The following is a 57,671-nucleotide window of genomic DNA, read 5'->3' as shown; positions in this document are numbered from 1 at the left end:
TTTTTGGAAGATGTTCGTTTTGGGGGAAGTTTGGGTCTAAATGTTAATAATGGTTACTTCAGCGGATACATAGCCCCAAAAGCCCTCTATGATTTTAACTCTTATGTTTCTGCAGGAGCTGGGCTTCTGGGTTCTTATAACAAAACTTCCCGCTACTCCTCTTATACAACCGGCGGCAGCCTTATTGGCTTACTTCGGCCTTTAAACCCGTTACAGCTTTCCGCAGAATTTGAAGAACATTATGTCTCCCGAAATTTTGAATTGGACGGAACAAATAAAAAGGATTCCTACTGGTATCCGGGGCTTTTTCTGGGTTTGGGCTATGTTACAGGCCCCGTGAGCATAGGCGTTCGATATGATGTGCTGCACAATGATGAAAAAAGCATTTACGCAAACGCGTTAATGCCATTTGTCACCGTATATTTCTGATATTTTTAAACCTGCCGATCCATCAGGCCCTTTCCGAAATTGTAGAGCGGCTTTTTTCTTTCTTCCGGAATTTGCAATTCTTCGAGTACCTCAAATGCCTTTGTAGTGTACTTCTCAATTTCTTTACGAGTAAGTTCAGCCGCACCACTACTCTCAAAAAGGCCTTTTACAGTCTCCACTTTTGAGTTGGGGTCGGGGGGATTTATTGAATAAAGATGTTCCAGTTGCATAGCTTCACGTGAAGCTGCATGTTGTAGAGAAGACAGGTAAAGGAAGGTCTTTTTGTTCTCAATAATGTCACCCCCAACCTGTTTTCCGAAAGAATCGGGATCTCCAAAAGCGTCGAGATAATCATCCTGTAATTGAAATGCGATGCCCAAAAGACGTCCAAATTCATAGATCCTGTCGCAATTTTCTGCGGAAGCTTCAGCAACAATAGCCCCCATTTTTAAGGAAGCCCCTACAAGTACAGCGGTTTTGTACTCTATCATTTTAAGATAGTCATCGATGCTCACTTTCTCCTGAACTTCAAAATCCATATCATACTGCTGGCCCTCGCAAACTTTTATGGCTGTGCTCGAAAACAGCTCTGCCAGTTGCCTGAAGGTTTCTCCCGGATACTTCTCAAATAACTGGTATGCCTTAATGAGCATGGCATCGCCTGAAAGTATACCGGTATTGATATCCCAGCGTTCGTGCACCGTCTGCTCCCCCCTTCTCAAAGGAGCATCATCCATAATATCGTCGTGTACCAGGGAAAAATTGTGAAAAACCTCTATAGCCAAAGCAGCATCAAGTGCTTTTTTACTGTCACTGCCAAGAATCTCTGCCGCCATTAAAACCAGTACAGGCCTTACCCTTTTTCCTCCCAGCCCCAAAATGTAGACCATAGGATCATACAAATTTGCAGGTTCCTGCTTTACGATGTTTTGGGATAAGTAATCTTCAAATTCCTGACGATAGCGGTCTACTGTGAGCATAAATAGATTTTGTGCTAAAATACCAAAACAAGAAGAAAAATATCAACAGCCGCAAAATTTACTTTTCCTGTTCCGGCAAAGGCCATCTGTAAACTAAGGAAACTTTAACTGTTTTTAAAGTTTCCATTATTATCTTTGCGCCCTTATAATATCTTCTATTGAAAAATAAAATTGTAGAAAAAGCGGCCGACATGTTTATCACTCTGGGAGTGAAAAGCGTGACTATGGACGAGATTGCTGCTGAACTTGGTATCTCCAAGAAGACCATTTACACCCATTTTCCCACCAAAATCAAACTAATTGACGCCACAGCCGATTTTGTATTTCAAAATATTGCTGAAGGGATTGAGCAAATTAAAGCTAAAGACAAAGATCCCATAGCCGAATTATACGCTATTAAAGAATTTGCCTGCGCCCATTTAAAGCACGAGAAAACTTCACCCCAGCACCAATTGCAGAAATATTATCCGAAGGTTTTCTTAAAAGTAAGGGAGAACCAGGGTGAAATGCTAAAGGAAATTACGAGAGACAACCTTAAAAAAGGGATTGAAAAAGGCATTTATCGCAGCGATCTTCCCGTAGAGTTCATTAGCCGAATTTACTTTGTAGGTATTCTTGGAACAAAGGATCACGAATTTTTTCCCGAATCTCAATTTTCTCCACATCAACTTACAAATATGCATTTAGAGTACCACCTAAGGGCCATTGTAAGCCCAAAAGGCCTTAAAAAACTGGAAACCTATATAACCGCAAGCAGCACAACATGAAACACTTGATATACTTATTCAGCAGTCTGCTCTATATTCAAACCTGGGCTCAGGAACCCCCGGCGCAGCCGCTACCCCTTTCGCTGGAAGAAGCTATCGCTATTGGCCTGGAAAACAATTATTCTTCCCTGAAGTCTGAAAAAGAGGTTGAAAAAGCTCTCGCTCAAAAATGGGAAATCATTTCACAGGGTTTACCACAAATATCTGCTAACGCCGATTATCAGAACTTCCTCAAGCAACCGGTCACGCTTATTCCGGGGGAGATTGGCGGCGGTGAACCTGGAACATTTGTTCCGGTACGCTTTGGCACCAAACAAAACCTGAGTGCCACTGCTACCTGGCAGCAGCTTATTTTTGACGGCTCCTATATTGTGGGCGTGCAATCGGCCCGCACCCTGCTTCAAATCTCCAAAAATGCCAAAATCAAGACCGATTTAGAAGTGAGAAAGGCTATTATCAACGCCTACGGGAATGTGCTCATGGCCCGCGAAAGCGTTGAGATCCTTGAGAACAATCTCGAGAATGTGACAAAAAATCTCAATGACACCCAAAAAATCTTTGAAAATGGCCTTACCGAAGAGGAAGATGTGGAACAGCTAAAGATCACCCGCCTTAGCCTTGAAAACAATCTAAACCGTAACAGACGCATGCTGAGTATATCCCACCAATTGCTTAACATGGCCATGGGGCTTCCGGTAGAACGTAAAATAATTCCTACAGATGACCTTAACACTCTTGCACTTCAGTTTTATGATTTACAATTGCTGGAAGAAAGCATTCCGGTAGAAGAGAATATCGATGTACGCATCGCTCAGAATTCCGCAGAAGCCGCAAGGATCTATGTGAGATTAGAAAAGGCCAAAGCGCTGCCAAGCCTCACCGGTTTTATTAACTACGGCACCAACGGCAACAGCGACTCCTTCACCTTTTTCAATGATGATCAGGTATATTACCAGCAATCTATTTTAGGGATAAGCCTTAACGTGCCTGTGTTTAGCAGCGGGATGAGAAACGCCCGCACCAAGCAAAAACAACTGGAATACGACCAGGCCATGCTGGATCTTGAGGAAACCAGGAACCAGATCTCTCTGGAAATAGATGCCGCAAAATCCGATTACCGCTACAGTCTTGAAAATTTTGAAACCCAGCAGGAAAGCCTGACCCTGGCCGAACGAATTGAGAACAAGAACCAGATCAAATTCTTTGAAGGCCTTGCCAGTAGCTTTGAGCTCAGCGAGGCGCAGCGGCAACTATACACTGCACAACAAAACCTGTTACAGGCCATGCTTGAGGTGATTAATGCTAAAGTAGAACTTGAAAACGTGCTGAGCACAAAAAAATATTCTGAAGAAGAATAACCAACAACGAACAGTCAAAAAAATGAAAAAGATAAACCTGATACCCGTAATCTTACTACTCCTAATTTCCTGCGGAAAAAGTGATTCTGTCGAAGGAATTATTGAAAGTGGCGACCTCAGCGAAATAAGGGCCAAAAAAGCCGATTTAAGTGCCAGGCAAAGTGAACTGTCTTCCCAGATCACAAAACTGGATGCCGCCATAGAAAAACTGGCCGGGAATAACGAATTTACCCTGGTAAGCACAAGAAAAGTCTCCGATTCCCTCTTTAAACATTATGTTGAGCTGCCGGGCGATGTAGAAACCCGCCAGAATATCATCATTTACCCCGAATTTTCTGGAATCCTTGAAAACATAACTGTAGAGGAAGGCGACAGGGTTCAAAAAGGGCAAATTTTGGCACGCATTGATGAAGGCGGCCTGTCAAGCCAGCTGGCACAAATGGAAGCCCAGGCATCCCTTGCCAAAACCACTTTTGAGAGACAACAAAGACTGTGGAACCAGAACATAGGTAGTGAAATACAATACCTGGAAGCAAAAACCAACTATGAGGCACTACAAAACTCGGTGCAACAAATGCGCTCGCAACTGGCCAAAACAGTAGTAAGAGCTCCTTTTAGCGGGGTAATAGATGAAATCTTTTCAGAACAGGGAGAAGTAGTTAATCCGGGGCAAAGCAGGCTTTTCAGGCTCATTAATTTGTCTGATATGTACATCACCGCCGCAGTACCTGAATCTTACCTGGGAACCATTAAAAAAGGAACCGAAGTAATGGTAGACATAGCGGCCACCGGCACTTCGTTTACCAGCACGGTGAGGCAGGTAGGAAATTTTGTGAATCCGGACAACAGGACCTTCGAGATCCAGATCGCAGTACCACCCAGCCAGGAGCAGGTAAAACCCAACCTTATTGCCAATGTAAGGATCAACGATTACACTTCTGAAAATGCTATTATTATTCCCGAAAATCTGATTCAGAAGAATTCTGCCGGCGAGAATGTTGCTTTCGTTGTTCAAAAAGAAACCGACAGTACAGGAGTAGCCCAAAAAAGGGTTTTAAAAACAGGAATGGCCTATGACAATGCTGTAGAAGTACTTTCAGGCCTTCAGGTGGGAGATCTACTTATTACCAGTGGCGCTCGCAGCATTCAGGAAGGGGAAGAGGTAGAGATAGCTAACCGCAAAGCATTGAACTAAGATGAAATTAGATAAAGAATTTAAACTTTCTTCCTGGGCTATAGACAACCGCATGACGGTGTATGTCATCGTCGCCATCATTCTTATTGGCGGCCTGATGTCTTACTACAGCATGCCGCGGGAGTCTTTCCCAGAAGTTGTAGAAACCAAGATCTACGTGAGTTCGGTGAACCCCGGGAATTCCGCAGAAGACGTAGAGAAATTCATCACCGAGCCTCTCGAGGAAGAATTCAACAACATTGCCGGTGTGCAGGACATCTCTTCTACTACCCTTCAGGATTACTCCCTGGTGATCGTGGAATTTGACGAGGATATTTCGGTAGATGCAGCAAAGCAAAAGGTGAAAGATAAGGTTGACCAGCAAAAAGCAGCAACCACCTGGCCCACGCTCGATAATGGCGCCAAGGTAGAACCAAACGTCTTCGACCTGAATATTTCCGAAGAAATGCCCATCCTAAACGTAAACCTTACGGGTGATTATCCGGTGCAGCAATTAAAGGAATATGCAGAATACCTGCAGGACAGGATCGAACTTCTTCCGCAGATAAAAGAAGCTTCTGTTAGGGGTGCCGAGGAGAAAGAGGTGGAGATCGCGGTAGACATTTATAAGATGACTGCTTCAAAAGTGAGCTTTCAGGATATTATAAGTGCCGTGAGCACAGAGAACCAAACCATCTCTGGCGGAAATGTGATCACAGGAGGAATTCAAAAGAATATTCGCATACTTGGAGAAATAACCAATCCCGATGAACTTAAGAATGTCATTGTAAAAAGGGAAGACGGAAATGTCTTTTTACGGGATATAGCAGAGATCAGGTTCCAGGAACAGGAACCCACCACTTTTGCACGGGAGCATGGAGAACCCGTGGTGATGCTCGATATCAAGAAGCGCGGGGGTAAGAACATGATCGAGGCCATTGAAAATATTAAGGCCATAGTTAAAGAAGAGCAGGAAACAAGCCTTCCCGACGATCTTCATATCTCCTTTACCAACGACCAGTCTACCACTACAGAAAATATGGTAGACGACCTTGTGAACAACATTATATTTGGGATCATCCTGGTAGTAGTGGTGCTCATGTTCTTTCTTGGTTTCCGAAACGCCCTTTTTGTGGGGTTTGCCATACCACTTTCCATGTTCCTTTCCTTTATCATTCTGTCAAGCATAGGCTTTACACTGAACACCATGGTGCTTTTTGCGCTGGTAATGGGGCTGGGAATGCTGGTAGATAATGGGATTGTGGTGGTTGAAAACGTGTACAGCCTCATGGACCAGGGCGTGCCAAGAATAAAAGCAGCAAAACAAGGGGTGGGTGAAATTGCCTGGCCTATTATTGCTTCAACCGCAACAACTCTTGCAGCCTTTTTCCCACTGGCATTGTGGCCGGGAACCATAGGAAAGTTCATGGTCTACTTCCCCATCACTTTATCTATTGTACTGGGTTCTTCCCTCTTTGTGGCATTAATTATCAATTCGATGCTGACTTCAGAATTTATGAAAACTGAAGAAAAGGAGCTCACAAAAAAGAAGCTTATTCGCATAAGTGCAATTTTGACCGGGGTGGGAATAATACTTCTCATCGCCGGATTTGTGCTTGACATGGGTGGCCTTAGGGCAGCGGGGAATCTCTCTATTCTTGCCGCTATTTTGCTGTGGGCTTATAAATATTTTCTAAGCAGCTGGGTAGATTTTTTCCAGTACAGGGCGTTAAAGAAACTGGAGAAAAAGTATGAAGCTACCCTGCGTTTTTCTCTCCGCGGAAAAAATTCTTACCTGGTTTTCTTCGGAACTTTAGCCATGCTCATCCTGTCCTTTATCTTGGTGAGTATTGTACAGCCGAAGGTGCTCTTTTTCCCTGAAAATGAGCCTAACCAGATCATTACCTATATAGAACTGCCTGAAGGAACCGATATCAAAAAGACCAATGAGATCACCAAGCAAGTTGAGCAGCAGGTTTATGAGGTGATAGAAAAGTATGAAGACGAAGACGGATACAATTTCATGGTAGAATCGGCCATCTCACAAGTGGGCCGGGGTGCCGGAAATCCGCAGACTGACGGGGGCCAGCAGAACGATATGCCTCACAAGGGGAAAGTCACCCTCACCATGCGGGAGTTTAAAGACCGCCGAGGGGTGAAGAGTAGCCATGTACTTTCGGAGGTTCGCGATGCCGTACAGGATTTTCCCGGGGCTTCGATCATTGTTGAAAAAGATGCTGCCGGGCCACCTGTTGGTTATCCTATCAACATCGAATTAAAAGGTGAAGATTATGAGCAAATGCTTATTACTGCCGAAAACCTGAGGAAGCAAATTGGGGAAATGAACATCCCCGGCATTGAAGAGCTGCAAATAGATGTGAACAAATCTAAACCTGAGCTCAACGTGCAGGTAGACCGCGTAAAGGCAGGGCAGCTTGGCGTCTCTACAGGTACAGTGGGACAAACTTTGCGAAGGGCAATTTATGGCGAAGAGATCTCTACCTTTAAAGAAGGTGATGAAGATTACCCAATTAATGTGCGGTTCAATGAAGATCTAAGGTATAACGAAAATGCCCTTTTTAACCAGCCCATCACTTTTAAAAACCAAAGCACCGGAAACATTGTACAGGTACCAATATCTTCGGTGACAAAAACTGAGCTGACTTCTTCCTTTAGTGCCATAAAACGGAAAGATCTAAAGCGTGTGATCACTCTGTATTCCAATGTTCTGGAAGGCTATAACGGAAACGCCATTGTAGAGCAGCTTCAAAAGGAACTCGCTTCTTACGATCTTCCAGAAGGGATTTCTCTTGAATTTACGGGAGAGCAGGAAAAACAGCAGGAAAATATGTCGTTCCTTCTAAAAGCCCTTTTAATTGGGTTAGGCGGAATTCTACTTATCCTGGTTGCCCAGTTCAACTCAATTCCAAAACCATTGATCATTCTCATAGCAGTATTCCTGTCTTTAGCAGGAGTCTTTCTTGGGCTGGTAGTATTCCAGATGGATTTTATCATAATTATGACCATGATGGGGATCATTTCGCTGGCAGGAATTGTAGTGAACAATGCTATTGTACTGGTAGATTATACCCAGATACTTATTGACCGCAAAAAAGACAGTCTTGGAATTGACGATAAAGACCTACTGACAAAAGGCCAGTATTTTGAGACGATTGTTGAAGGAGGCAAGTCAAGATTGCGGCCTGTACTTTTAACTGCCATTACGACAGTGTTAGGTCTCATTCCTCTCGCTATAGGACTCAACATAGATTTTTTCTCACTTTTCACAAATTACGATCCTCAAATATACATTGGTGGTGATAACGTAATCTTCTGGGGTCCACTGGCCTGGACGGTTATCTTCGGGCTTATCTTCGCTACCTTCCTAACACTGGTGGTGGTTCCCGCAATGCTTTATCTGGTGAACAGAGGCCGCGTAAAAGTGAGGAATAAGAGAGAAAAATTAACTGCTTAAAATGCCATTTTTGAACCTGAATATTAGAAACCTCCGGATAAATCTGGAGGTTTTTTTATATATAGGCAGTCTGGCAAAGTGTTTGGACACTTAAGGCAGGAACAATTTAATTATTAATTAAAATTCAACGAATGAACACTCAGTTAACCATTGATGAACGTAACGCAGTTTTGGTCTCAATGGCAAATCTTGTGGAAAAGGAAAAAGACAATATTTTAAAAGCAAATAAGATCGACCTCGACAGCTATTCCGGGGAAGATCTGGCCATGGAAGACCGGTTAAAAGTTGATGATGCCAAAATTGAAGGTATGATAGGCTCCCTAAAACACCTGGCTTCCCAGGAAGACCCGGTAGGAGTGGAAAGATTCAGCTTTAAGCATGAAAACGGCATGCAGGTTTACAACCGCACCGCATCTTTTGGTACCGTAATGATCATTTATGAATCAAGACCCGATGTAACTGTTGAAGCTGCAGGGATCGCCTTTAAATCGGGAAACAAGATCCTTCTTAAAGGAGGAAAAGAATCCCTTAATTCAAACCTGGAAATTGTGAAACTTTGGCACCAGGCTCTTGAAGAAAACAATATTTCTCCAAACTGGGTAGAATACCTTCAGTTTGACAGAAAACAAACTCAGGAATTTCTCGCTAACCCAAATCAGCAGGTAGACCTTGTGGTACCACGTGGTGGGGAACGCCTTATCAAATTCGTTAAAGAAAATTCTTCGGCACAGGTGATTGTGAGCGGACGCGGAAACAACTTCGTCTACATTCACGAAAATGCCGATACAGATATTGCTATTGATGTGATCTTAAACGGAAAAACAGGGAAAATTTCTGCCTGTAACGCCGTAGATAAAGTATTGATCGATTCAAGGCTTCCGAATAAAAAAGAGTTCATAAACGAACTTTTAAACACGCTGAAGGAGCACAATGTAGAGGTAATTGCCGATAAGTCTCTTGAAGATCTAGATGGCACCCGACCTCTTAACAGTGAAGATGAATGGTATGAGGAATTTCTCGACTATAAAGCATTGATAGGAGAAGTAGATTCTGTAACCGAAGCTATTGCCAAGATCAACAAGTATTCTGGCGGGCATTCGGCATCTATTATTTCAAAAGATGACAAGGAAGCACAGAAATTCATGGAAAATGTTGATAATGCAGCGGTTTACCACAATGCTTCAACAAGATTTACTGATGGCGGACAATTAGGACTTGGTGGAGAACTTGCCATTAGTACAGATAAACTACACCAGCGGGGGCCAATAGGGCTTCAACACCTAGTAACCAACAAATGGTATATTCACGGAAATGGACAAACTCGATAAAATTTTAGAACAGAATAATATACAAATGGAAACTCCAAAGAAGAAAAAGAGGATACTTTTAAAATTAGGTTCTAATACGCTAACCAAAGAAACCGACCATATTTCGAGAGGCAAAATTGAAGATATAGGCCGGCAGATTGCCGCCTTAAAAGACGATTACGAGTTCGTGATCATCAGTTCGGGGGCTGTAGCTGTAGCCAAGCAATTTGTGAACCTGGAACGCAGTGGCGAGAATATAGATGTAAAGCAGGCTTTAGCATCTATTGGCCAGCCGCACCTTATGCGTATTTTTCAGGAAAGCTTTAGAGAGCTTGGGTTGTTGATAGGGCAGTGTTTGCTATCGCCAAACGACTTTAGCAATGAAGATTCCCGTCAAAACATCATCAACACTGTAAATGTGCTGGTAAAGAATGATTACATTCCTATTATTAACGAGAATGACACTTCTTCTACCGATGCTATAAAGTTTGGTGACAATGACAATCTTGCTGCGCAAACAGCGGCTTTACTTGACGTAGATTTATTTATCATTGCCACTAACACGCATGGTGTCTACAAAAAAGGTACAATTGAAGCTAAAACTCCGGAAACCATCCGTAAGGTAAGCGATTTGGCAGAGCTCAAGAAAGAAGTAATGAGCGAGACAAAATCAACTCACGGTACCGGCGGAATGGAATCAAAAGTTTCGGCTGCCGAGATCACTCAAAAAGCCAAAATTGAAACCTGGATCGTGAATGGTCTTGATGACAACTTTATCCTTAATGCTATTAATGATAAGGTGCATTTCACAAGAATTCACCACTAGATTATATTGATATTAATAGAAAAGCTGCGCAGTGATGTGCAGCTTTTTTTATGCTGAAATTTTAGCTGAAAAAATCCAATTCACTTCCTGTCCCAAGATTGTACACGGCCCGGATTGCAAAGAAAAAATTCGTGGATTCGTGGCAAATAAAGATTGTGCTCGGCACGGATTACAAATCCGCGCCAACCTCAGGTATAAATAAGAAATACACAAGCACCAAATTCCAATTTATGTCTTGTCACAGGCAGGAAGGAAATAGAAATTTTCAAATAAAATCATCTGTGCATCTGTGGCAGAAATTTCACAAGAGCCCAAAGTTTTCGTTCACAATAAACTTCAGAAGAAAACAGAAAATTCGTGGATTCGTGGCAAAGAAATGTTTGTACACGGCACGGATTACAAATCCGCGCCAACCTCACATAATAAATAAGAAATATACAAGCACCAAATTCCAATTTATGCCTTGTCACAGGCAGGAACGAAATAGAAATTTTTAAATAAAATCATCTGTGCATCTGTGGCAGAAATTTCTCAAGAGTCCAAAGTTTTGTTCACAAAAAACTTCAGAAAAAAAACAGAAAATTCGTGGATTCGTGGCGAAAAAATGTTTGTACACGGCACGGATTACAAATCCGTACCAACCTCACATAATAAAGAGAAATACTCAAGCACCAAATTCAAATTTATGCCTTGTCACAGGCAGGAACGAAATAGAAATTTTTAAAAAAAATCATCTGTGAATGTGTGGTAAAAATTTCACAAGAGCCCAAAATTTTCATTCACAAAAAACTTCAGAAAAAACAGAGAAAATTCATGGATTCGTGGCAAATAAAGATTGTACACGGCACGGATTGCAAATCCGCGCCAACCTCACGTAATAAATAAGAAATAGTCAAGTACCAAATTCCAATTTATGCCTTGTCACAGGCAGGAACGAAATAGAAATTTTTAAATAAAATCATCTGTGCATCTGTGGCAGACATTTCACAAAAGCTCAAAGTTTTGTTCACAAAAAACTTCAGAAAAAATTCGTGCATTCGTGGCAAAGAAATGTTTGTACAAGGCACGGATTGTAAATCCGCGCCAACTTCACGTAATAAATAAGAAATAGTCAAGCACCAAATTCCAATTTATGCCTTGTCACAGGCAGGAATGAAATAGAAATTTTTAAATAAAATCATCTGTGCATCTGTGGCAGACATTTCACAAGGGTCCAAAGTATTCGTTCACAATAAACTTCAGAAAAAAAATTCGTGGATTGGTGGCGAAAAAATGTTTGTACACGGCACGGATTACAAATCCGCGCCAACGTGCTGCTCTAAATGATCTGCGTATATCCGCGAGATCAGCGGGAAAAAATTATAATCATTGGCAATTAATTCCACGTTAAAAGCCAAAAGCCTGAAAGCCAAAATCATTTTCAGGAAGACCTCTCAAAAATGTCATTTTTGGCACCTCTTTAAATTTAGATTTAAATTTTCTCGATTACTTTTTCCAATCTTCTTTCAATCCCGTGAGTTCTTCTTATTTTTGCCCCTCTAAAAGATCAAAACGATTATGTACAGAAGTCATACCTGCGGGGAATTAAGAATAGAAGACCAAGGAAAGCAAGTAACCCTCTCAGGATGGGTACAAAAGACCAGGGATAAAGGATTTATGGTGTGGGTTGATCTACGGGACAGGTATGGCCTTACCCAGCTTATTTTTGACGAGAAACGCACCCCAAAAGAGATCATGGAAAAAGCTTCCCAGCTGGGTCGCGAGTTTGTGATTCAGGTGAAAGGAGAAGTCATTGAGCGGGAATCCAAAAACCCAAACATGCCGACTGGTGATGTGGAGATCCTGGTTTCAGAATTAAATATTCTTAATTCGGCTCAACTTCCGCCGTTTACTATAGAAGATGAGACTGATGGAGGCGAAGACCTCAGGATGAAGTATCGCTATCTCGACATAAGACGTAACCCGGTGAAGAACAAACTTATCTTCCGCAGCAAAGTGGCTATGGAAGTGCGTAAACTTTTATCAGAAAAAGGATTTATTGAGGTTGAAACTCCGGTATTAATTAAATCTACGCCCGAAGGTGCGAGAGATTTTGTGGTGCCCAGCCGCATGAATGAAGGACAGTTTTACGCTTTACCGCAGTCGCCACAAACTTTTAAGCAACTGCTTATGGTAGGCGGAATGGATAAATACTTCCAGATCGTAAAATGTTTTAGAGATGAAGATTTGCGTGCAGACAGGCAGCCGGAGTTCACACAAATTGACTGTGAAATGGCTTTTGTGGAGCAGGAAGATATCTTAAACATGTTTGAAGATTTTACACGTAACCTCATCAAAGCAGTTAAAGGCGTTGAGATTACCGAATTTCCGCGCATGACCTATGAGCAGGCCATGAGGAAATACGGAAATGACAAACCCGACATTCGTTTTGGAATGGAATTCGGCCAACTTAATGACCTAGCCAAGAACAAAGGCTTTAATGTTTTTGATCAACAGGAACTGGTAGTAGGAATTGCGGTTCCGGGTGCTGCTTCCTATACAAGAAAAGAGATCGATAAACTTATTGACTGGGTAAAAAGACCTCAGATTGGTGCTAACGGATTGGTTTGGGTAAAATACAACGAAGACGGATCACTGAAATCTTCGGTTGACAAATTTTATTCGGAAGAAGATCTAAAAGCATGGGCAGAGAGAACAGGAGCAAAAGCAGGAGACCTTATCCTGGTAATGGCAGGTGATGCCGATAAAACCCGAACCCAGTTAAGTGCACTAAGAATGCACCTGGGCAATGAACTGGGATTAAGAAAAGCCGACGAATTTGCACCGCTATGGGTGGTTGATTTTCCCCTTTTAGAGTGGGATGAAGAAACAGGAAGGTATCACGCCATGCACCACCCTTTCACTTCCCCAAAACCCGAAGACATCAAATTACTTGACACCGAACCCGGGAAAGTTAGAGCCAATGCCTATGACCTGGTGCTCAATGGAAACGAGATTGGAGGAGGCTCCATAAGAATTCATGACAAGAATACGCAGGCAATGATGTTTAACCATCTTGGATTTACACCCGAAGAAGCTAAGGCTCAATTTGGCTTCCTCATGGATGCATTTCAATATGGCGCACCACCACATGGCGGTATAGCCTTTGGTTTTGACAGGCTTGTTGCCATACTGGGTGGACAGGAAACTATACGTGATTACATCGCTTTCCCTAAAAACAACTCGGGCCGCGATGTGATGATAGATGCTCCGGCAAGAATAAGTGAAGATCAACTTAAAGAGCTAAACTTAAAGTTACAAGTTAATTCCTAATATAAATGTCCTGCCTGTCAGGACATTTTTTTCTTTATTACTATGAGTACTAAAAGCAGGAATCCGTTATTTACAAGGTTTTTGATTTGGAGAACCAAACACCTTTCTTTGCAGCAGTTTGTAATGATACTGGCGGCCCTCATAGGTTTTACTGCAGGTTTGGCAGCTGTGGTGATCAAGAACCTCACCCACTTTATTCAGCGTTTACTTGAAGGGGAGCTAATTGTAAACTATCATCATGCTTTCTACTTCATCTTTCCTATAGTTGGGCTGGCACTTACACTATTCATAGCAAGGTATGGGATAAGACATCCCATAGGGCACGGTATACCTTCAACTTTGTACGCCATTTCAAAGAAAAAAGGGCTTATGAAGCCCATGCAAATGTATGCCTCCATACTCACAGCACCTATCACGGTAGGGTTTGGAGGATCTGTAGGGCTTGAAGGCCCCACAGTAGCAACAGGAGCGTCCCTGGGTTCAAATATCTCGAGAGCTTTTAACATGAACCAGGCGACCCGCACCTTACTCATTAGTTGTGCGGCAGCCGGTGCCATGTCAAGTATCTTCAAGGCTCCCATTGCGGCAATTGTATTCGCCATTGAAGTTTTTAGCCTGGACCTCACCCTGGCCTCCCTTCTACCTTTGTTACTGGCTTCAGTTTCTGCTATACTTACTTCATACTTTTTCTTTGGTTCAGATATTATTTTGCCTTTTAGCCTTAAAGACAGCTTTGAAATGAGTGATGTGCCTTATTACATCCTCCTGGGCGTATTGGCAAGCCTCTGCTCCATCTACTTTACAAAAGTTTATTTCTGGATCAATAAATTATTTAAACGGCTGGATTCTCCTTTTCACCGCTTACTTGTGGGAGGAGGAGCACTGGGAGTGCTTCTTTTTCTCATTCCGCCGCTGTATGGAGAAGGTTATAATGTAATAAATAATTTGCTGCAAGAAGATTATCTTGAAGCTTTGGGCAGTAGCTTATTCAATGAATACCTAGACAATTTTTGGGTAATCATTGCGCTCCTTGCCGGGCTGGTGATCTTCAAAATTGTGGCCACTTCGCTTACTTTTAACGCCGGTGGAATTGGAGGGATATTTGCTCCCGTTCTATTTATGGGAAGCACCATGGGGCATTGCTTTGCTTTGTTCATGAACCACATTAATGTATTAAGAAGTCCATTATCGGTAAGTAATTTTACCCTCGTGGGAATGGCCGGGCTAATGGCGGGAGTGCTTCACGCACCTCTTACTGCCATCTTCCTGATTGCTGAGCTCACTCATGGATACGAACTTTTTGTGCCGCTCATGATCACTTCAGCAATATCTTTTATGATCACTACCAGGTTCCTGCCACATTCAGTATACACCAGTGAACTGGCAAAACGCGGAGAGCTGATCACACATAATAAAGATCATGCAGTCCTTACCCTCATGAATATAAAGCAGGTTATAGAAAGGAACTTTGTTACTTTAAAGACAGGCATGACTTTGGGTGAGATTGTGAAGGAAGGTGTGGTAAAATCATCGCGGAATATTTTTCCCGTGGTAGATAGCGACAATAACTTTATGGGTGTGCTATTGCTGGATGACATAAGACCAATAATGTTTGACAAAAAACTTTACGACAGCGTAAAGATTGAAGAACTTATGCAGGCAGCACCCGATATTATTGATGAAGAAAAAGACAGCCCAAAAACCATAATGAAAAAATTTCAGGAAACTGATGCCTGGAACCTTCCGGTAGTGCGAAAGAATAAGTATCTTGGGTTTGTATCAAAATCTAAGCTTCTTACTGCCTACAGGAAGAAGTTAATAGAAGTAACCGTATGAAAGTTTTATCCATTCTTACCCAGATAGTGGCCATTTTAATCGGGATCTCCTTTTTAGCGGGGTTTTATATTATGCAGGATGATCAGGCATTAGGAGACAGGATTGTTGGGCTCTCTGTGCTTGCAACAGTTTTCTTTCTCTTACCCATGTTCCTGGTACTTCGCTGGCGTGGAAAAAAATTAAAAGATTACACGCTTTCCGATGAAAATTTGAAGAAAATGAACGATCGGAAAAAGAAGTAACTGCCACGTTTTAAAATTTTTAGAAATAAATAACAATTTGATTAACCCCTGTTTCAATAATTGGATTATGTTTGTACTTTATTAATTATTATTTTTTTACAATGGAAGGTACAGTTAAATTTTTCAATGAATCAAAAGGTTACGGATTCATCACCAACGACGACACAGGAAGAGACATCTTTGTTCACGTTACAGGACTTAACGGAGAAACTCTTAATGAAGGAGACAAAGTTGAGTATGAGGAAGAAGAAGGAAGAAAAGGATTGACCGCAACTAGAGTGCGCGTAATCAACTAATCATATTAGTTTTTAGCTCAATCAAAAAGTCCTGCACACTGTGCAGGACTTTTTTTGGTTTTATACATGATGTACTTCCTTGATTCCTTCCAACATTTGGGAAGTCATTTTCTCGAGGTCAAATTCATGCCTCCAGCCCCAGTCCTGGCGGGCAGCAGAATCATCAATGCTTGATGGCCACGAATCGGCTATTGCCTGTCTAAAATCGGGATCGTAAGAAATTTCAAAATCAGGAATATGTTTTTGTATTGAAGCAGCAAGTGTCTCTGGAGTGAAGTTAAGAGCAGAAAGATTGTAAGAAGATCTTATTTTCACATTCTCAGCCGGGGCTTCCATTAAAGAAATCGTGGCTCTAATAGCATCATCCATAAACATCATAGGCAGCTCGGTATCCTCTTTTAGGAAAGAGGTATATTTTTCGGTTTTCAGGGCCTCATGGTAAATCTCCACAGCATAATCTGTAGTACCACCGCCGGGCAGTGTCTTATAACTAATCAACCCCGGATAACGGATACTTCTTACATCAACGCCAAATTTCCTGTGATAATATTCACACCAGCGCTCCCCGGCCTGTTTGCTTATTCCATAAACCGTAGTTGGCTCCATGATAGTGGTTTGAGGAGTATTTTGTTTAGGCGTGGTAGGCCCAAATACAGCAATACTTGACGGCCAAAAAACCTTGCTCACTTTTCCATCTTTTGCAAGGTTAAGAACGTGGAACAAAGAATCCATGTTCAATGCCCAGCCTTTCATGGGAAACTTTTCGGCTGTAGCACTCAGCATTGCTGCCATTAAGTATACTTCATCAATATCATATTGAATAACAAGGTCTTCAATTTGATGATAGTTGGTAGCATCGGCGATCTCAAAAGGGCCAGAAGCCATCAGCTCTTTGCTTCCTTCCCTAATGTCACAGGCAATTATATTATCTTTTCCCTGTTTTTCCCGCAGGGCCATAGTAAGTTCGGTTCCTATTTGCCCGCAAGCACCAATTATCAATATCTTTGAAGCCATAAAAGTTTCTTTTTTTAAGTAGCAGCAAAGATATTCAATTCAGGAAAGATGAGAAATTCCCTGGTCCTAAATCCGGGGCCATTTTGGATATAATGACTTAAAAAAACTGTACGAAAAGCATATCTTTAGAAAATGAGAAAAATTGTTCTGTTATTGAGTTTTGTCTCCTTCTTTTCCTGCGGAGAAAAACAGGAAGCACCGGTTTCTCCAATTGATTCTGAAAAATCATTTTTAGATCCTTTGGAGGTAAACACTACCCGCTCGGTAAATCTTTTACCTAAAGCCAGGGAGGTTGCCGGAGAGTGGCTCGCATACGCCACTGCACAGAACGAAATTCAGAATTTAGAAAACAGTACAGGGCAGGAAATACTCAGCTCGGCAAATAATCTCGTACAGATCATGGAAAACCTGCGTACCACCATTCCTGATTCTTTAAAAAGCACAGCGGTTGAAGCCCGTGCCAATGTTCTCTATACCAAAGCACAGATACTCCATCAACTTTCAAATAAAAAACAAAAGAACCCCGACGAAATACTTGATCTTGCTGAAGACATGATCACCGAATTTGATAATTTCAAGTTGCAGCTCAACGAACTTTTCCTGAAGACCCCTGAAAATTTTGAAACGGAACTTGACCGGGAATTTCAAGAGCCCCTGGAACCCGACAGTACCGGAACCATTCCCCTATTTCGCAGAAATGTTGAAAGGCAGTGATTTAAACGGAAACAAGAATCACGAGACTAAAGGCAAGACTTTTTTAAATATTCAAACACCAAATTCACAACAATTTTTCAAAAAACATCTTGGCGAATCTGTGCAATAAGCGGTAAACCTTTTAAAGGAAAAAGGTATATTAAATATTGTATAATCTAAAATAAAACTGCCTCCTGGAACTTTACTAAGCATTGATCACCTGACCGGTAAATAACTATTCTTTCTCCCTCGCTGCAGGATCCTTAGGCGCCAGCGGTAAAAAGGCAGGACCTTCAATCACTTCTCCTGTTGCCTTGAACCTGCTTCCGTGACAGGGGCAATCCCAGCTTTTCTCGGCATCGTTCCAGTCTACTATACAATCCATATGGGTACAAACGGCCGACTGGCAATGTACCTGTCCCTTTTCATCTTTAAAAACAGCCCATTTTTCATTCTCTACTTCCACTACTTTTCCCTGGCCGGCAGCAATTTCATCAAAAGAACCGGCTTCAGCTTTTCCAGGCAGCTCTTTGATGTATTGTTTGGCTACATTGAGGTTTTCCTTGATGAAATTCTTTGCCGACTTAACAGGGGTGAACCTGGATGCTTTATAGAGATCACTCCACTCATTTTCCCTGTTATTAAGCTGGTCATTTAAGATCATAGCCGAAAGCACCCCATACGTAAGTCCATCTGTAGAAAAACCTGTGGCGATATAAATATTGTCATCAGAACTTTCGCCTATATACGGCAACCCATCTGCAGGTTTGTAATGCTGTGCACTCCACTCATAATCTATTGAAGCAACATCAAAATGTTTTCTGGCATTCTGTTCCAACTTTTTGAAGAAACAGCTGTAATCATCCTCCTGTCCAACTTTGTGATGGCCACCTAACACCAGCACATAATTATCTTCTCCCTTGCTGTATGTGCGCATTGAAGTATGAAAGTCGGCCTCTGTGTCCCAGTAAATACCATCGGGAAAATCACCTGAGTTTAATTTAGCTGCAATTGCATATTCCCGGTAAGGATAAAGTGCGGTTTGCAAGCCATAAATTCCCTTGGGAGTATGGGTGGCTAAAATGACCTTTTTGGCAGTTACTTTAGCGCTATCGGTTGAAAGTACAAGATCTTCCTCCTTTTCAATATGGTGGACCTCCGAATTTTCGAAGATCCTGCAATTTGCACTGTCAATTTTTTCTGCAAGCCCCCTCACAAACGCAGCAGGATTGAACTGGGCCTGCCCTTCTATCTTTATCGCCTTACTCACTTTTACAGGTATGGGTAAGTCGTGTACTTCTTCTACCGGCAACCTGTAATGAGCAGCAGCTTTGATCTCCTTCTCTATGGTCTCGTCCTTTTTTTCTGTCTCGCTAAATAGATACCACGGCACGCGCTTAAAACTGCAATTAATCTGGTATTTATTTACCAGTTCCTCTACCAGGTTTACTGCCTGTCCCCGCGATTGCGCCACTCTTGAAGCTGTATCTTCATTCCATTTGCTTTGAATGTGATGCAGGCGCTTATCTACCATAGCGTAGAGGTTCCCTGTAGAATCGCCCGTGGTCCCGCCACTTATAGTACCTGCTTCAAGAAGCACTACCTTTTTACCCGATTTTGCCAAAAGGTATGCGGTTGTAATGCCCGTAATACCTCCCCCAATAATGGCTATTTCGACACTAATATTTTCATTTAAAACGGGAAAATTCGTGTTCGGGGCGGCTGATTTCCAGATAGATCGTGTCATAAAAAAAGGTCTTTTTTCTAAAGATAACAACCCTTGTTCCTGCTGCCAATTGTATTAAGTTAGTTTTTTGTTAATCCTGCCACCGCTAAAATTTTGTAACAATTGCTTCAGAATGACGTCTATAAACAAAACATTCTCAATGAAATCCCTCTTAGTATTCTTTCTATTTCTCCAGGCTACTTTTGTTCAGGCACAGGAAATCAAAGCCAAAGTGCTTGATGCCGGTACTAAACAACCTATACCTTACGCGAATGTTGTTTTTGGTGAAAACCGCGGACTCGTTACCAATGAAGAAGGCTACTTCAGCTATAATGCCGAAGAAGATAAACTTCCCGAAATAGTGAAGATCTCCTCTTTAGGGTACGAACTCCTTGAAATTACCCCCGCTGAAATTTCCGAAGGAATTATTTATCTGAAGCCCGCATCTATTGAACTGGGAGGAGTCTTTCTTTCTAACAAGAACCTTTCAGCAAAAGAAATTTTAGAAAAGGTAAAAGAGGAGGTCAATAACAATTATAATTTTGACAACAGCAAGAAGAGGGTCTTCTTAAGGCAATCTGGCACCAGTTATGTACGCCGGTTTGATATGGAGGTAGATAAAAGTACAATTGAAGGGATAGATCAGGATCTTATGAATGAGATCTCTGCAAAAATCCCTAAAGTTTCCGATTCGTACAAAGAAGTTTTGGCCGACATGTACGGGAACTATGACACCCAGAAGGTCAACATCATTAAAGCGGCAAACCTCTACAATCCGCAGAGCATGAAAAACCTGGAGGAGATCACCGAAAATTTCAACACGCTCTTCATGAACACCTTAAAAGAACGTTCTTACCTGAAGATAAAATCGGGGATCATAGGGTTTAAGGTAGATGAAGACGAATTGAAAGAAGGACTGGTAGTAACCGAAAAAAAGGAAGAAAAAACTCCCGAAGAAAAAGAAAAAGCCAGGGTTAAAAGCAGAAAGTATCTACAGGAGAGTTCAGGTGCTAATGTAAAAAGGCTTATGAACGGTATGTTCTGGAAAGAGGACATTACTTTTAACCTTTTTGACAAGTCGAACAAGTACAAATACAACCTCAACGGCTACGCGTATATTGACAACAATACCGTTTACGTCATAGATTTTGAACCCAAAAGAGGAGCCGATTTTAAAGGCAGAATGTACGTCAATACGTTAGATTATGGGGTACATCGTTTGGAATACGAAAATGTGAAGCCATTAAAGAAATTTCGTCTCTTTGGAATTAGCACTGCCGATGATGTTTACCGCGGCAAGATGATCTTTGTAAAAGACGAAGCCGGAAAATACAACCTGAGTTACCTGGAGCGCGAAACCGGGGAAACCGTGGGAATTAAGCGGCCACTCACCATTATTGAAAAGAACAAACACCTTAAAGGCCGCCGCAAACAAAATGAACTCGACCTTGACCTCGATCTTAGGGTGAGCGAAATCGTGAAGCTACAGCTGGTAGTATATCAAACCGAAGCCATGGCTCCCGAAAGCCTCGATAATATTGCTGCAACCGATGATTTTGAGTATAAAACCTTTAAAACATACAACCCCGATTTCTGGAGCGGGTATAACATCATTGAACCCAACGAGGCCATTAAAAATTTCGTTGCGCTTGATGCCGAAAAGGAAAATTTATAAGAACTTAATTATTATCAATTTTTATCCCGTCTACCCACTAAAGACTACAGACTATAAATTATAAAAACCTATGCAAAAAATATCATTTTTGACACTCCTGTTTTTCTTCGGAAGCTTTGCTTTTGGGCAGTCCAAAAAGAGCAGCATGAACAATCTTCTCGAAGAATGGCATGAAGCTGCTGCCGAAGCCAACTATGAAAATTATTTCAGTTTAATGGCTGAAGAATCTGTCTTTATAGGCACAGATCCTACCGAGAACTGGAACAAACAGGAATTTATGAAATGGGCCAAACCATATTTTGACCGTGGCACGGCCTGGAGCTTTAGCACCCTGGAACGGAATATTTTCTTCGCCGAAGATGCGAAAATAGCCTGGTTTGACGAGCTACTGGATACTCAAATGGGTATTTGCCGCGGGAGCGGTGTAGCGGTAAAAGAAGGTGACACTTGGAAAGTAAAACACTATGTGCTGTCAATCGCTGTACCCAATGAACATGTAGATTCCCTAACCTCTCTAAAAGAGGATTTTGACCGCAGGTTGATCACTAAATTAAGAGCAAACTAAGCGGCAACGCCTAAGTTGAAAATTCATTCCTTTTTACTAAATTTCGCAGCAATAAAAACAAATTTTAACATGAATAGAATAAGTAAAGGTTTTCTCCTTTCTTTTATGGCTACAGCGGCTTTCACCAGCTGTAAGAACGACAAAGAAGTTGAAGCCGAAGAACCTCGCGGCATCAATCTTGCCTATATGGACACCACCGTGACTCCGCAGGAGAATTTCTTTAGGTACGTAAACGGCCGCTGGCTGGACACAAACGACATCCCTGAAGACAAAACCGTATGGGGAAGTTTTAACGAACTCCGCGAAAAAACAGATGCCGATGCACTTGCCCTTTTAGAAGCTGCAGCAAAAAGCGACAGACTTGACGGGAACAGCGACCAGGCTAAAGCAGTTTACCTCTACAAGACCATTATGGATACCGTTGCCCGTAACGAGCAGGGAATTGAGCCTATTCAGCCTTACCTCGATAAGATTGCGGCTATCAAGACCAAAGAAGACGTGCAGACTTATCTTGAGGAAATGCAAATGTATGGCGGCGGCGGATTCTTCAGCTTTGGTGTAGGTGCCGATGCAAAGAATTCTAACATGAATGCAGCTTACTTATCTCCGGGAGGTCTTGGCCTGCCCGACAGAGACTATTATATTGCTGAAGATGCCGATTCTAAAGAAAAGCGTGAGAAGTATGTTGCTCACGTTACCAAAATGCTTCAGTATTTGGGAGATTCTGAAGAAGAGGCTGCAAAAAAGGCAGAAACCATTTTGGAGTTTGAAACCGCCCTTGCGCAACCAATGCTAGACAAGGTAGAGCGTCGTGATGCCCGAAATACATATAACCCAATGACCGTTGCCGAACTTCAGAAGAAAGTTTCCGCAGTGAACTGGAACAAATATTTCGAATCTATAGGCGCTGCCAACATAGATACCATTATTGTAAGCCAGCCGCGCTATATGGAAGCTGTTCAAAAAACCCTGGCCTCTCAAAATGTTGAGGAGTGGAAAGAATACCTTAGATGGGCTCTTTTCAATGATGCAGCAGGAATGCTTACTACCGAGATTGAAGATGCCAACTGGGACTTTTACGAAAAGACCCTTCGCGGAGCACAAAAACAACTGCCACGTAACGAGCGTGCCCTTGCCACAATTAACCAAACGGTGGGAGAAGCACTGGGTAAACTTTACGTAGAAGAGCATTTCCCGGCTGAAGCAAAACAAAAAGCCGAAGAAATGATCGAGAACGTGGTTAAAGCTTTTGAAAACCGAATTGACAACCTTACCTGGATGAGCGACAGCACCAAAGTAAAGGCCAAGCAAAAACTGGGCACCACAAAGATCAAGGTAGGTTATCCTGATACCTGGAAAGACTATAGCAGCATAGACATTAAAGAACCTGCAAATGAAGGATCTTATTTTCAGAACATGCTCAACATTGCAAAATGGAGGGTTGAAGAAGAAATCTCCGAACTTGGAAAACCTGTAGACAAGAGCGAATGGTTCATGGCGCCACAAATTGTGAACGCTTATTATAACCCGCTTTACAACGAGATCGTGTTCCCTGCGGCCATTTTACAACCACCTTTCTACGACTATAAAGCCGATGCTGCTGTGAACTACGGCGGAATTGGAGCGGTAATAGGCCACGAGATCTCTCACGGCTTTGACGACAGCGGTTCGCGATTTGATGCTGATGGAAACCTGAACAACTGGTGGAGCGAGAAAGACCTTGAGCAGTTTGAAACCCTTGGCGGAAGACTGGCTGACCAGTATAGCGCTATTGAAGTGTTGGATTCGGTTTATATCAACGGAAAATTCACTCTTGGTGAAAATATTGGTGACCTTGGAGGTGTGAATGCTGCCTACGACGGACTCCAGATTCACCTGAAGGAACACGGAAATCCGGGAGAAATAGATGGATTCACCCCCGAGCAGCGATTCTTTATGAGTTGGGCTACCGTTTGGAGAACCAAGATGAGAGAAGAAGCACTTCGAAACAGGATCAAGACAGATCCACACTCCCCGGGAGAATACAGAGCTTACGTTCCATTACAAAATATTGATGCTTTCTATGATGCTTTCAATATTCAGGAAGGAGATTCAATGTACGTAGCTCCTGAAAACAGAGTGAAAATCTGGTAATACCTTTCAAAAGAACATTTCAAGCCCCTCCAAAAGAGGGGCTTTTTTTTATTTCCAAAGGAAAAAAAGAAAATATAAATCCCGCAGGGATTAAATAATTCCGCCAGGAATTATTCAAAAAGAAAAGGTACAGACGTTGCATGCAACAACGTCTCCACGTCTCCACTGCCACACCATCCCCCACCAACACCTCTCAAAAATGGCATTTTTAAACACCTTTTTTTAGAAATCTTTATCTTATAAACAATTGATATTTAAAATTTTATATCTTAAAACCTCTTCGGAAGAAGAATGAATTCAACCAAAATTAGCAACACACTCATTAAGCAGGTGCCCAATGGCCGATCTTTTTAAAAACAAATACCGAATAAAATCTGCCCGACTCGAAAGCTGGGATTACAGATGGAATGCCGCATACTTTATCACCATCTGCACCGCCAATAGAAAACACTACTTTGGAGAAATCAAAAACGGAAAGATGGAATTCTCTCCCACAGGCGTAATTGCAGATATCCTGTGGCACGAAATTCCCCACCACGCCTCTGGCGTGGAATTAGGCAATTTCATTGTGATGCCCAACCACATCCACGGCATCCTCATCCTTAATAATCCCGAAATTCCGAAGGAAGAAAATATTTCCAAAGGAAATATTGAGGATCGATTAGATCCCAAAAATGATTCCCCCGGGAATCATCCCCAAGCTCCCGTACAGACGTTGCATGCAACGTCTCCACTGTCTCCTCAGCCCCAGGATTATCCTCAGCCTCCCCCTAAAAATCCCCAAATGGCAAAGATCTCCCCAAAATCCAATTCTATTTCTACAATAATCAGATCATATAAATCGGCCACCACAAAACATGCCCACCGGCTGGGATTTGATTTTGAATGGCAAACCCGCTTTTATGATATCATCATCCGGAATGAAATCTCTTTTCAGAACATTTCCAACTACATCAAGAATAATCCGGCAAAATGGAAAGAGGATAAATTCCATTGATCATAAAATAATTCCCTAAAGAAACCTTTACCTTTCAAAAATGATATTTTACTAATCACATTCACCATCCACATGAATAGAAAAATTGCAATTTTAAGAGGAATAAATGTTGGTGGAAAAAGAAAGATCCTAATGGCCGATCTAAAAGCCTTATGTGAACAATTGGGTTTAGAACAAATAGAAACTTACATTCAAAGTGGCAATCTCCTTTTCAATTCTCAACTAAAAAACTCTAAGCTGGAAGATTTACTTGAAGATGCTATTCAAGAAAAATTTGGGTTTGAAGTACCTGTCATTGTTCGGGATTCAGAAGAACTGCAGACTTTGATTCGTAAGAATCCGTTTTATGATAAAAATACAGACATCAATCAATTACATCTGACCTTTTTAAAGGAAAAACCTTCGAAAGAAAATTTAGAAAAAACACAAACCTTTAACTACGACCCCGATAAATTTAAAATCGCAGAAAAAGAGGTATTCATTTTTTGCGAAGGTAAATACCACCAAACAAAACTGAACAACAATTTTTTTGAGAAGAAATTAAAAGTTGGAGCTACCACCAGGAATTGGAAAACCATCCTAAAACTCCATGAATTAAGCAAAAAACAGATATAATTGCCCCATAGTGAACATCGCAGTAGCAAGAACTTCTAAAACTGTAACCTGAGGCTACTAAAAAAATACTGGCAGCAGCAACCAAACCAATCCATTTTTAATTTAATTTCAGCCTTTTATTTTCAGCAATGTTACAGCGATTATTTAAGGCGTATATAGGATCATTCAGCGACCTGAGGCGGGAGGTATGGCTGCTGGCGTTTATCACCTTCATCAACCGTGCGGGAACCATGGTGATTCCGTTCCTTTCGCTGTACTTGACTAAAAACCGCGGCTTTTCTCTCGAAGAAGTAGGCTGGATCCTCACTTTCTTTGGCCTGGGTTCCGTCGCCGGCTCCTGGCTGGGTGGGAAACTTGTCGACAGGATTGGCCACTACAAAACCATGGCCTTTAGCCTGCTCATTTCGGGCGTGCTATTTATCTTTTTGCAGTTTCCCACCACTTTCTGGGGAATTTGCGCCGGAATCTTTATCGTAATGCTGGTAGCCGACACTTTTAGGCCCGCAGTTTTTGTCGCCATTAACGCCTACAGTAAACCTCAAAACCGAACTCGATCTATCACACTAATAAGGCTCGCTATTAACCTCGGATTTTCCGCAGGTCCCGCCGTTGGCGGATTGATTATTGCAGGTGCCGGTTACGGCGGACTCTTTTGGGTAGATGGGATTACCTGTATCACAGCAGGTTTTCTGCTGCTAAAATTGCTTCATCCTAAGAAAGCTGTTGAAAATCCAAAAGAGATCCTCAGCATTCCGAAGTCCATGATGAAAGACAAACCTTACTTGGTTTTCATTGGTGCCATGATCTTGTTTGGGTTTGTTTTTCTGCAGTATTTCTCCACCATCCCCTTATATTACGCCGAAGTGCATTTTCTAAGCGAGTTCGAGATTGGAGTTTTACTGGGCTTAAACGGTTTCCTCATCTTCCTGTTTGAAATGCCCCTCATCAAATACCTGGAAGCAAAAGTCCGTTCCACGCTTTTCCACGTCATCACGGGCTCTATACTTGTCGCCATCAGTTTTATGCTTATCAATCTTACAGGATGGGTGGGAATCCTGCTTGTAGGAATGATTTTTTTGACCCTTGGCGAAATGATCGCATTTCCGTTTTCTAACAGCTTTGCCCTCAAAAGAGCCGAAGGTGGAAAACAAGGTTCCTACATGGCTTTGTACAGCATAGCCTTTTCTATAGGACATATTTTTGGCCACAATTCCGGAATGCAGATGATCAACAAATTCGGGTACGCCACCACATGGAACGTCATGATCCTGCTTTCTTTAATTGCCTGTGGCCTGCTGGTGTATGTGATGTTCCTGGTGAAAAAGGAAAGTGAATCCCCTGTTCTCGAAGCTTAAAATCTGAATTTTACTGCGGAAGGATATTTCGAAGCCGATTGCTTTTCTTCAGAAGAAAAACACCTCTCAAAAATGACATTTTAGGCACCTTTTTCACCCCCGGAAATATTCTAAAGAAAATAGAGAAAAAAAAGGAAAGAAAAATGAGGAAGAGAAGATAGAAGAGAAGATAGAAGAGAAGATAGAAGAGAAGAGAAAGAAGGGGGAAAGAAATGAATGAAATGGAGGAAATGGAAAAGTACAGACGTTGCATGCAACGTCTCCACAGCAATTCCCACAGCAATTCCCAAAGAAATCCCCCTCCAAAATATTCAATTAATAAGAAAGATCATTCTTCTTCTTCAACCTCTGCAAAAACATCTTCATTTAATGAAAAATCCAGTGTTTCGGCTTCCGGCACATATTTCAAGAATTGATCAATACCTTTTTGAAGCATTAATTCTGTAGAGAATTTTCGGCTGGTAGCAAGCACAAATCCGCCGCGGGTAATCCTGAAAAAATATTTTCCCGAACCCGTTCTGGCCTTCCTGAATGTGAAAGAATCGAGCTCCCCCTGAATTGTCTCTATGATCTTTTCACAGTCGGTTTTTTCCCTGCAGGCAATACTGGTGAAGATGGTTTTTCCCTTCCGGGAGGCAAAAGTGAACTTATAATTCCCATTATCTCTTTTACTTATCACAAATGCGCTCATAGGCTATCCTCGAATTTTTCAAAACCTCAAATCTAAAAAAACGGAGGTATGATGCCACTGCAAAGTTTCAAAAGTTATTAAGATTAAAATATACATTAAGAAGAGCCAAATTCCAATCTTCAAGCACCAAATGTCAAATTCTAATTTCTAAAGAGTACTTAATTGGTTGGCGCGGATTTGCAATCTGTGCCGATACTGCCACCAGCAGCAATCACATGAATAAAAATACCCGACACAAAACTCAAGCAATAAATCCCATCGCGAAAAGACAAAAAACAGCTGGCGCGGATTTGTAATCCGTGCCGATACTTATCAAATTCCAGCGCTGAATTCCACTCCAAGCTGCCGCATCACTTTTGAAGCTGAAATCACTTTTCCTACAGATGGTGCGGACTCATCGAACTGCGGAAGCTCCAACTCCATTTCCCCTGCTTTTTTCTGATAATATTGCTCCTTCGGCGGATTCAGTGGGAAAACGGCATTGTATACCTCTCCAAAAATGTCATTTTTGAGTACCTTTTTTATCACCTGCAGGCAATCTTCCAAATGAATAAGATTTACAGGCCCTAACGGATTTGCGAGTCCGCTCCTGCCGGCAAGGTACTTCACAGGATGGCGCCCCGCACCAATGAGTCCGCCAAAGCGAATTACTGTAGTGTCAAAAATGGCATTTTCAAGAAGAATTTTTTCTGCGGAAATGATCTCTTTCCCAGAAGCTGAAGTGGCATTGGGAAGCGTATCTTCGGTATAGACAGGAAAGCTTTCTGTCTCTTCATAAACGGAAATTGAGGACACAAAAATGACCTTTTTGACACCTGAAGCCTCAATAGCTTCAGCCAGCTTTTTTATTGCTTCGGAATAATTCACTTCCGGGTTCTTTCGAAGTCCCGGGGGAAAATCAACGATCAAAATGCCATTTTTGGAAAGGAAATCTTCAATATTTCCCTCAACACCTTCCGCAGTAACTTTAATTTGAAAAGCATCGATACCTGCCTGTTTTAAAACCGGAAGCTTTTCAGCAGAAGTTGTAGAGCCCTTTACCGAAAGGCCTTCAGCCATTAGCATTTTAGCCAGCGGGAATCCCAGCCAGCCGGTTCCGAGTATGGAGATGTTTTTCAAATTATGAAAAGTTAAATTTTAGAAGTACGAAGTTAGAACAGACGTGTGACGTGAGAAAAAAATATTTTACGATCGATGACATTAATATCTGTAATTTGTTTTGTGTCTATTTTGGAATTTGGTGCTTGAAATTTGGTGCTTTACTTTAAAATAAACGTTTTCTTCACCACAATTGCATCATTCAGCACAAAAGGCCGCGGAATCATAGCCTCATCGCGGGCAGGCACCTGCAACTGCGTATTCTCAAACAGGTCATAGGATGCCTCCAAGAGGGTGATTTTGGGCTGCAGTCCCTCTTCAACAGTCATTTCCAGGCGCAGGGTGTCTTTACTAACGGCGTAATAAGACAACAACTGGTCCCTCCACCTGCTTTTGTGAACGTGAAGCTCACTCTGGCCGGGTTGAAGGTAACCTGCTTCCAGTCCGTTGGCTTTAAAAGATTTAAAATTAACGGCTTTATCGGCAAAAAGGGCCATTCGATTGATCTCCCGGTTTGGAGCAATTTTTACGTGGTACACATCCTCTCCTTCAGCTTCGTTACTGGCTTTTTGAACAGAGATATAGGGTGCAGGCAGCATAATTTGTGGTGCCGGGGCAGTTTTACTAAAACTGCTGCCGTTCTTGCTCCCAAACCAATTCTCTTGTTGTGCAACTTCAGCATCTTCAAAATAAGCTGCAGTAAAGGTATCGAGCCCGGCATCATAAGTGTTCCAGGTGGCTATATTCCTATCCTTATCGGCCACGTAGACCAGGCTGTTGGGCCGTGGACGTGCCTCATTGAATTCCGATTTAAAATGTGCAACAAGGAAGAGCCCTATAAAAATCACAAAACACACGAACCCAAAAAGCTGATTACTCCTTAGCGCTCCAAAAACCGGCCACAACAGCACGAATAAAAGCACCACCAGAACAGCCGACAGAAAGAGCATTTTAAGCCCCAATGCAACCGGGAACGACAGGATGAACGGCATGAGAATAAAGATGGCCGGCAGGCTCAAAAAGGCCAGGAGGATCAATTTCCATTTTAAATCGAGGATCAAAATGAATAGCTGTACAATTCCAAACATAAGCGGAAGCACGAAATATGCCGCCCCTTTTAAGTAGACTGCAGCCAGGGCAATTATAATCCACCACAAAATAAGCGGCGCTACCAGGAGTTCATGTGTATTTTGAGGCTTCCGGAACCTGTGATAAACGTAAAAACAAATGGCGAGGGCCAGGAAGATTATGGCTGCAAGGTACCAGTAACCATTGTAAGTAAAGCCGTGCTCCATTTCCTGGTACTGCGGGTAAAACCAAAGGGCGAATTCCCAAAAGAAATAACCTGCCAACCCAGCCAGGAAAAGCGATAGCAGCAATGGCAAAAAGCCTTTCAGCATTGGTTTCACCTTCAGCTTTTTCTTCAGCATCCCAAAGATAATTACGGCAAGTAGCAAAAGAAGCGAAATGAACAACAGGGGAAAGACCCAGCTGTATGGATACGTTACTAAATTGAGGCCTGGAATATCAAAAAATAGCACATCTTCTTCAGAATTTAGACTGCTGAGTGGTGCCGAAGCCGAATACTTCAGCAAGGGCATTAAATAACTGCCCTGGTGGGCCAGCGTACGTGCATCAAGATTTTCAGGAATATCTGTAGCCGTGTGATAGTCGAAGTGATCATCGATAAAAGCAAAATTGAGTCCGTTGATATTCCCTTGCTCGCGCAGCACAGTAAGATCGGTATCGTTGGGCAGCATTTTATAAACGCTGTAAGCCAGGGAATTTGTGACGGGATAAGGGACTTCGGCTTCAGTAAAAAGATCAATTAAGGCTTTATTTCCTCCGTTGGTCTCAAGCAGCATAAAAGAATTCCCTCCACTACCACGAGATTCAAAATTGAGGGCCAGCCCAACATTTGCAGCCCACGGATGTTCTTTTACAAACAATTCGGCACCGTTGAGGCCCAGCTCTTCGGCATCGGTAAAAAGAAGGATAATGTCATTAGCGGGAACATTCCCCGAAGCACGATACGCCCTGATAGCTTCAAGTATGGTTGCCACGCCGCTGGCTGCATCACTGGCGCCCGGCGAAGAATGCATTGCACTATCATAGTGTGACATAAGAAGCAGCGCCGGCCCCTCACCCTTGCCTGCTATTCGTGCCAGGATATTTTGTGAACGTACTAAAGCACCTGTTTTATTAAGGGTAAACCCTTCCTGCATTTCAATGAGAAGCCCCAGGTTTTCAAGTTGATCTACAATATAATTTCGGGCATGTGAATGCGCCGCACTACCCACATAGTGAGGTTGCTGCGCCAATGCCTGAACGTGTTTAAAAGCCCGGGCCGTAGAGAATTCATTAGCTGGTACTTCTTTATCTAAATCTACATAGGGGCGTGTTCCCTGCACACTCCAGGTGATACCTGCAATAAGAACCAGAAGCGCAATAAGTGCCTGAATATTTTTAGCCATATTCAAATATATTTAAAAGCAGTTCAACAACTAAGCTGGCTGTCCAAAAATCTTAAAGTATTGCCAACTCCCTTTATATTATTGTAGGAAATTCATATTTTAAGAGCTAACAATCAAATACTTGTGCTATGGGAATAAAGAGTTTTCAAGGAAGAAGGGCCGAGCCCGAAAAAGCTGCAAGTACTCCAATGTGCGTGAAAGATTATATGACGACAGACCTGGTGACCTTCAGAAAACATCAAACTGTTATTGAAGTGATGGAGCAACTAATGCATCATAAAATATCGGGTGCCTGTGTGGTGGACGAGGATTATAATTTGCAGGGAGTGATCTCTGAAGGGGATTGTATAAAACATATCTCAGACAGCAGGTATTATAATCTGCCGATGGATGACAACCTTGTGGAAAAACGAATGACCTGCGACGCTATTACTATAGATGCTGAAATGAATGTGCTTGAAGCAGCAAAAAAATTCATTGAACATAGGTTTCGTCGCTTTCCTATAGTAAGCAACGGCAAACTTGTAGGGCAATTAAGCCAGAGTGATGTTCTTAGGGCAGCACTTGCCCTGAAAGGACAAAGCTGGGGCTCTTAGATCCTCTTTACAAGTGCATAAAAATCCCCTTCAAGCGGCAGATATCCCTGGTCATAAACGAAGTAGTAGGTATTCCCGGTCTTTGTAGTATATATGCTGGTGAAATAATCGAAATTAAAGCCTTTGGTAAGCAGTTTTGATTTGGAAAGTTTAATTTTCCCATCGGGATTTAGCTCTTCGAGAATACGGTAGTTTTTGCGCAACTGGTTATTAACGTTGCGCACCAGATTCTTGCTGTCTTTGTTGAGATTGTTGTTATATGCATTGCGACAGTAATCGCTGCAGAACTTTTTATCTGTTCTCCCCACAATTTTTTCTCCACATTCAAGACAGCCTTTTTCCATACTTTTAAAATTAGTGATTTTTCATTAAATTTTGCTGAGAGGTTTTTTGTCGCTGATACAAAGATGATTTTGATTTGCTGGGCTTGCACTCTCAATGAAAAAGGCCACAGATGCACAGATGATTTCTCTCTACTCAGATTTTCCACTCAAATCTGTTTACTCCTATTTATTTTTGATTGATAATTAAAAAAATGGCCACGAATACACGAATAATTTTTCTTGGTCTTCTTACTCGGAAGGATGACTCACTCATGTGTAATTTCTCACTAAGATCACAAAGATTAGGTTAAGCTCACGAAAAAATCTTTGTTTATTAATAATGCTAATTGAAAAAAGGCCACAGATGCACAGATCATTTTTCTCTACTCGGACCTTCTCACTCACTGTTCATTGAAGCTTCGCCACAAACTATTAATGGTTTAACAGGCGAAGCAATTTGCAGAAAAAATATCTGTGCTTGTTAATATTTTTATGGCCATATCAAAAGGTTGAGGGCAGTAACAGACAGGGATAGAAGAGTCAAAAATAAAAGAAAATTTTTTTCAACAGACTTTGGTTAATAAGAAAGCTGCGAAGCCCCCTTTTAACATGAAGCAAAGGTGGTACTTTTACAAAGTTCTGTAACAGAGTTAATCAGTACTGAAAAAACAAAAACCGAAGCTGCAACTCCGGTTCTTGTGATTAACGCTCAAATACCTGGTATGATATGGAAGCGATTTATTTGCTTTTGATCTACATGATCCTCAGAGAGCTTTAGCCCCTGAGAGACAATAAGTGAACAACAGTAACTTTTGTCTAAGACCCACCTGCTGGAACAGGTGGGTTTTTTATTGCTTATCGTAAACGCTTTACAAATATAGAAAAAGGTATTAGTTTACTATTAGTATACTATTAGTTTTGTTCGTAATATACTCCCAAACTATACTCAGAACTTGTTCATAAAGTATCTACTATCCGCGTTATTAAAGGGAATGGGATTTATCAAAATGTGAAAAACTTTCTTCCAATAAAAATGAATTTACCTACTAATCATCACCTGCCCATTCCGAAAGATTAAGTTTTTAAAGACTTCTGCTTTTTACCTCAGCTTTTTCAAATCAGCATTGGTTCTTAACTCTTATTCAATTAATTTTTGAAAAAACAGCCACACTAATAAACCTGCCGTTCTTTAGTTCTGAATCTCTCAAAATTCCTTCCTGCTGAAAATGGCATTTTTGGAGGGTATTTTGGCTACTGATGTTCTCGGTTTCCACAAAGGCTTCAATCCTGTGGAGATGTAACTTTTGAAAAGCATATTCCAGCACCACTTCCAGCGCCTCCTGCACATATCCCTTTCCCCAATACTTCGGAAGCAGCCAAAATCCCAGTTCTGCTTTTTTGTGTTCCCTGCTCAGGTTGTTATACCCAATTGCCCCGCAGAAGCTATTGTCTTCAGCAGAAATTATCGCCCACCATATGCCCGTTCGGGTCCTTTCCAGTTCTGCATACCACTCCAGCTGTTCCCAGGTGTCATCAAGGCTCTTGTAATGAACTCCGTAGTATTTGATCACCCCGGGATGTGAAAGGCCCGAAAATATATTTTCAAGGTCATCTTCTGTGATCTGCCTTAACCGCAGCCGGCCTGTTTCAAAATGCGGAAAATCCATTTTACTCAATGATTTAATAACTATTTTAACTCTTGACTATAGGCCAGAATCTCAATTCTCAATACTAAATACTAAATACTACTCAAGTTTCTCCAGCTCCAGGTTCAGGTCGTACTGCAGGTCTTCGTGCAGCTTCTCCATATTCTTTTTCGCCAGGTCCAGCTGCCGTTCATAAAGGCTTTTCAGGATCTTATTACGGCGGATGGAAGGTTTGAAATCATTCATCTTCTGAAGAAAATAGATCAGCAATTCTACTTCGGTTTCCTTTTTCCCCGAATATCGACTGTATTTTTTGACATTTTTGAGGATCTTTCGGATGCCTTTCTTTGTGTAATAAGCATTGCTGCGGTTGATTTCCTCAAATTCTACATCCATCTCCATTTTCACCTTCTGCTTGTATTCCTCTTCATCCTGTGCATCAAACAGGAGATAGGTAAGCAGTTCTTTATTTTCCTTTTTAAAACGCGACAGGCGAAGCACAATTTGCAAAAGCTCCTCCCGGTCCTGGTGTTTTAATTCGTCTCTTATTTCTTTTGCCGAAGCAGGTTTCATTGATTTCTAACTTTTAAATATTCGTGCGTTGCCAGGTCTTCCTCGTTTTCCACCTTGTGCAATTTCTCTTTTTTCAGAATAAAATTACCAACTGCTATCTCCAGCACATCGCGGTAATAATGATCTGTAACCACAATCCCCTTAGTTGCTTTAAGCGAAAGCAGCAGCTCTTTGATCTTTTCGATATACTGCGGCTCCACCATAGAAAAAGGCTCGTCTAGCAGCAGGAAAGGATGCGGCAGGTGGGCCAGCAACAGCAATTCCAGGTACTTTAATTGTCCGGCAGAGAGCTTGCCAACCTTTTTGTTTTCAAAAGCAGCGACCCCCGGCGAGTAAAATATCCTGTCCTGCCCTTCTCCTTCAGGAAAAATCAGGGGAATCACATCGCGCACCTTCAGCTCTTTGGGGAGAAAACTGTCCTGAGGCAAATAGCCTGTCATTTTCTTCGGAATTACTTCGGAAGTTTTCACCTTCACCCCATCAAGCGTTAAACTTACAGCATCTACACTTATAATTCCCATTACCGCCTTAAGCAAAGTAGATTTACCTGAACCATTCCTGCCAAAAAGGCCAATAATCTCACCCGTTTTACAGCTGAAAGAAATGTCACACAGAAGCTGATTTTTTCCGAAGCTATGACTCAGCTTATTTACTTCGAGCTGTTTCATAGAAAAAGGAAGAGTATGATTAGAAGCGGAGTCACAAAAATGAGATTGCAGATCCACACCTTCTTCAGAAGGAATCTTTTGGAAAATCCGAGGTTGTAGTACAGGTAATATTCATTTTTTCTGAAGGTTTCGTAACCAAGATAGCCAATAAGCATTCCGAAGCTAAGAAAGATTAGCGTACCGCTTAACATTCCAAAATATATTCCCGAGATCACAGAGAAAATGAGGTTGAAAAAATTGAAATCCCGGTAATATTTCCAGAAGGCTCTTTGGTTCATTCTTGGTTGGTCTCAAATGGTTGATAACACAGCAGTTTTGTAATAATACAAAAATTTACGGCACAAAAATTATTCGTTTACAAACACTTACAAACGGATGTAAACGAAAACAAATCAGTATCAACCGAATAACATTTGAGACCGGTAGTAGGTTTGTCTCGTTGAAATGAACAAATGAATTTCAGCTAAAACAAATTTTGACATCATGAACACACTAAGAAACAAAGTACAGCTTATTGGACACGTAGGGAACGCACCAGAGATCGTAAACATGGAATCGGGTAAGAAGCTTGCCAAATTCTCTATCGCCACCAATGAAACCTATAAGAACAACAAAGGCGAAAAAGTAACCGATACGCAGTGGCACAACGTAGTTGCCTGGGGCAAAACTGCCGATCTTATTGAAAACTACGTGCCTAAAGGTAAAGAAATAGGTGTGGAAGGCAAACTTACCAGCCGCAGCTATGAGGATAAAGACGGCATAAAAAGATATGTAACAGAAGTAGTTTGCAATGAGGTACTGCTTCTCGGAAAATAAGGATCTATTAACGATAATTCATACAATTATGAACACGCTAAAAAACAACGTACAGCTGTCGGGCAACGTGGGCAAGGCGCCCGAGATCATCACATTAAGTACCGGTCGAAAACTGGCAAAATTCTCCCTTGCCACACGAGAGACCTACACCAATCATAAAGGAGAAAAAGTGACCGATACCCAATGGCATAATATCGTCGCGTGGGGCAAAATGGCCGAGATGGTGGAGCAGCAGGTTCCTAAAGGCAGGGAAATTGAGCTCGAAGGAAAACTGAACAGCCGAAGCTATGAAGACAAGAACGGCATCAAAAAATATGTAACCGAAGTTGTATGCAGAGAATTGATCCTGCCGGAAAAATAGGTGTCAAAAATGCCATTTTTGAGTAACAAGTGCAGGAACTCCCTGCGCTTGTTATTTTTTAAAAATAGATTTCCTGTGCCTGCCGGAAAGTGTTGGCGTGTGCCTCCACAATATTTTTAATATGGGGAGAATAGCCGCCGCCCATACTCACTTCAACCGGAATTCTCAGGTCATGGCAGGTTTGCAGTACAAATCGGTCTCTTTCCTTACAACCGGCCTGGGTGCAGCCCAGCTTTCCAAGTTTATCTGTAGCCAGGATGTCCACTCCGCTTAAATAGAAGATGAAATCAGGGGTTTGTTCTTCGATAAGTCGGGGCAGGGTTTCTTTCAGGATCTTTAGATATTCTTCATCGCCGGTATTGTTCTCCAGCTCTATATCAAGATCAGATTTTTCCTTTTTAAAGGGATAATTGTTTTTCCCGTGCATAGAAAAAGTAAAGACCGAAGGATCATTCTGGAAGATTTCTGCCGTTCCATTTCCCTGGTGTACATCTAAATCGACGATAAGGATCTTCTTTGCTAGATTTTCCTTTTGCAGCCATTTCGCCGCCACCGCCTGATCGTTAAACATACAAAAGCCTTCCCCCTGATTTGAATAAGCATGATGGGTGCCACCGGCAATGTTCATTGCAATGCCATGTTGCAGAGCATATTCTGCCGCCTTAATAGTGCCCGAGGTAATTAGAAATTCCCGTTCCACCAGTTTTTTAGACAGAGGTAAGCCAATGCTCCTGGCTTCGCGGTAGCTCAGCGTCTGATTCTTTAGCGCCTCTACATAATTCTTATCGTGAACAGCAAGAATATCAGATTCGTTGGGGAATACAGGTTCAAAAAAGTTTTCCTGGGTGCAGGTGCCCTCGTGAAGTAATTGCTGTGGCACCAGTTCATATTTTTCCATCGGGAAACGATGGCCTTTGGGCAAAGGCAGAAAGTAAATGGGATGGAAAGCGATTTTGAGCATTTTTTTGTCAGGTCGAGCGGAATGCAAACCTCCTATCGTTTTTTTTAATTCTTTTTCTCAAGAAACCCCTCGACTCCGCTCGGGGAGACTAAATGGTGTAAAGGAGACAATTCATTTGTCAGGTCGAGCGAAGTCGAGACCTCAATCCTTTCTAAATATTATTCAGGATAAGCTCACTGGCAATCTCCTAATTATTAATATTCCTATTTTTAGAATGACTTTCATTCCGGCACTCAGCCAAAAGCTTCAGAAGTATCTCATCTTCATTAGCCAAAGCTCTTTTCTTCTGAGCGCTCCATTTTTTGATCTTCTTTTCAAACCATATTGCCTGAATTACATTAGTAAACTCCTGGTGAAATATTACTTCTACTGGCCTCCTTTTATAGGTGAAGCTGTTTTTATTTAATCCAGCATTATGTTCTTCCAGTCTTCTGGAAATATCATTTGTTATACCCGTATAAAGGAGTTTATCGGAACATTCAAGGATATAGACATAATACAGTTTCATCTTTTCAAATTGAAGATCGTTCTAGAAAGAAACCCCTCGACTCCGCTCGGGGAGACAACGCATTGTCAGGTCGAGCGGAGTCGAGACCTACGAAATCACCGTACCCTCTTTCACTCCCTCTTCATCGGGATTCACGAAGACCAGCTTACCTTCTTTGTTCTGGGTCATCAAGATCATACCTTCACTCTCCACCCCGCGCAGTTTACGCGGTGCAAGGTTCACAAGCACGGTTACTTTTTTTCCTATAATATCTTCAGGTTTAAAGCTTTCAGCAATACCCGAAACTATGGTGCGTACATCAATTCCGGTATCTACCTTCAACACTAAAAGCTTGTTGGCTTTCGGCATCTTTTCGGCTTCAACTATTGTTCCCACCCGCAGATCCATTTTTGAAAAATCTTCAAAAGTGGCAATTTCCTTCTGGGGTTCGGCTTTTTTGTTTTCGGCTTTGTTTGCTGCCTTTGTTGCTTCCAGTTTATCCAATTGCTTCTGAATTTGTTCGTCTTCTATTTTTGAAAAAAGTAATTCGGCTTTTCCAATAGCATGTCCGGGTTCTAAAAGCTCTTTTCCGGCGCTAATCTTTTCCCATTCGCTTTCCTCCTGCTCTTCTCCAAAAACAACTCCGCTGGTGTTGATCACTGCTTCCGAAGTAGAGCGGCTATAATCTAATATATTTTTCAGCTTTTGTGAACTGAATGGCAGGAAGGGTTCACTAAGACTGGCCAGTGCCGAGGCTATCTGCAACGCCACATACATGATGGTTTTCACCCTTTCTTCGTCGGTCTTGATAAGCTTCCATGGCTCTTCATCGGCCAAATATTTATTTCCGAGGCGGGCTACGTTCATGAGTTCGCCCTGGGCTTCCCTAAACCTGTATCGTTCAATAGAACTTGCAATCACTGCAGGATAGGCTTTTAATTCGGCTAAAGTTTGTTCGTCAACTTCAGAAAATGCTCCGGGTTTAGGAACTATTCCTTCGTAATATTTGTTGGTGAGCACTACCACCCGATTGATAAAGTTTCCAAAAATGGCAACCAGCTCGTTGTTATTTCTTGCCTGAAAATCTTTCCAGGTAAAATCATTGTCTTTGGTCTCCGGCGCGTTAGCAGTTAAGGCATACCTCAACACGTCCTGCTGACCAGGAAATTCTTCAAGATATTCATGCAGCCACACCGCCCAGTTCTTTGAAGTGGAAAGCTTGTTGCCTTCCAGGTTCAAAAATTCGTTTGCAGGTACATTTTCCGGAAGGATAAAACTGCCTTCAGCCTTAAGCATGGCCGGGAAAATAACGCAATGGAATACAATGTTGTCTTTCCCTATAAAATGTACAAGCTTGGTGTCTTCATCTTTCCAGAACGGTTCCCAGTCTCTGCCGGTTTTCTCTGCCCACTCTTTAGTAGACGAAATATAGCCTATAGGGGCATCAAACCATACATACAGCACTTTCCCTTCCCCACCTTCTACGGGTACAGGAATCCCCCAGTCAAGATCGCGGGTCACCGCACGTGGCCGCAGCCCGTCATCGATCCAGGATTTTACCTGTCCGTATACATTAGATTTCCAGTCTTTTTTATGTCCTTCAAGGATCCATTCCTTAAGCCAGCTTTCGTATTGATCTAGCGGCAAAAACCAATGCCTGGTTTCCTTCAAGACCGGAGTGGAGCCAGTGATGGCCGACTTTGGGTTGATAAGATCTGTAGCGTTATGGCTGGTTCCACATTTTTCACACTGGTCGCCATAACTCTCTTCAAAACCACATTTTGGGCAGGTACCCACCACAAACCTGTCGGCCAAAAATTGTTCAGCTTCAGGATCGTAGAGTTGTTGGGTGGTTTCTTCAGTAAATTTACCAGAATCGTACAGCTTTTTAAAGAATTCGGAAGCTGTTTTATGATGAACTTTAGCCGAAGTTCTCGAATAATTATCGAAAGAAATTCCGAAGTCTTCAAAGCTTCTTTTAATTACTTTATGGTATTTATCTACCACATCTTGTGGAGAAATGCCTTCTTTTTTTGCTTTTATGGTAATAGGCACCCCGTGTTCATCACTCCCGCACACAAAGGCCACCTCGCGCCCCTGCATTCTCATGAAGCGTGCGTATATATCGGCAGGTACATAAACGCCTGCCAAATGTCCAATATGTATAGGCCCGTTAGTATACGGCAGGGCAGCCGTAATCGTATATCTTTTTGGTAATTCCATTCTCAAAATTAAAGGCTGTAAAGTTAAGCAAGTGCAGGGGATTACACGTTAAATTTTAGTAAAAGGCAATGCCGATGCGACAAATGTTATGCATTTTAGTAAAAAAGTAGAAATGAAGAAACTGTTCCTCCTTGCGCTCATAATTTCAATTTCAGGTTGTAAAAGCCGAAAACTCACAGCCACTTCTTCGGAAAGATTTCAGCTTGAAAATTTAGCTGAAGTCATTAGCGAAAACCGGTTAGCAAGCATTTATCCTGAAGCAGAAATCTCTGAAGGAATTGACCTTTTTGACGAGGGTACGGTAGAGCGGGCTTACAGTATTCTTTATCCGGGGACCAATGACGAACTCCTTATTATCTGGGAAGATAAAACCCAAAACCTGCCGCATCAAATCTATGTTGAAAAAGATGGCCGCTGGCATACAGGTGAAGGGATTACCGTTGGCACCCGCTATGAAGACCTGGTAAAGATCAACAACGGGCCCATAGATTTCTACGGGTTTGGCTGGGATTACAGCGGGGCTGTAGACTGGAAGGACGGGAAGATGAATGATTCTAATGTAAGGGTCTTCTTAACCCCGGTAGATGCACCTCCAAAAAACTTTTATGGAGATCACATCATAGAAGCCAATCCAGAGGATATTATCAACCTTGACCTGAAGGTGAGGGCCGTAATCTATCAAAAGGAAAGCAGGTCTTAAATTGAAGTAACCTATACCTAAACAGGGTGCCAAAAATGACATTTTTGACACCCTGTTTTACAAAGGATTTAAAAACTGATGGCACAGCACAATGAATTAGGTAAACGGGGAGAAGAACTTGCTGTAGCACATCTTCTGGCAACCGGCTATGAAATTGTGGCCCGAAACTTCATGTACCAAAAGGCGGAAGTTGATATCATTGCCCGTAAAAACAACATCCTGGCTGTTGTTGAAGTAAAAACCCGCAGTACGCCCGATTTTGGGGATCCGCAGGATTTTGTAAAGAAGAAACAGATCAATCAGCTGGTTAAGGCAATAGATCATTTTGTGAATGAGCACAATCTGGATGTAGAAGTGCGGTTTGATATTGTTGCCATAATTAAAAACAAGGCAGGAACCCGGCTGGAGCACATAGAAGATGCTTTCTTACATTTTTAAAGATCATTTTTCTCTACCAGTTCGCTATACGTTGAGTTTTCACCCTCCTCTGATTTCCCAATTACCGAAAGGGTGGCATCAATCTCAAGAATTACCGCGGCAACATCATCCATGCTGCCAAAGCCCTTTTTTCGGGCGGCACTAAGAACCTTGCTCTTATCGAGCCTCTCCTTGTGCAGGTTCTTCTCAAGAAACTCTCCATTGTAATACAAAAGCCTGGGTTTGGTGTTGAATATATTTTTAAAAGTGTCTGACTTATTTTCGAAGTATGCAAAAACGAACTGAAGCACCGCCAGTAAAATAAAGGCTGTAAGGGCTTCAGAAATTGAAAGGTTTTTGGTGGTGAGGGTCCGTCCAAAAACAGCACCTACCGCAACCGCAATTACAAAGTCAAAGGCGCTCATGCTTGCCAGAGTCCTTTTCCCAGATATCCGCAAGATAAGAACTATAGACAGGTAAGCCGTAACACCAACTATTACGATGCGCACCAAAGGCTGGAGTCCGTTCCATAAAAAAGTAGTGTCGTCCATAATTTATTCCAGATTATTAATCTTCAGCTACATTGACTTGAAAGACTTCATAAATATTGTCTTCCTGGTGGCGCAGGTTTTCTTTAAGATGATTGATTATCCTCTTTTTAAGAACACTTTCTGATAAAGTAGTATCACTGGGAAGCACGGTTATATTGTAGCTCACTGTAGGATTTCCATTGATCATGGTATTTGTGAAATTCACATCCTTTCCTATCACCTCAATGTAGTCAAGCTTATTGAGTTCTTTATCAAGTTCTTCAGTAAGCTCTGTATTCATGCTGGCCTTCCGAAGAAAAGGAGGCTGACTGAACTGCCACACCATCATTGCTCCAATTCCCAGTGTTACAATGGCTGTGGTAAGGTAGGTGAGCTTTTTATTCCCTTTAAGAAAACGAACCCCTCCCGGAGTAACTCTTCCGAAGAAATAGAAAACAAGTGTGGCGGCCAAATGAATTCCCAGCAGTTGCAGGATGATCCTGAAAACGCTGCTCCATACAATTTCCCAGTCCATCATGTAAATTCCGGCACCCACGAGTCCTACAGGTGGCGCAAGGGAAGCAGCAACCAGGATGCCCACTGCCGCACCCGAAACCAGACTGTCCCTTTCTGATTGCACTATATTTATTGCCCCCGCAAAACCTGAAATAAGAGGTAGTAAAAGTGCCACTTTTGACACATGACTCACTTCTACTATTAACGGCGTCAAGGTTTCAAGAGGAAATATTACGGTCATTAAAAAACTGGCCAATATTCCTATTCCTATGGCCATACCGTAACGTTTAAGGCTGCTTTTAAGCAAAGGCATCTTTCCTGCTGCAGTGGCCAGTGCCGCATTCATAGCCGGACCTGCAAAAGGAGCAACTAACATTGCCGCCACTAAAAGAAAAATTGTTGTGGTGTAAAGTCCTATCCACACAATAATCCCGGCGGCAAAAGAATAACCAATGAGGCCTTTTACAGAACCTACACTTTGAATGCCGCCCAGGTAAATTTCCAACGAACTTTTAGGCTGTACATCGGCCACCTGCCCGGGAGATTCTGAAGCCGGCGGATACAAAGTGATCACCCCCCGCGGAATGAGACTTATTTCCGGTTCTTCATACTCATCAATACGCTTTAGAAAGTTATTAACTGTTCTGTTTGGCAAATAAATAACAAATACATCCTGCTCGTCCTGAGGTAAATAAATAGTATTCTTACCCTCGAATTCTTCAATAGATTTTAAAACTTCGTCCTTGTGTCCTTTTGCAATTTTAATTATTAGCTGGCGCATGTATTGTCTTTGTTTAAAAGCATAAAGAATGTTTTTTGAGTATCTGCCTACTATACAAGATAATAGAAAGCAGCTAACTGCACCATTGCATTAAGGGAACTTTAAGTGTTCGCCAGCAAATACAGCAGCAAAGACCACCTGGTATTCCAACATTTTAAAAAATTCTTAAGAAAATAGCAGCGGCAACTGCTTACCTTTAAAATAACAGCTAAAAACAGGGCACCAATGGATGCAATGACTATCATATTCTTTATAAGCTTATTGATCATACTTGTAGGTGCATTTTTTAAAAAGATCCAAAATGTTTCAATTACCGAACCCTTACTGGCACTTTCGCTGGGTGTAATATTGGGGCCCGCTGTGCTCAACCTAATACAGATCATTGATTCTCCTACCCAATTTTATATTCTTAAAGTAGCCTGCCAGTTCACCATTGCAATGGCATTAATGGCAACTGCTTTGCGGCTTCCAAGCCACATTTTTAGGAAAAATGCTACTACCCTCTCTATCCTGGTGATCTTCGGAATGCTGCTTATGTGGGTGCTGGCCAGCGGAGTCTTTTATTTACTGATGCCAAATCTCGGCATTTTTGAATGCCTGCTGCTGGGTGCTATCATAACCCCCACCGATCCTGTTGTGGCATCTACCCTTATCACCGGCAAAAAAGCGGAAAAATATCTGCCGGCAAAATTGCGAAATACACTTTCTTTTGAAGCCGGTGTGAATGATGGGCTTGCCTTTCCCATTGTTTTTCTTGCCCTTTACCTGCTAAATGCAGAAGGCGGCGGAGACCTAGGTAACTGGTTTGTCAAGATCCTGTTGTATGAGAGCATTCTCTGTGCAATTTTGGCATATGGCGTGGGCTACGGCTGCGGTTATCTTCTTAAAAAGACCCATAAGGCCGGCTACCTCAACCATAAGACGCTTTTATCTTTTTCAATCGCAGTAGCCCTGTTGCTCCTGTCGGGTTTTGAGTTGCTTCAAATGAACCCTGTTATTGCCGTTTTCGCCGGTGGCTTTGCTTTTGCAAAAGATATTACTGCAAATGAAGATCTCGAACAAGAGAGAATTCAGGAAACTATGGAAAGGATCACCACCGTTCCCGTATTTTTTATTCTGGGGCTCATGCTGCCCTGGCAGGACTGGTATGCCCTGGGCTGGACCCCGGTGTTGATCGTTGTTCTCATCCTCCTCTTAAGACGTCTCCCGGCACTGCTCATTTTAATGCCCTTTATGCCTCAGTTCCGAAAGAAAATTTACAGCGTTCTCATAATGGGCTGGTTTGGGCCTATAGGCGTCGCAGCCCTTTATTATGCAGTACTTGCTAAAGACAAAGTTAATTTTGATGAAGTCTGGATCATTCCCAGCCTGGTTGTGGTAGCTTCTACAGTCGTACACGGATTAACCAGTGTGCCCCTTGAAAAATTGTACCACAACACTTCGGAAGGAACAAACGAAAGGGAAAACCTGGAAAACCGAACCTGAAAGCGGAGGAGAACCATTGAATATTGTTTATTGTTTATTGTTTATTGCCAAAACGGCTTTTTCAGCACATTTTTCTCCATCAACAGCGGCCGAAACTATTCCACCGGCATAGCCTGCACCTTCACCACAGGGATAAAGCCCTTTTATTTGCACATGCTCAAGAGTTGCAGGATCACGTGGAATACGCACGGGCGAGGAAGTTCGGGATTCGGTAGCATGCACTACAGCTTCATTGGTAAAGTAGCCTTTCATGCTTTTGCCAAATTCCACAAATCCCTTCTGAAGGCTTTTATGAACAAAATCTGGCAGCACTTCTCCTAAGTCTACTGAAGTAATTCCGGGTTTGTAGGAGGTCTGCGGAAGATTTCCGGAGGTTTTGCCTTTACTAAAATCCACCAGTCTTTGGGCAGGGGCGGTTTGAGTTTTTCCGCCGGCGAGCCAGGTTTTTTTCTCCACTTCCTGCTGAAATTTGAGAGCAACCAATGGTGAATCTCCAAAAATGGCAAAATCTGAAGGTCTTATTTCCACCACAATCCCGGAGTTTGCCGTCGCCTGATCTCTCTTGCTGGGAGACCAGCCATTGGTCACGATCTCTCCCGGCGAGGTGGCACAGGGCGCAATGATCCCGCCGGGGCACATACAAAAGGAATAAACACCCCGGCCTTCAACCTGTTTTACAATGCTGTAGGCAGAAGGAGGCAAGAATTCTCCACGGTTTGCAGTGTGGTACTGGATTTGGTCAATAAGGCTTTGAGGATGCTCTACCCTTACGCCCAGGGCAAAAGGTTTTGCTTCTATATAGATCTTTTTGTTGTACAGTAGCGTAAAAATATCCCTGGCCGAATGTCCCGTCGCTAAAATGACCTTTTTCGCAGCTATTTTTCTTCCGTCAAGCAACTGCACACCAGCGATTTCATCATTTTTCACCTCAAAATCTACTACCCTCGCGTTAAAAAGTACTTCTCCCCCATGTTCAATAATCGTGCGGGTGATATTTTCAATAATAGCAGGCAACTTGTTTGTACCAATGTGAGGGTGCGCCTCCACCATAATTTCGCGAGTGGCACCAAAAGCAACAAAAAGTTCCAGGATCCTGTTAACGTCCCCACGTTTTTTGCTTCGGGTGTAGAGTTTCCCGTCAGAGTAAGTTCCGGCGCCTCCTTCTCCAAAACAGTAGTTGGAATCTTCGTTTACTATATGTTCAATATTCAGCTTTTTGAGGTCACGGCGCCGGGCGCGAACATCTTTTCCTCTTTCAATAACAATGGGTTTTTTACCCAGTTCAATGCAACGAAGGGCGGCAAATAATCCGGCAGGCCCGGCTCCCACAATGATCACGGGTTGGGCAGCCGAAACATCTTTATATTCCGGTTTATTGATCTTTTCTGCTTCAAAGTTTTCCTGCAGGTAAAGCTGCACCCTTAAATTTACTTTGATCTTCTTTTGCCTGGCATCGATGCTCCTTTTTAAGATCTCTACATGTCTTATTTCAGAAAAAGGAATTCCCTTCTCCCTCGAAAGATGATGTTTTAAGGCTTCGGTATTTGCGGCAGTTTCAGGAGAAACCTGAAGATTTATTTCTTGTTGCACCCGTATTTATTTTGACGCAAATATAAGTTTTCTCATCAGGTATTAATCAGCAGTAATAAGAACATCGTCAAGCTCATAGATACCGTTGTAATACGAATGGTCACTCCCGGTATACCTAAAGGCGATATAACCTTTACCTGTTACGCACGAAAGGTCAACCAGGCCCGAGGAAATCCAATCGCCAAAGAAATCGTTATTTGCTGCTATGTTTGCGGCCGAAAGGATTTTCCATTCCGCTTTTAAAAGGTTCTCTTCGGAACCATCCCAGTCGATAGAAATAAGCACTTCCATAAAACTGCCATTTGCCATGCTTGTAGAAGTTTTAAATCTGAGTACTTCTGCCGAATTAGTATCGAAATTGATCTTTGGCGTAATAAGCCAGCTAAGGCTGCGGGCATCACCCGAACCTGCCGGTCTCATCCTGGCCGATCGGCCCAGGGAAGCGTTTGCCCCCGTGGCAGTAAAAGCCTCCCATGGGCGGGAACCCTCCTGGATGATGTTTTTCCAGCCTTTTCCATCAACAGGTTTGTTGTTCTTCTGTAAACTGAAATCATCTTCAAACAGGATTTTGCTTCCGTTTGATTTAGCCAGGCCGCAATCATAAATTGCAGGATCACAGCGTGGGTTATTGCTGAAGCTGATATCTCCCGGAAGGTTGATATAAATGGTATAAATTTCATCATAGAAATCTCTGGTCAAAATTCCCTGCACGCTCCCCGAACCGGTGGGCAGCTTTAGAGCAGCAAAATCGGCATAGGTACTGGTGCTAACGATAAAAGGAAAATCTCCTTCGCAGCTCTCTACCAGCCTTTCCCCGTCAAACTCATCATTTTCTTCTGCTGCATAAGTTGCTGGGTTTTGAAGGTTGACCAGCAATTTATTGAACTGCACATTCTCTATTTGCACGTACAGGTTCTCCAGTAGATCACCAAAATCTGAGGCTTTTATGAGCTTCGGGGTGATTTGAGCTACCTCTGCACTTCTGCTTATATGCAAAGTAACCTGCGATTCAGGAATGTTTACGATCTGGTTTCCGTCGGCCACGCCAAGTGTTGCTATGCCGTTCACCTGCCCAACACTAAGGCCATTAAGGTGAATATACACTTTTCTTCCGAAGTTATAGAACTGATAGTAGGAGGTCATGTTTAGTTTAATATTTAACCCTGCCCTGGGCTGCTCCGGCTTGTCCTGTACCACCATTTCTTTATAAAAATTACCGGCTTCATCGCTGGAAACCACATAAGCCTCAAGCACGAGATCTTTATCAAAGCTCAAAACTCTTTCCTGATCTTGCATAAACATTCCCACCACCGCCTGTAGCTCAATGTTGGTTTCTACAGGAGTAACCGTCACGGCAGGTGCGGTAAAATCATCTTCAGGAGCACAGGAAACAATAATCAACAGGCTCAAAAATGGCAAAATTCTCTTCATTTTTTAGAATCTTAAATAAACGTGAGCGTAATAAGTAGTGCCGGGGCCAAACCAGTATTTAGATCCAAAAAGGGGTTTGTCTCTCTCCATATCGGCTTTAAGCAGCGCATAATTGACGTTGCGCGATTGCTCGTAGCCTCCTGTTTTGTAGGTAGCATCCAGTATGTTGTTGAGGCTGGCAAAAATGCCCAAAAACCTGTTCTTAATCCTCCACGATTTGCCGCCCACAACATTTACCAGCATATAGCTTTCAAATTCTTCCTGCTGCAGCAGTTCTTGTGCGATCGTCTTATCAAAGTTCAAGAGCGGCAAGCCATCAAGGTCGGTTTCAAAATTTTTGGTCCGCGGAAGAGGGGCAACATCTATAAAGGATTTAAAAAAGAAGTTGGCAGAAGCTGAAATCCACCAATACGCAGGATCCCGATATTCAAACCCTACCTGTACTGCTCGCTGCGGACCACCTGGAAGCCTGTATCCCTCCAGGAAAGTCTGCCCCATGTGGCGGACTTCAGTAAAATCATCTGAAGTGAGGTAGATATTGGGATTACTTTGGTACATGTATTCACCAATTGAACCCGCAGAGCGTATTTTTAGGGTAGTAGTAACCGGAATTTCCAGCCCAAATTCAACCCCCACATGCCGCTTATCTATACCGGTCATAATTTCCTGAACAAAGGCGTTGGTTACGTCTCTTCCTGAACCTGCAAGCCCATCGGCATAATAGAAGGAAACTTCGGTAGCGTCTTTAAATAGACCATAAAATCCGGTGATTCTTCCGGTGAGAAAAGGCATTCGGATTTGGTAACCTGCATCGGCAGTCATTATTTTTTCACTCCTGAGCCCAAGAACCACATCATTGTTTTGCCGCGCATTTGAGAAACTATTTCGCAACGCCGGAGGTTTGGTAAACCCAGAAAGATTAGTACTGAAGTAATTCCTGCCATTCAATTTATAGGTGATCCCGCCCTTCACACCGTAATTCCCAAAGTTGATTTTTTCGCTTTCTTCCAGGGAATTGTCGGGGAAATTGCCATTCTGAAAGTGGCCGGTGCGCCGGTAAGTGGTAGCCGAAGTTTCGATAGCCAGGTAAGTCTCTATTTTCTGAAGGTTAAACTCCGCCTGAAGAAATCCGCCGCCTTTCGTGGCATCAAAGCTGTAGTGGTACTTAAAAATGTCATTTTCGGAAACTAATTTATTTGGATTCTTGAGGTCATTCTGCGCCTTTGATCCTGTTGAAAAGGCATCGACATCCAAAAAAGAGGTTGCACCAAAGAGATCAAGTACCGAAGCAAAATTTTCACTTTCAAGCTGCCTGAAATCTACACCTCCCGTGATTGCAAGTTGAGAAGAGACCACATACCTGAAATTTGAGGCTGCAGAAATTTGCCGGTCATCGACCCTGTCTTCATAAAGGGCATAAACCGCGTTACCGCCAGCTACGGTAGCCGATTCATTTGCAAGATAGAGTTCACCCCAGTTAATTTGCCCAAAGCTCCGGAATTCCTGCTCTGCCAGGTAAGCTTCCCTGAAATTTTGTGCATCTGTGAATCTTAGAAAGTAAGATGGCAGCTTTTGATAATAGGCAGGGTCGGGATTGCTGCCCCCGCCCAAAAAGATATCTTCGGTACCCTCACGATATAACCGGCTACCGCCATATTCAATTCTGCTGTTCCCAATCTTCCCAAACTGGTATGCGACACCGGTATTTATTTCAAGAGCTTTATTCACAGTCCAGGAATGGTTGAGCATAAATACAGGTTCCTCGACAACCTGCACCCGTGAATTCCTAATCTCTCCATCCTGCCATCCCCAATACGCATTGTAGCTGTTCCCTTTCAACTCAAAAACTTCCTGAGTGTTGGGCGAATTTCGGCCGCGTTTGTTTGGAGTGTAGAATGCGGTGAAATTCAGGCTATGCGAATCATTGATTTTCTTTTCTACGGAAGCAAAAAATGAGTTGGCGTCATAGATAGTCCCTTCAACAAAACTTTCTTCAGCAAAACGCCTTGCCACAGAAAAAGAATACGCCCAGCCTGAAGCCAATAAACCACTATGGTAGCTGCCCATAGCCCTCCCGGAATACGACCTGTTGGCCACGGCATAAGAAAATTTGCCGCCGTGGGTATATTGAGAAGCCCTCATGATGATATTCGTGGTACCGGCCGGCCCTCCAAATGAGACCGAAGAAGGGGTGGTGCCGTTAGAGAATTCCTGGTTGCGTTGCACATCATTTAATCCGCCCCAATTGCTCCACAACGGCCTTCCGGAAAAAATTTTATTCATTTCTATACCGTTGATGAGTACTTTCCCATATTCACTGTCGTAACCGCGAGGCCGAAAAAAGGTGGGACTAAAGTCGAAAGCAGCTGCATTTAGAAAAACATCTTTAGAAGCCTGCAAGAGCCCCGAAATATTTGATACACTTTGTTCTTCGTCCAGCTCGTGGTCGCCAAGAGATATGATTTCGGTTTGCCGCTGCATTTCGGGCAGGTTGGGAACTAAAGGAATCTGGCCGAGGTTTATATCTTCAGAAGTAATTTTAAGCGGAAAATGTTTGCTGAAAAAGCCATTTTTGGAGAGTGTAAGAATTTGTTCTCCCTGCGGAAGCCCTTCAGAAAAAACAAAAACACCTTCAATATCTGTAGATCTCTCGACGACAGTGTTCGAAATAGTTACGGAAACGCCGCTAAGAGGCTCTCCCGAAACCTGATCGATCACTACACCGCTAACCTGCTGCCCAAAAGCAGCTGCAGACAGAAACAGGAAAGAAAACAGGATCCTCCCAAAAGAAAATATTTTCATAAAACATTAGAGGGGAGGCATTTATGGAGCAATAATACATTTTTTATTTTATCTTTAATCTGATTCCTATCATTTTTAACAAAAGAAAATCTGGTGCTACAAAAATCACTTAATTTATTGATCCTTAGCATCTCCATTCTTGCTTATCAACTGGCAGAAGCACAGGAAAAAAGGGACTATAATGCTTACAGTATCGGTTTTTATAATGTTGAAAACCTATTTGATATTTACGATTCCCCAGACACTTTTGATGAAGATTTCACACCCACAGGGAAGTACAGATGGACAGAAAAACTATACCAAAAGAAGCTGGAGAACCTGGCGCTGGTGATAAGCAGCATGGGAAGAGAGGAGCTGCCATCACCCCCAGCAATTGTGGGGCTATGTGAGATCGAGAACCTTCAGGTGCTGGAAGACCTCGTAAAAATGCCACTTTTGGCACCCTATAATTACCAGATCGTGCACAGCGACTCTCCAGATGAAAGGGGTATTGATGTCGCACTCTTATACCGGGCCAATGCCTTTAAGTTGAAGGACTGGAACAAATATGTGCTAATGATCTACGAGGCAAAAAACACTTCTAAAAGGGATTTTACCCGAGATCAACTGGTAGTGAGCGGATCTATAGACAGCGAGGATATTCACTTTATTGTAAATCACTGGCCTTCGCGCAGTGGCGGGGAAAAACTAAGCAGTTATAAGAGAACAGAGGCTGCGAGGCTTAATAAATACATTATAGACTCACTACAAAGGCAGGATCCTTATGCCATGATAGTAAATATGGGAGATTTTAATGATGATCCAGCCAATGCCAGCCTGAACAAAATCCTGGGAGCCAGGGCAAAGAAGGAGCAGGTAGACTTTGGAGGATTATACAATCCTTTTGCTGCAATTGCTTCGGAAGGCACAGGAACTTCGGCATATCGCGACCAGTGGAATTTGTTTGACCAGATTCTGGTATCAAAATCTTTAATAGAAAAAAGCCCTGAAAAACTGACATTTTTCAGGGCCTATATTTTTAATCCGCCGTTTCTTATTACCTCTAAGGGGACTTATAAGAATTATCCTTTCCGAAGTTTTGGACAGTCAGGATTTACGGGTGGATTTAGTGATCACTTTCCGGTGTACATCATCCTAACCAAAGAAGCCGATTAGAACCAGGCAGACCATGGAATTCGCGAAAGCACAAAAACCAGGGCAAGACCGTAGAATATACCGAGTGTTTTAAATTTTTGGTTAGACAGGCGCTTATTCTTGTGTTTTGAGTATCCAATAGTGATCAATGCCACAGCAATAACCATTATAAGCGGGTGCTCCACAAGGTAAAGTCGCAAGGTGGAATCTTTCATCACCTCTCCCATTCCCAGTTGCCCAAAGGCTTTAAAATAGGGAGAAACAAAGTAGAGAACAATCCCAATAAGAAGCTGGATATGCGACACAATTAGCGAAAATAAAGCCAATCGAAAATCTGTTGCAGCATATTCTTTTTTCGAGGAAATGCCAATGATAAAATTCACAGTTGCAACAAGAAGGACCAGCAAGACCAGATACGCCCACCAGGAGTGGATAAAGAGTACAGTTTCGTGCATAATAGTAGATTTATTGGGGTAAAGATAAGTTATTTAAATAAAAAAACCGCTCCAGGAAAGGAGCGGCTTGTATGATGGATTTCACAATTTAAAAAGTTCCAAGACCTTCGGTATTCTCATCGCTGAAAGTTTCCCACTCATCGGGCACAAAGGTAGTATTGGGTGTGGATCCGGGTTTTCTTCTAAGATTCACATCTTTTGCAAAATCGGCACCTCCTTTTTCACCCAGTATATCAACCAGTACACCGTCAAGGAAAAGTCCTATTGGATCATTCCCGTTGAAGTTTACAACCTGGTGATCGGTTTTGATATCGGCAGCATCAAGTAGCCCCTGCCTGTCGGCATCAACATTCACAATTACGAGAACTTCCCCTGCCTCTAAGGTATACCCGGCAAGGCTAAATTCATTCTCCCAGGTTTCACCTGCGTTGGTGATCTTCATAAGCGAATAAGACTCAAGATCTACAGATTCATCTGAAAAGTTGGCAATTTCAAGAGCTTTATTAAATCCAAAAGAACCTTCAATATATTCAGAAATAATTACTGAAGAAGCTCCTTCAGAATCACCTGTTTCAGCATCTGTTGTACCTTCAACAGCAATACTCTGAGCTGAAGTATTGTTGTAGATATCTACAGCTGCAACAGTAAATGAATAAGTTTGATCGGCATCAAGACCGGCAATAGTATATTCTACAGATTCTACATTCTTATAGAATTCATCATCAATGTAAATATCATAACCCTGAACAGCTGCATTATCTGAGGATGCAGTCCAGGACAATGAGATACTTGAAGAACTGGATCCTGTCACAGCAAGATCTTGTGGCACAGATGGTGCCTCTTCATCGGCAATGGTGGTTACTTCAAGAGCTGTACTTTCATCGGAATCGTTACCAGCCGAATCTCCAGCAGCTACTGTGATGGAGTAAGTTGTTCCAGGTGCCAGGTCGATAATATTAACAGTTGTTGAAGTAACAGTTGTATAGTATTCTCCATTCACTTCAATATAATATTTTGTTACCGCAACATTATCTGTTGAAGCATTCCAGGAGATCTTGATATTTTCGAAACCTTTTTCATCTACAGTAAGACCTTCAGGAACAGTTGGAGCTTCATCATCGGTAGAATCGGCTTCGCCATCCCAGCGGTTTTCAGCCTCGTCTCCACCCCAAATGTTGGTTGCCAGGTGAGGGTTATCTATAAAAGGATTCCTGTTACCCTGGGCATCGGAAATAACTTCGTTTCTCTGGATCTCGAAATTGGAAACAGGGTCTTCAGCATTCCATTCCAGGAACAGGTCAAGGTTACCCACTTCGTCAAATGGTTCATTGTATCTAAGGTTCATGTACATGATCATCCTGGCAACATCTCCACGCCATTCATCACCCGGGTAGAAAGCGTTATTATTAACCAGTTTATATTGACCATCGCCATCAACATAAGGAAAGTTCAACCTTGACTCATTTATTTCAATATCGGCCACCCGCAGAATGTGAAGGTCGGCAATGGCGTCACCCTCAAGAAGAGATTTTGGATAAACGTGCTCTGTGTTGAAGGTTTGAACATCATTAGGATTTCCTGAAGATTGGTACTCATCTTTACTTCTGCTTTCGCCCGAATATAATAAGAGGACATTTGCAGGATTGGATGGATCTTCATCGGCATCATAGAGGTAATCATGACGATCTATATACCCCAGAATATTTTTATGTTTCTCTATGGTAAGAACTGCAAGTTCATCATAAAGCTCTTCAGTAGAAAGTGTAAAATCGACACTGTCATAATACCCAACCAGGGCATCGGGAATCACATAAATGCTTTCTTCCGAAGGAACCTCGGGATCTACAGGCGGATTAGGCACTTTACTATTATCATCGTCTGTACTACAGGCAAATAGGAATAAAAAACTGACTAATAGTGAATAAATAAATTTCTTCATTCTTGTAAATATGGATAAAAAAAAACCGCCACTAAGAGTGACGGTTTGAAGTGTTTTGCTGTTATTCATTGAGGACGAATTCCCCTTCATCATTCACGATGACATTTACGCTATAAGTAGCAGGCGCTCCTGCATAACCTATAAAGTAAACGAGGAACTTCTGGCCAGTTTCAGCTTCTGGGAATCTGGCTTCAAGTATGGTAACAATATTTTCAAATGCAGCATCATAATCATCCTGATCCCAATAGTTGAAGTTACCATATTGTTCATTTCCTGTAAGTGCATAGTCGGCAGGAGTCAATGTATAGATAATTGTATTGTCTGGCTCCCATGCAGTACCATTGTGACCATACTGCAATACCATTTCTACAACACCAGCAGTAGTTGACCATTTTTGACCATCGTAGTTAAAGATCTGAATTACTTCAATGGTATTACCATTACCTATGTGAAGATTATAAAGAATAGTCTCAGTGTCCCCTTTAAGAGCATAAGGATATTTCAATCTTAAAAAGTTAGGAATAATCTCTTCTGCATCTTCACGGTTAGAGAAGTTTTTATAACGACCCTGTCCCATTTCCTCATAATCCTCATCGGTTAAAGTGTAAGGTACCACCCAGGTATTATCAGCTTTTACATAAAGCTTTGTTTCATCACTGGTATTTCCCGAAGAGTAGTACTTGTATGTAAGCTCAACTGCATCACCACCTTCTGCCTGTGGAAATTTATAATTTAGGAACCTTACCATATCATCGGAGCTGTCAAAATTCTTGTATTTGAAATTCAACGCCAGATAATCTTCTTCGGTAACAGTATATGCTACTGCTTCACCAACCTCAATTAAAGGATTTGCAATATTAGCAGTTATAGAAGCCAAAGACTGGTTACCCCAAAGCGGATAGGTTTCATCAAGATATGCAGGGATCTCAATATTTGCACTGTCTATTGATGCAAAATATTCATTATCAAGACCCATAGCCGTATAATCTTCTTCGGTAAGGGTGTACTCGAGAGTACCTACCAAAGGATCGGTCGCGATGATTTCATCGATCTCTGCATGAATGTCATCCATAGGATCGCAACTTGTAAAAGTCGCACCTATGACCATCATTAATAAATAAACTAATTTTTTCATTTTTCCTTTTTTTAGAAATTAAGCTTTGTTCCGATGTTGAAGGTTCTTCCAAAACCATAGAAGAAACCACTGTCTCTCGCAACAGAAATATATTCTGTATCCAATACGTTGTTTACGTTTCCAATCAATGTAGCATCAAATCCGCCAAAGTCGAAATTGTAGGTTAAACCAAAATCTATCAAACCGTAAGCAGGTACTTCATAAGACTGCCCAAGCGTTGGATCATCACGTCTTGCAGGATCAAAATCGGAATACAGACTGTCAAAGTAATTCCAGTTTAAACGAATGTGAGTACCTTCCATTGGCTCGAAATCGGCACCGGCAGCAAAACTGTTTTGAGCAGAACCACCAACTTTTAGACCACCGATGTAAAGGTTTACTTCACGTAAAAATTCTCCGGTTTCATCAATAACGGCAACTCCTGTTACGTCATTCTCCCAGGTCCAGTCTCCAATAGAAGCCATACCATTAAGAGTAAGGTTTTCGAATGGACGATAGTTAACTTCTAACTCGATACCCTGGTGAAGCGCATTAAGACCTAGAATGTTTGCAGAACCAAAAGTTCCATCTTCCTGACGGAAAGTCTCGGTTAATGTCTTGTCATCCCACTTCGTGTAGTAAGCGTTAAGGTCTACTCTAAAGTTACGACTTCTAAAACCGTATCCCAACTCTGCACTAAAGATTTTCTGATTCTCAGCATCTTCATTGATATCATTGGTGTTGTTAAGGAAAACAGCGTTCATAAAAGGCGCTTTTTCAAAATAACCAATGTTTGCAAAAACATTATGAGTATCAGTAAGGTTGTAGTTAGCACCACCTTTTGCACTGTAACCAAAGAAGTCTACCCATTCGGTTTCCTGATTTCCTACTTCATATCTAAAGTAATCGATTCTTTTGTACGAAGTATTTGAAGCGGCAACATTAATAAAAGCAGAAAGCGCATCTTTTGAATACTCTGCCTGTGCAAAAGCACCTAGCCACCCTACAAGACCGTCATTATAGTAATCAATCTTATCTCCAACCTGTGCTGTATTTAAAGGATTGTTTACATTAGAATCATCAAAAACATATTGTCCTCCTAATAGATCAGTAAGTTCAGTATAATGCTCACCTTCGTAATATCTCACATCTATACCTCCGGTTACTTCAAGGTTTTCTACTACTTCGGAAGAAATTGTAGATAGAAGTCCGTACCACTCATGGTTGTTTCTTGAAGCCCTCAAGTAAGTTTCTGAACCTAAAGCTCCAAGCTCCACATTTTCTTCTACAATAAGGTCAAGGTTTACAGGCTGAAGAAAGCCGTCTCTGTATTTGGAATCAAGGCCAAACTTGTTGACACCTCCAAATCCACCACCTCCACCGGAACCGAAGGAAGCATAAGCAACTGTAGACAATTTTGTGTTATCTGATATATCCCAGTAATGGTTTAGAGAGATTTGTGGCTTATGGAAGAAGTTGTCTTCAATACTAACCACCTGTCCATCACGATAACCCCAGTCTCTGTTAAAACGGGTACCGCTTTCACTTTGTCTGTAAGTTATTAACTGCTCAGCATTTTGACGTTGACCATGCTCCTGTTGTGCACCAAAGGCAGTAAAGGAAAGTTCATGATCTTCACCAAGTTCTTTAGCTACATTCACAAAGTATGAAAAACCAGAGAATTGTGTGCCATCAACGTATCCATCTCCCTCAGTTTTGGAACCAGATACAGTTGCTGCCCAGCCATTATCCATTTTTCCGGTTGAAAGTGTTGCGCCCACTTTATTATACCCGTCATTTCCTAAAGAGTAAAGAACGCTTCCACCTTTTTCTGCATCGGTAGTTTTAGTTACAATGTTAATTGTTCCACCAATAGAAGGCACAGCAACTTTTGAAGCTCCAAGTCCACGTTGAACCTGCATAAATCTTGTAACATCTGAAAGACCAGCCCAGTTACTCCAGTATACACGACCATTTTCCATGTCGTTCACCGGAATCCCGTTGATCATCACGGCGATGTTCTCAGAATCGAAACCTCTCAGTCTAATTTCTGCATCACCAAAACCACCACCACCTTTGGTTGCGTAAACTCCCGGAGTGGATTTTAAAATTTCAGGAAATTCCTGATTTCCCAATCTTTGCTCAATTGCTTCAGCTTTAATCGTAGAAACAGCCACCGGAGTTTTACGATCAATCGCAATAGAATAAGAAGTAATGATCACTTCTTCTAATGCATCAGCATCTGGCGAAATTAAAATTCTGCCAAGATCAACAGTTTGTCCATTCTGAACTGTAAATGGCACGCGAATTGCTTCAAATCCTACGTAAGTAATTTCTACAACTCCCGATGTACGATCAGTCTGAATACTGAATTTTCCACCAAAATCGGTCATGCCACCTGCGTTGGTGCCCACTACCAGTACATTTGCCCCCGGTAGCGGCGCATCCATGTCAGAATCGATTACCGTACCGGTAATTGTTCCTTGTGCAAAAATTGTAGCTGACGTTAAAAATAACGCTAACGCTAAAAATTTTCTCATTGTGTAATTTGTTAGTTTGTGTTTATAAAGTTGCTGCAAAAGAACAACTTTCTTTAAAAATATCCTTTAACTAAAGGTTAAGAATTTTTCACAAAAAACAAGAGGTTTTCAACAAAGACAAAACAAAACAACCCCCTGTTTACCAGAGGGTTGTTTAATAAATGAATATTTAGCTAACTAACTGTTATTCTGAAAGATAAAATTTTAACAAATTCGTAGTGGAAGAATCATGCGTTCCCACGTCATTTTTCTCGATTTCATCAAGAATTGCAGTTGCAAGTTGCTTGCCCAGTTCTACCCCCCATTGATCGTAACTATATATGTTCCAGATAATACCCTGAACAAAAATTTGATGTTCGTACAATGCAATTAGCTTTCCAAAGCTTTCAGGAGAAAGTTGATCTACAAGAATAGTGGTGGTAGGATTATTCCCCTTAAAAACCTTAAATGGCAATATTTTTTCAATCTTTTCTTCGGAAGTATTTTTATCCTCCAGTTCTTTTCGAACTTCTTCTGAAGATTTTCCCTGCAGTAAAGCTTCGGTC

Annotated in this window: 49 protein-coding genes (2 of these 49 only partly in view); 25 read left to right on the top strand and 24 right to left on the bottom strand. The window is 42.1% G+C overall.

Annotated features, from left to right (window positions below; genetic code table 11):
* Positions 1–429 carry the 3' portion of an alpha-ketoglutarate decarboxylase gene (locus VS868_RS08640; protein ID WP_345596740.1) on the top strand. 108 nt of this gene lie to the left of the window's left edge, so only the last 429 of its 537 coding nucleotides appear in the window; its start codon lies off the left edge, out of view; the stop codon is at positions 427–429.
* A gap of 5 nt (positions 430–434) precedes the next feature.
* Here VS868_RS08640 and VS868_RS08635 read toward each other — a convergent pair whose 3' ends face one another.
* Positions 435–1,409 (bottom strand): polyprenyl synthetase family protein, encoded by a 975-nt coding sequence (locus tag VS868_RS08635; protein WP_345596738.1) that lies wholly within the window; start codon positions 1,407–1,409, stop codon positions 435–437.
* Between the two features lie 158 nt (positions 1,410–1,567).
* Here VS868_RS08635 and VS868_RS08630 point away from each other — a divergent pair, with 158 nt between their 5' ends.
* The 10 genes from VS868_RS08630 (at position 1,568) to VS868_RS08585 (ending at position 16,002) form a co-directional block, all read left to right on the top strand.
* Complete coding sequence (locus VS868_RS08630; RefSeq protein ID WP_345596736.1) at positions 1,568–2,176, top strand: TetR/AcrR family transcriptional regulator; 609 nt, start codon at positions 1,568–1,570, stop codon at positions 2,174–2,176.
* A complete protein-coding gene (locus tag VS868_RS08625) occupies positions 2,173–3,534 on the top strand; it encodes a TolC family protein (RefSeq protein WP_345596733.1) in 1,362 nt (453 codons plus the stop codon). The genes VS868_RS08630 and VS868_RS08625 overlap by 4 nt, the downstream gene beginning before the upstream one ends.
* A 22-nt stretch (positions 3,535–3,556) precedes the next feature.
* Positions 3,557–4,729, top strand: a complete 1,173-nt coding sequence (locus VS868_RS08620) for an efflux RND transporter periplasmic adaptor subunit (RefSeq protein WP_266068026.1) — start codon at positions 3,557–3,559, stop codon at positions 4,727–4,729.
* A gap of 1 nt (position 4,730) precedes the next feature.
* Entirely contained in the window at positions 4,731–8,183 is a 3,453-nt protein-coding gene (locus VS868_RS08615) for an efflux RND transporter permease subunit (protein ID WP_266068028.1), read from the top strand.
* A 131-nt stretch (positions 8,184–8,314) separates the two neighbouring features.
* Positions 8,315–9,511 carry a glutamate-5-semialdehyde dehydrogenase gene (locus tag VS868_RS08610; RefSeq protein WP_345596729.1) on the top strand — a complete coding sequence of 399 codons (1,197 nt, stop codon included), beginning with the start codon at positions 8,315–8,317 and terminating at the stop codon, positions 9,509–9,511.
* Positions 9,495–10,316: a glutamate 5-kinase gene (gene proB / locus VS868_RS08605; RefSeq protein ID WP_266068031.1), complete on the top strand. Its 822-nt coding sequence runs from the start codon at positions 9,495–9,497 to the stop codon at positions 10,314–10,316. The genes VS868_RS08610 and proB overlap by 17 nt, the downstream gene beginning before the upstream one ends.
* Positions 10,317–11,873: 1,557 nt before the next feature.
* Positions 11,874–13,628 carry an aspartate--tRNA ligase gene (gene aspS, locus VS868_RS08600; protein ID WP_345596727.1) on the top strand — a complete coding sequence of 585 codons (1,755 nt, stop codon included), beginning with the start codon at positions 11,874–11,876 and terminating at the stop codon, positions 13,626–13,628.
* Positions 13,629–13,670: 42 nt separating this feature from the next.
* Positions 13,671–15,464, top strand: coding sequence for a chloride channel protein (locus tag VS868_RS08595; RefSeq protein WP_266068033.1), 1,794 nt, complete (start codon positions 13,671–13,673; stop codon positions 15,462–15,464).
* Positions 15,461–15,706: a hypothetical protein gene (locus VS868_RS08590; protein ID WP_266068034.1), complete on the top strand. Its 246-nt coding sequence runs from the start codon at positions 15,461–15,463 to the stop codon at positions 15,704–15,706. Before VS868_RS08595 ends, VS868_RS08590 begins: the two co-directional genes overlap by 4 nt.
* Before the next feature lie 101 nt (positions 15,707–15,807).
* The gene (locus VS868_RS08585; protein WP_228914110.1) at positions 15,808–16,002 is read left to right on the top strand and encodes a cold shock domain-containing protein; all 195 of its coding nucleotides are present in this window, start codon (positions 15,808–15,810) and stop codon (positions 16,000–16,002) included.
* A 60-nt stretch (positions 16,003–16,062) separates the two neighbouring features.
* Here the strand turns inward: VS868_RS08585 and VS868_RS08580 are convergent, their stop codons facing one another.
* A complete protein-coding gene (locus VS868_RS08580) occupies positions 16,063–17,016 on the bottom strand; it encodes an NAD-dependent epimerase/dehydratase family protein (protein ID WP_266068035.1) in 954 nt (317 codons plus the stop codon).
* 132 nt (positions 17,017–17,148) lie between these two features.
* Here VS868_RS08580 and VS868_RS08575 point away from each other — a divergent pair, with 132 nt between their 5' ends.
* Positions 17,149–17,730 (top strand): hypothetical protein, encoded by a 582-nt coding sequence (locus tag VS868_RS08575; protein ID WP_266068036.1) that lies wholly within the window; start codon positions 17,149–17,151, stop codon positions 17,728–17,730.
* A 214-nt stretch (positions 17,731–17,944) separates the two neighbouring features.
* Here VS868_RS08575 and VS868_RS08570 read toward each other — a convergent pair whose 3' ends face one another.
* Positions 17,945–19,456: an FAD-dependent oxidoreductase gene (locus VS868_RS08570; RefSeq protein ID WP_345596717.1), complete on the bottom strand. Its 1,512-nt coding sequence runs from the start codon at positions 19,454–19,456 to the stop codon at positions 17,945–17,947.
* Between the two features lie 139 nt (positions 19,457–19,595).
* On the opposite strand from VS868_RS08570, the gene VS868_RS08565 reads away from it, so the two are divergent.
* The 6 genes from VS868_RS08565 to VS868_RS08540 all read left to right on the top strand — a co-directional run bounded on the left by VS868_RS08565 (position 19,596) and on the right by VS868_RS08540 (position 26,775).
* On the top strand, positions 19,596–21,110 hold the full coding sequence (locus tag VS868_RS08565; protein ID WP_345596715.1) for a carboxypeptidase-like regulatory domain-containing protein: 1,515 nt from the start codon (positions 19,596–19,598) through the stop codon (positions 21,108–21,110).
* Positions 21,111–21,180: 70 nt separating this feature from the next.
* A complete protein-coding gene (locus VS868_RS08560; RefSeq protein ID WP_345596713.1) occupies positions 21,181–21,675 on the top strand; it encodes a nuclear transport factor 2 family protein in 495 nt (164 codons plus the stop codon).
* A gap of 69 nt (positions 21,676–21,744) precedes the next feature.
* Positions 21,745–23,808: a M13 family metallopeptidase gene (locus VS868_RS08555; RefSeq protein WP_345596711.1), complete on the top strand. Its 2,064-nt coding sequence runs from the start codon at positions 21,745–21,747 to the stop codon at positions 23,806–23,808.
* A gap of 337 nt (positions 23,809–24,145) precedes the next feature.
* Positions 24,146–24,805 carry a transposase gene (locus tag VS868_RS08550; RefSeq protein WP_345596709.1) on the top strand — a complete coding sequence of 220 codons (660 nt, stop codon included), beginning with the start codon at positions 24,146–24,148 and terminating at the stop codon, positions 24,803–24,805.
* 72 nt (positions 24,806–24,877) lie between these two features.
* Positions 24,878–25,420, top strand: a complete 543-nt coding sequence (locus tag VS868_RS08545) for a DUF1697 domain-containing protein (RefSeq protein WP_345596707.1) — start codon at positions 24,878–24,880, stop codon at positions 25,418–25,420.
* Positions 25,421–25,548: 128 nt separating this feature from the next.
* The gene (locus VS868_RS08540) at positions 25,549–26,775 is read left to right on the top strand and encodes an MFS transporter (protein WP_345596705.1); all 1,227 of its coding nucleotides are present in this window, start codon (positions 25,549–25,551) and stop codon (positions 26,773–26,775) included.
* 328 nt (positions 26,776–27,103) lie between these two features.
* Here VS868_RS08540 and VS868_RS08535 read toward each other — a convergent pair whose 3' ends face one another.
* The 3 genes from VS868_RS08535 to VS868_RS08525 form a co-directional block, all read right to left on the bottom strand.
* Positions 27,104–27,466: a DUF1508 domain-containing protein gene (locus tag VS868_RS08535; protein WP_266068043.1), complete on the bottom strand. Its 363-nt coding sequence runs from the start codon at positions 27,464–27,466 to the stop codon at positions 27,104–27,106.
* Between the two features lie 312 nt (positions 27,467–27,778).
* Positions 27,779–28,585 (bottom strand): NAD(P)H-binding protein, encoded by an 807-nt coding sequence (locus VS868_RS08530; RefSeq protein WP_345596702.1) that lies wholly within the window; start codon positions 28,583–28,585, stop codon positions 27,779–27,781.
* 140 nt (positions 28,586–28,725) lie between these two features.
* A complete protein-coding gene (locus VS868_RS08525; RefSeq protein WP_345596700.1) occupies positions 28,726–31,038 on the bottom strand; it encodes a M20/M25/M40 family metallo-hydrolase in 2,313 nt (770 codons plus the stop codon).
* 128 nt (positions 31,039–31,166) lie between these two features.
* Between VS868_RS08525 and VS868_RS08520 the strand changes: the two genes are divergently transcribed.
* Entirely contained in the window at positions 31,167–31,634 is a 468-nt protein-coding gene (locus VS868_RS08520; RefSeq protein ID WP_266068048.1) for a CBS domain-containing protein, read from the top strand.
* Here VS868_RS08520 and VS868_RS08515 read toward each other — a convergent pair.
* The 5 genes from VS868_RS08515 to VS868_RS08495 form a co-directional block, all read right to left on the bottom strand.
* On the bottom strand, positions 31,631–31,978 hold the full coding sequence (locus VS868_RS08515) for a hypothetical protein (RefSeq protein ID WP_266068049.1): 348 nt from the start codon (positions 31,976–31,978) through the stop codon (positions 31,631–31,633). The two genes, VS868_RS08520 and VS868_RS08515, sit on opposite strands and share 4 nt — an antisense overlap.
* Before the next feature lie 1,121 nt (positions 31,979–33,099).
* Positions 33,100–33,624 carry a GNAT family N-acetyltransferase gene (locus VS868_RS08510; RefSeq protein WP_345596695.1) on the bottom strand — a complete coding sequence of 175 codons (525 nt, stop codon included), beginning with the start codon at positions 33,622–33,624 and terminating at the stop codon, positions 33,100–33,102.
* 78 nt (positions 33,625–33,702) lie between these two features.
* A complete protein-coding gene (locus VS868_RS08505) occupies positions 33,703–34,176 on the bottom strand; it encodes a hypothetical protein (protein WP_345596693.1) in 474 nt (157 codons plus the stop codon).
* A complete protein-coding gene (locus VS868_RS08500; RefSeq protein ID WP_345596691.1) occupies positions 34,173–34,844 on the bottom strand; it encodes an ATP-binding cassette domain-containing protein in 672 nt (223 codons plus the stop codon). Before VS868_RS08500 ends, VS868_RS08505 begins: the two co-directional genes overlap by 4 nt.
* Positions 34,841–35,122, bottom strand: coding sequence for a hypothetical protein (locus VS868_RS08495; RefSeq protein ID WP_345596689.1), 282 nt, complete (start codon positions 35,120–35,122; stop codon positions 34,841–34,843). The genes VS868_RS08500 and VS868_RS08495 overlap by 4 nt, the downstream gene beginning before the upstream one ends.
* A 205-nt stretch (positions 35,123–35,327) precedes the next feature.
* Between VS868_RS08495 and ssb the strand changes: the two genes are divergently transcribed.
* The gene (gene ssb / locus VS868_RS08490) at positions 35,328–35,660 is read left to right on the top strand and encodes a single-stranded DNA-binding protein (RefSeq protein ID WP_266068055.1); all 333 of its coding nucleotides are present in this window, start codon (positions 35,328–35,330) and stop codon (positions 35,658–35,660) included.
* Positions 35,661–35,688: 28 nt separating this feature from the next.
* On the top strand, positions 35,689–36,021 hold the full coding sequence (locus VS868_RS08485) for a single-stranded DNA-binding protein (RefSeq protein ID WP_345596686.1): 333 nt from the start codon (positions 35,689–35,691) through the stop codon (positions 36,019–36,021).
* A 58-nt stretch (positions 36,022–36,079) separates the two neighbouring features.
* Here VS868_RS08485 and VS868_RS08480 read toward each other — a convergent pair whose 3' ends face one another.
* From VS868_RS08480 to metG, 3 genes are all read right to left on the bottom strand, one after another.
* On the bottom strand, positions 36,080–36,982 hold the full coding sequence (locus tag VS868_RS08480; protein ID WP_345596684.1) for a histone deacetylase: 903 nt from the start codon (positions 36,980–36,982) through the stop codon (positions 36,080–36,082).
* Positions 36,983–37,169: 187 nt separating this feature from the next.
* Positions 37,170–37,490, bottom strand: coding sequence for a GIY-YIG nuclease family protein (locus VS868_RS08475; protein WP_266068058.1), 321 nt, complete (start codon positions 37,488–37,490; stop codon positions 37,170–37,172).
* An 87-nt stretch (positions 37,491–37,577) separates the two neighbouring features.
* Positions 37,578–39,692, bottom strand: coding sequence for a methionine--tRNA ligase (metG, locus tag VS868_RS08470; RefSeq protein WP_266068059.1), 2,115 nt, complete (start codon positions 39,690–39,692; stop codon positions 37,578–37,580).
* A gap of 112 nt (positions 39,693–39,804) precedes the next feature.
* Here metG and VS868_RS08465 point away from each other — a divergent pair, with 112 nt between their 5' ends.
* Complete coding sequence (locus VS868_RS08465; protein WP_266068060.1) at positions 39,805–40,392, top strand: hypothetical protein; 588 nt, start codon at positions 39,805–39,807, stop codon at positions 40,390–40,392.
* 78 nt (positions 40,393–40,470) lie between these two features.
* Positions 40,471–40,830: a YraN family protein gene (locus VS868_RS08460; RefSeq protein WP_345596678.1), complete on the top strand. Its 360-nt coding sequence runs from the start codon at positions 40,471–40,473 to the stop codon at positions 40,828–40,830.
* Here the strand turns inward: VS868_RS08460 and VS868_RS08455 are convergent.
* Both VS868_RS08455 and VS868_RS08450 read right to left on the bottom strand, forming a co-directional pair.
* Positions 40,827–41,360 (bottom strand): YetF domain-containing protein, encoded by a 534-nt coding sequence (locus VS868_RS08455; protein ID WP_345596676.1) that lies wholly within the window; start codon positions 41,358–41,360, stop codon positions 40,827–40,829. The two genes, VS868_RS08460 and VS868_RS08455, sit on opposite strands and share 4 nt — an antisense overlap.
* Positions 41,361–41,376: 16 nt before the next feature.
* Entirely contained in the window at positions 41,377–42,636 is a 1,260-nt protein-coding gene (locus VS868_RS08450) for a DUF389 domain-containing protein (protein WP_345596674.1), read from the bottom strand.
* A gap of 225 nt (positions 42,637–42,861) precedes the next feature.
* On the opposite strand from VS868_RS08450, the gene VS868_RS08445 reads away from it, so the two are divergent.
* The gene (locus tag VS868_RS08445; RefSeq protein WP_345596672.1) at positions 42,862–44,121 is read left to right on the top strand and encodes a cation:proton antiporter; all 1,260 of its coding nucleotides are present in this window, start codon (positions 42,862–42,864) and stop codon (positions 44,119–44,121) included.
* Between the two features lie 27 nt (positions 44,122–44,148).
* Here the strand turns inward: VS868_RS08445 and VS868_RS08440 are convergent, their stop codons facing one another.
* From VS868_RS08440 to VS868_RS08430, 3 genes are read right to left on the bottom strand one after another with little or no spacing between them, the layout of a single operon-like run.
* A complete protein-coding gene (locus VS868_RS08440; protein WP_345596670.1) occupies positions 44,149–45,711 on the bottom strand; it encodes an FAD-dependent protein in 1,563 nt (520 codons plus the stop codon).
* A 42-nt stretch (positions 45,712–45,753) separates the two neighbouring features.
* Positions 45,754–47,142, bottom strand: coding sequence for a DUF5689 domain-containing protein (locus tag VS868_RS08435; protein WP_345596668.1), 1,389 nt, complete (start codon positions 47,140–47,142; stop codon positions 45,754–45,756).
* A gap of 3 nt (positions 47,143–47,145) precedes the next feature.
* The gene (locus tag VS868_RS08430; protein WP_345596666.1) at positions 47,146–49,944 is read right to left on the bottom strand and encodes a carboxypeptidase-like regulatory domain-containing protein; all 2,799 of its coding nucleotides are present in this window, start codon (positions 49,942–49,944) and stop codon (positions 47,146–47,148) included.
* 93 nt (positions 49,945–50,037) lie between these two features.
* Between VS868_RS08430 and VS868_RS08425 the strand changes: the two genes are divergently transcribed.
* A complete protein-coding gene (locus tag VS868_RS08425) occupies positions 50,038–51,099 on the top strand; it encodes an endonuclease/exonuclease/phosphatase family protein (RefSeq protein ID WP_345596663.1) in 1,062 nt (353 codons plus the stop codon).
* Here the strand turns inward: VS868_RS08425 and VS868_RS08420 are convergent.
* From VS868_RS08420 to pgi, 5 genes are all read right to left on the bottom strand, one after another.
* On the bottom strand, positions 51,096–51,533 hold the full coding sequence (locus tag VS868_RS08420; protein ID WP_345596661.1) for a hypothetical protein: 438 nt from the start codon (positions 51,531–51,533) through the stop codon (positions 51,096–51,098). The genes VS868_RS08425 and VS868_RS08420 overlap by 4 nt on opposite strands.
* Before the next feature lie 88 nt (positions 51,534–51,621).
* Positions 51,622–53,472, bottom strand: coding sequence for an endonuclease (locus VS868_RS08415; RefSeq protein ID WP_345596659.1), 1,851 nt, complete (start codon positions 53,470–53,472; stop codon positions 51,622–51,624).
* Positions 53,473–53,533: 61 nt separating this feature from the next.
* Complete coding sequence (locus VS868_RS08410) at positions 53,534–54,607, bottom strand: hypothetical protein (RefSeq protein ID WP_345596657.1); 1,074 nt, start codon at positions 54,605–54,607, stop codon at positions 53,534–53,536.
* An 11-nt stretch (positions 54,608–54,618) separates the two neighbouring features.
* On the bottom strand, positions 54,619–57,126 hold the full coding sequence (locus tag VS868_RS08405) for a TonB-dependent receptor (RefSeq protein WP_345596655.1): 2,508 nt from the start codon (positions 57,124–57,126) through the stop codon (positions 54,619–54,621).
* Between the two features lie 184 nt (positions 57,127–57,310).
* Positions 57,311–57,671 carry the 3' portion of a glucose-6-phosphate isomerase gene (pgi, locus tag VS868_RS08400; protein ID WP_345596653.1) on the bottom strand. Its footprint extends 1,274 nt past the window's final position, so only the last 361 of its 1,635 coding nucleotides appear in the window; its start codon lies beyond the right edge, outside the window; its stop codon occupies positions 57,311–57,313.

The sequence above is a fragment of the Salinimicrobium sp. 3283s genome (assembly GCF_039602225.1).
Taxonomy (GTDB): Bacteria; Bacteroidota; Bacteroidia; order Flavobacteriales; family Flavobacteriaceae; genus Salinimicrobium; species Salinimicrobium profundisediminis.
This window is presented reverse-complemented; position numbering and strand designations above follow the sequence as displayed.

Bases quoted from the DNA above. Each gene is read 5' to 3' on its own strand.
- VS868_RS08485 (WP_345596686.1), top strand. From the start codon at position 35,689: ATGAACACGCTAAAAAACAACGTACAGCTGTCGGGCAACGTGGGCAAG.
- metG (WP_266068059.1), bottom strand. From the start codon at position 39,692: ATGGAATTACCAAAAAGATATACGATTACGGCTGCCCTGCCGTATACT.
- VS868_RS08510 (WP_345596695.1), bottom strand. From the start codon at position 33,624: ATGGATTTTCCGCATTTTGAAACAGGCCGGCTGCGGTTAAGGCAGATC.
- VS868_RS08435 (WP_345596668.1), bottom strand. From the start codon at position 47,142: ATGAAGAGAATTTTGCCATTTTTGAGCCTGTTGATTATTGTTTCCTGT.
- VS868_RS08535 (WP_266068043.1), bottom strand. From the start codon at position 27,466: ATGAGCGCATTTGTGATAAGTAAAAGAGATAATGGGAATTATAAGTTC.
- VS868_RS08480 (WP_345596684.1), bottom strand. From the start codon at position 36,982: ATGCTCAAAATCGCTTTCCATCCCATTTACTTTCTGCCTTTGCCCAAA.
- VS868_RS08610 (WP_345596729.1), top strand. From the start codon at position 8,315: ATGAACACTCAGTTAACCATTGATGAACGTAACGCAGTTTTGGTCTCA.
- VS868_RS08415 (WP_345596659.1), bottom strand. From the start codon at position 53,472: ATGAAGAAATTTATTTATTCACTATTAGTCAGTTTTTTATTCCTATTT.
- VS868_RS08520 (WP_266068048.1), top strand. From the start codon at position 31,167: ATGGGAATAAAGAGTTTTCAAGGAAGAAGGGCCGAGCCCGAAAAAGCT.
- VS868_RS08500 (WP_345596691.1), bottom strand. From the start codon at position 34,844: ATGAAACAGCTCGAAGTAAATAAGCTGAGTCATAGCTTCGGAAAAAAT.
- VS868_RS08445 (WP_345596672.1), top strand. From the start codon at position 42,862: ATGGATGCAATGACTATCATATTCTTTATAAGCTTATTGATCATACTT.
- VS868_RS08580 (WP_266068035.1), bottom strand. From the start codon at position 17,016: ATGGCTTCAAAGATATTGATAATTGGTGCTTGCGGGCAAATAGGAACC.
- aspS (WP_345596727.1), top strand. From the start codon at position 11,874: ATGTACAGAAGTCATACCTGCGGGGAATTAAGAATAGAAGACCAAGGA.
- VS868_RS08590 (WP_266068034.1), top strand. From the start codon at position 15,461: ATGAAAGTTTTATCCATTCTTACCCAGATAGTGGCCATTTTAATCGGG.
- VS868_RS08545 (WP_345596707.1), top strand. From the start codon at position 24,878: ATGAATAGAAAAATTGCAATTTTAAGAGGAATAAATGTTGGTGGAAAA.
- VS868_RS08585 (WP_228914110.1), top strand. From the start codon at position 15,808: ATGGAAGGTACAGTTAAATTTTTCAATGAATCAAAAGGTTACGGATTC.
- ssb (WP_266068055.1), top strand. From the start codon at position 35,328: ATGAACACACTAAGAAACAAAGTACAGCTTATTGGACACGTAGGGAAC.
- VS868_RS08475 (WP_266068058.1), bottom strand. From the start codon at position 37,490: ATGAAACTGTATTATGTCTATATCCTTGAATGTTCCGATAAACTCCTT.
- VS868_RS08595 (WP_266068033.1), top strand. From the start codon at position 13,671: ATGAGTACTAAAAGCAGGAATCCGTTATTTACAAGGTTTTTGATTTGG.
- VS868_RS08420 (WP_345596661.1), bottom strand. From the start codon at position 51,533: ATGCACGAAACTGTACTCTTTATCCACTCCTGGTGGGCGTATCTGGTC.
- VS868_RS08465 (WP_266068060.1), top strand. From the start codon at position 39,805: ATGAAGAAACTGTTCCTCCTTGCGCTCATAATTTCAATTTCAGGTTGT.
- VS868_RS08555 (WP_345596711.1), top strand. From the start codon at position 21,745: ATGAATAGAATAAGTAAAGGTTTTCTCCTTTCTTTTATGGCTACAGCG.
- VS868_RS08410 (WP_345596657.1), bottom strand. From the start codon at position 54,607: ATGAAAAAATTAGTTTATTTATTAATGATGGTCATAGGTGCGACTTTT.
- VS868_RS08540 (WP_345596705.1), top strand. From the start codon at position 25,549: ATGTTACAGCGATTATTTAAGGCGTATATAGGATCATTCAGCGACCTG.
- VS868_RS08550 (WP_345596709.1), top strand. From the start codon at position 24,146: ATGGCCGATCTTTTTAAAAACAAATACCGAATAAAATCTGCCCGACTC.
- VS868_RS08620 (WP_266068026.1), top strand. From the start codon at position 3,557: ATGAAAAAGATAAACCTGATACCCGTAATCTTACTACTCCTAATTTCC.
- VS868_RS08505 (WP_345596693.1), bottom strand. From the start codon at position 34,176: ATGAAACCTGCTTCGGCAAAAGAAATAAGAGACGAATTAAAACACCAG.
- VS868_RS08560 (WP_345596713.1), top strand. From the start codon at position 21,181: ATGCAAAAAATATCATTTTTGACACTCCTGTTTTTCTTCGGAAGCTTT.
- VS868_RS08570 (WP_345596717.1), bottom strand. From the start codon at position 19,456: ATGACACGATCTATCTGGAAATCAGCCGCCCCGAACACGAATTTTCCC.
- VS868_RS08450 (WP_345596674.1), bottom strand. From the start codon at position 42,636: ATGCGCCAGCTAATAATTAAAATTGCAAAAGGACACAAGGACGAAGTT.
- VS868_RS08515 (WP_266068049.1), bottom strand. From the start codon at position 31,978: ATGGAAAAAGGCTGTCTTGAATGTGGAGAAAAAATTGTGGGGAGAACA.
- VS868_RS08575 (WP_266068036.1), top strand. From the start codon at position 17,149: ATGAGAAAAATTGTTCTGTTATTGAGTTTTGTCTCCTTCTTTTCCTGC.
- VS868_RS08525 (WP_345596700.1), bottom strand. From the start codon at position 31,038: ATGGCTAAAAATATTCAGGCACTTATTGCGCTTCTGGTTCTTATTGCA.
- VS868_RS08495 (WP_345596689.1), bottom strand. From the start codon at position 35,122: ATGAACCAAAGAGCCTTCTGGAAATATTACCGGGATTTCAATTTTTTC.
- VS868_RS08635 (WP_345596738.1), bottom strand. From the start codon at position 1,409: ATGCTCACAGTAGACCGCTATCGTCAGGAATTTGAAGATTACTTATCC.
- VS868_RS08430 (WP_345596666.1), bottom strand. From the start codon at position 49,944: ATGAAAATATTTTCTTTTGGGAGGATCCTGTTTTCTTTCCTGTTTCTG.
- proB (WP_266068031.1), top strand. From the start codon at position 9,495: ATGGACAAACTCGATAAAATTTTAGAACAGAATAATATACAAATGGAA.
- VS868_RS08565 (WP_345596715.1), top strand. From the start codon at position 19,596: ATGAAATCCCTCTTAGTATTCTTTCTATTTCTCCAGGCTACTTTTGTT.
- VS868_RS08625 (WP_345596733.1), top strand. From the start codon at position 2,173: ATGAAACACTTGATATACTTATTCAGCAGTCTGCTCTATATTCAAACC.
- VS868_RS08455 (WP_345596676.1), bottom strand. From the start codon at position 41,360: ATGGACGACACTACTTTTTTATGGAACGGACTCCAGCCTTTGGTGCGC.
- VS868_RS08405 (WP_345596655.1), bottom strand. From the start codon at position 57,126: ATGAGAAAATTTTTAGCGTTAGCGTTATTTTTAACGTCAGCTACAATT.
- VS868_RS08615 (WP_266068028.1), top strand. From the start codon at position 4,731: ATGAAATTAGATAAAGAATTTAAACTTTCTTCCTGGGCTATAGACAAC.
- VS868_RS08460 (WP_345596678.1), top strand. From the start codon at position 40,471: ATGGCACAGCACAATGAATTAGGTAAACGGGGAGAAGAACTTGCTGTA.